This is a genomic window from Streptomyces eurythermus (genome assembly GCF_014649115.1).
In the GTDB taxonomy this organism is placed as follows: Bacteria; Actinomycetota; Actinomycetes; order Streptomycetales; family Streptomycetaceae; genus Streptomyces; species Streptomyces eurythermus.
The window spans coordinates 1-57671 of the sequence record NZ_BMSK01000002.1 but is presented as its reverse complement, the minus strand read 5'-3'; the positions used below and the strand labels follow the sequence as shown (position 1 = coordinate 57671).

Annotated in this window: 46 protein-coding genes and 3 pseudogenes (1 of these 49 running past the window's edge); 27 read left to right on the top strand and 22 right to left on the bottom strand. The window is 72.4% G+C overall.

The window, feature by feature from the left end; all coding sequences use genetic code 11:
• On the bottom strand, nucleotides 1–451 hold the 5' portion of the coding sequence (locus IE251_RS03095; RefSeq protein WP_189751356.1) for a hypothetical protein. 239 nt of this gene lie to the left of the window's left edge; the window shows 451 of its 690 coding nt (coding positions 1–451); it begins with the start codon at nucleotides 449–451; the stop codon falls past the left edge of the window.
• A 190-nt stretch (nucleotides 452–641) separates the two neighbouring features.
• Complete coding sequence (locus IE251_RS03090; RefSeq protein ID WP_229896559.1) at nucleotides 642–1373, bottom strand: hypothetical protein; 732 nt, start codon at nucleotides 1371–1373, stop codon at nucleotides 642–644.
• A 471-nt stretch (nucleotides 1374–1844) separates the two neighbouring features.
• Here IE251_RS03090 and IE251_RS03085 point away from each other — a divergent pair, with 471 nt between their 5' ends.
• Entirely contained in the window at nucleotides 1845–2450 is a 606-nt protein-coding gene (locus IE251_RS03085; RefSeq protein WP_189751354.1) for a PRC-barrel domain-containing protein, read from the top strand.
• Nucleotides 2447–2878 (top strand): PRC-barrel domain-containing protein, encoded by a 432-nt coding sequence (locus IE251_RS03080; protein WP_189751353.1) that lies wholly within the window; start codon nucleotides 2447–2449, stop codon nucleotides 2876–2878. The genes IE251_RS03085 and IE251_RS03080 overlap by 4 nt, the downstream gene beginning before the upstream one ends.
• Nucleotides 2879–2993: 115 nt before the next feature.
• Here the strand turns inward: IE251_RS03080 and IE251_RS03075 are convergent, their stop codons facing one another.
• From IE251_RS03075 to IE251_RS03050, 6 genes and pseudogenes are all read right to left on the bottom strand, one after another.
• The gene (locus IE251_RS03075; RefSeq protein ID WP_189751352.1) at nucleotides 2994–3131 is read right to left on the bottom strand and encodes a hypothetical protein; all 138 of its coding nucleotides are present in this window, start codon (nucleotides 3129–3131) and stop codon (nucleotides 2994–2996) included.
• Between the two features lie 28 nt (nucleotides 3132–3159).
• Nucleotides 3160–5907: a bifunctional YncE/alkaline phosphatase family protein gene (locus IE251_RS03070; protein WP_189751351.1), complete on the bottom strand. Its 2748-nt coding sequence runs from the start codon at nucleotides 5905–5907 to the stop codon at nucleotides 3160–3162.
• Between the two features lie 4 nt (nucleotides 5908–5911).
• Entirely contained in the window at nucleotides 5912–7288 is a 1377-nt protein-coding gene (locus IE251_RS03065; RefSeq protein ID WP_373301962.1) for an ABC transporter permease, read from the bottom strand.
• Between the two features lie 200 nt (nucleotides 7289–7488).
• Nucleotides 7489–8418, bottom strand: a pseudogene (locus IE251_RS03060) (ABC transporter ATP-binding protein); the annotation flags it as partial.
• 360 nt (nucleotides 8419–8778) lie between these two features.
• Entirely contained in the window at nucleotides 8779–9759 is a 981-nt protein-coding gene (locus IE251_RS03055; protein WP_189751349.1) for an alpha/beta hydrolase, read from the bottom strand.
• 367 nt (nucleotides 9760–10126) lie between these two features.
• The gene (locus IE251_RS03050) at nucleotides 10127–11095 is read right to left on the bottom strand and encodes an NAD(P)H-quinone oxidoreductase (protein WP_189751348.1); all 969 of its coding nucleotides are present in this window, start codon (nucleotides 11093–11095) and stop codon (nucleotides 10127–10129) included.
• 216 nt (nucleotides 11096–11311) lie between these two features.
• On the opposite strand from IE251_RS03050, the gene IE251_RS03045 reads away from it, so the two are divergent.
• The 4 genes from IE251_RS03045 to IE251_RS03030 all read left to right on the top strand — a co-directional run bounded on the left by IE251_RS03045 (nucleotide 11312) and on the right by IE251_RS03030 (nucleotide 16068).
• A complete protein-coding gene (locus tag IE251_RS03045; RefSeq protein WP_189751347.1) occupies nucleotides 11312–12556 on the top strand; it encodes an NADH:flavin oxidoreductase/NADH oxidase family protein in 1245 nt (414 codons plus the stop codon).
• Nucleotides 12557–12754: 198 nt separating this feature from the next.
• On the top strand, nucleotides 12755–13675 hold the full coding sequence (locus IE251_RS03040; protein WP_189751346.1) for an acetoacetate decarboxylase family protein: 921 nt from the start codon (nucleotides 12755–12757) through the stop codon (nucleotides 13673–13675).
• Nucleotides 13676–13689: 14 nt separating this feature from the next.
• On the top strand, nucleotides 13690–15285 hold the full coding sequence (locus IE251_RS03035) for a succinic semialdehyde dehydrogenase (RefSeq protein ID WP_189751345.1): 1596 nt from the start codon (nucleotides 13690–13692) through the stop codon (nucleotides 15283–15285).
• 171 nt (nucleotides 15286–15456) lie between these two features.
• Entirely contained in the window at nucleotides 15457–16068 is a 612-nt protein-coding gene (locus IE251_RS03030; protein ID WP_189751344.1) for a TetR/AcrR family transcriptional regulator, read from the top strand.
• Between the two features lie 86 nt (nucleotides 16069–16154).
• Here IE251_RS03030 and IE251_RS03025 read toward each other — a convergent pair whose 3' ends face one another.
• The 6 genes and pseudogenes from IE251_RS03025 to IE251_RS03000 all read right to left on the bottom strand — a co-directional run bounded on the left by IE251_RS03025 (nucleotide 16155) and on the right by IE251_RS03000 (nucleotide 24665).
• Entirely contained in the window at nucleotides 16155–16802 is a 648-nt protein-coding gene (locus tag IE251_RS03025; RefSeq protein WP_189751343.1) for a GNAT family N-acetyltransferase, read from the bottom strand.
• A gap of 127 nt (nucleotides 16803–16929) precedes the next feature.
• Nucleotides 16930–20013 (bottom strand): annotated as a pseudogene (locus IE251_RS03020) (alpha-amylase family glycosyl hydrolase); the annotation flags it as partial.
• A 134-nt stretch (nucleotides 20014–20147) separates the two neighbouring features.
• Complete coding sequence (locus IE251_RS03015; protein ID WP_189751342.1) at nucleotides 20148–20447, bottom strand: hypothetical protein; 300 nt, start codon at nucleotides 20445–20447, stop codon at nucleotides 20148–20150.
• A 181-nt stretch (nucleotides 20448–20628) separates the two neighbouring features.
• Nucleotides 20629–22323: a carbohydrate-binding module family 20 domain-containing protein gene (locus IE251_RS03010; protein ID WP_189751341.1), complete on the bottom strand. Its 1695-nt coding sequence runs from the start codon at nucleotides 22321–22323 to the stop codon at nucleotides 20629–20631.
• Nucleotides 22324–22623: 300 nt separating this feature from the next.
• A complete protein-coding gene (rfbB, locus tag IE251_RS03005; RefSeq protein WP_189751340.1) occupies nucleotides 22624–23601 on the bottom strand; it encodes a dTDP-glucose 4,6-dehydratase in 978 nt (325 codons plus the stop codon).
• Entirely contained in the window at nucleotides 23598–24665 is a 1068-nt protein-coding gene (locus IE251_RS03000) for a glucose-1-phosphate thymidylyltransferase (protein ID WP_189751339.1), read from the bottom strand. The genes rfbB and IE251_RS03000 overlap by 4 nt, the downstream gene beginning before the upstream one ends.
• Before the next feature lie 244 nt (nucleotides 24666–24909).
• Here IE251_RS03000 and IE251_RS02995 point away from each other — a divergent pair, with 244 nt between their 5' ends.
• The 16 genes from IE251_RS02995 (at nucleotide 24910) to IE251_RS02920 (ending at nucleotide 45749) form a co-directional block, all read left to right on the top strand.
• Nucleotides 24910–26202, top strand: coding sequence for an aspartate aminotransferase family protein (locus IE251_RS02995; protein WP_189751338.1), 1293 nt, complete (start codon nucleotides 24910–24912; stop codon nucleotides 26200–26202).
• The gene (locus tag IE251_RS02990) at nucleotides 26199–27242 is read left to right on the top strand and encodes an ABC transporter ATP-binding protein (RefSeq protein ID WP_189751337.1); all 1044 of its coding nucleotides are present in this window, start codon (nucleotides 26199–26201) and stop codon (nucleotides 27240–27242) included. The genes IE251_RS02995 and IE251_RS02990 overlap by 4 nt, the downstream gene beginning before the upstream one ends.
• Nucleotides 27239–28114: an ABC transporter permease gene (locus tag IE251_RS02985; protein ID WP_189751336.1), complete on the top strand. Its 876-nt coding sequence runs from the start codon at nucleotides 27239–27241 to the stop codon at nucleotides 28112–28114. Before IE251_RS02990 ends, IE251_RS02985 begins: the two co-directional genes overlap by 4 nt.
• Nucleotides 28111–28911 (top strand): ABC transporter permease, encoded by an 801-nt coding sequence (locus tag IE251_RS02980; protein WP_189751335.1) that lies wholly within the window; start codon nucleotides 28111–28113, stop codon nucleotides 28909–28911. Before IE251_RS02985 ends, IE251_RS02980 begins: the two co-directional genes overlap by 4 nt.
• A complete protein-coding gene (locus IE251_RS02975) occupies nucleotides 28908–30407 on the top strand; it encodes a hypothetical protein (protein ID WP_189751334.1) in 1500 nt (499 codons plus the stop codon). Before IE251_RS02980 ends, IE251_RS02975 begins: the two co-directional genes overlap by 4 nt.
• Nucleotides 30404–32497: a glycosyltransferase gene (locus IE251_RS02970; protein ID WP_229896558.1), complete on the top strand. Its 2094-nt coding sequence runs from the start codon at nucleotides 30404–30406 to the stop codon at nucleotides 32495–32497. Before IE251_RS02975 ends, IE251_RS02970 begins: the two co-directional genes overlap by 4 nt.
• Nucleotides 32490–33596, top strand: coding sequence for a sugar phosphate nucleotidyltransferase (locus IE251_RS02965; RefSeq protein ID WP_189751333.1), 1107 nt, complete (start codon nucleotides 32490–32492; stop codon nucleotides 33594–33596). Before IE251_RS02970 ends, IE251_RS02965 begins: the two co-directional genes overlap by 8 nt.
• The gene (locus IE251_RS02960; RefSeq protein ID WP_189751332.1) at nucleotides 33593–34543 is read left to right on the top strand and encodes a carbohydrate kinase family protein; all 951 of its coding nucleotides are present in this window, start codon (nucleotides 33593–33595) and stop codon (nucleotides 34541–34543) included. Before IE251_RS02965 ends, IE251_RS02960 begins: the two co-directional genes overlap by 4 nt.
• Nucleotides 34544–34553: 10 nt before the next feature.
• Entirely contained in the window at nucleotides 34554–37568 is a 3015-nt protein-coding gene (locus IE251_RS41860; RefSeq protein ID WP_307784878.1) for a Cof-type HAD-IIB family hydrolase, read from the top strand.
• Nucleotides 37565–39613, top strand: a complete 2049-nt coding sequence (gene malQ / locus IE251_RS02950; protein ID WP_189751331.1) for a 4-alpha-glucanotransferase — start codon at nucleotides 37565–37567, stop codon at nucleotides 39611–39613. The genes IE251_RS41860 and malQ overlap by 4 nt, the downstream gene beginning before the upstream one ends.
• 8 nt (nucleotides 39614–39621) lie before the next feature.
• Nucleotides 39622–40833 carry a sedoheptulose 7-phosphate cyclase gene (locus IE251_RS02945; protein WP_189751330.1) on the top strand — a complete coding sequence of 404 codons (1212 nt, stop codon included), beginning with the start codon at nucleotides 39622–39624 and terminating at the stop codon, nucleotides 40831–40833.
• The gene (locus IE251_RS02940; RefSeq protein ID WP_189751329.1) at nucleotides 40826–41182 is read left to right on the top strand and encodes a cupin domain-containing protein; all 357 of its coding nucleotides are present in this window, start codon (nucleotides 40826–40828) and stop codon (nucleotides 41180–41182) included. The genes IE251_RS02945 and IE251_RS02940 overlap by 8 nt, the downstream gene beginning before the upstream one ends.
• Nucleotides 41179–42219: an ROK family protein gene (locus IE251_RS02935; RefSeq protein WP_189751328.1), complete on the top strand. Its 1041-nt coding sequence runs from the start codon at nucleotides 41179–41181 to the stop codon at nucleotides 42217–42219. The genes IE251_RS02940 and IE251_RS02935 overlap by 4 nt, the downstream gene beginning before the upstream one ends.
• Nucleotides 42216–43154 carry an SDR family oxidoreductase gene (locus IE251_RS02930; protein WP_189751327.1) on the top strand — a complete coding sequence of 313 codons (939 nt, stop codon included), beginning with the start codon at nucleotides 42216–42218 and terminating at the stop codon, nucleotides 43152–43154. The genes IE251_RS02935 and IE251_RS02930 overlap by 4 nt, the downstream gene beginning before the upstream one ends.
• 121 nt (nucleotides 43155–43275) lie before the next feature.
• A complete protein-coding gene (locus IE251_RS02925; RefSeq protein ID WP_189751326.1) occupies nucleotides 43276–44766 on the top strand; it encodes a GMC family oxidoreductase in 1491 nt (496 codons plus the stop codon).
• Nucleotides 44767–44804: 38 nt separating this feature from the next.
• Nucleotides 44805–45749, top strand: a complete 945-nt coding sequence (locus IE251_RS02920; protein ID WP_229896557.1) for an aldo/keto reductase — start codon at nucleotides 44805–44807, stop codon at nucleotides 45747–45749.
• Nucleotides 45750–45890: 141 nt separating this feature from the next.
• On the opposite strand, the gene tpg is transcribed toward IE251_RS02920, so the two are convergent.
• From tpg to IE251_RS02900, 4 genes and pseudogenes are all read right to left on the bottom strand, one after another.
• Nucleotides 45891–46448, bottom strand: a complete 558-nt coding sequence (gene tpg, locus IE251_RS02915) for a telomere-protecting terminal protein Tpg (protein WP_189751325.1) — start codon at nucleotides 46446–46448, stop codon at nucleotides 45891–45893.
• A 3-nt stretch (nucleotides 46449–46451) separates the two neighbouring features.
• A complete protein-coding gene (gene tap, locus IE251_RS02910; RefSeq protein WP_189751324.1) occupies nucleotides 46452–48749 on the bottom strand; it encodes a telomere-associated protein Tap in 2298 nt (765 codons plus the stop codon).
• A gap of 171 nt (nucleotides 48750–48920) precedes the next feature.
• Nucleotides 48921–49190, bottom strand: a pseudogene (locus IE251_RS02905) (cytochrome P450); the annotation flags it as partial.
• Between the two features lie 24 nt (nucleotides 49191–49214).
• On the bottom strand, nucleotides 49215–49655 hold the full coding sequence (locus IE251_RS02900; RefSeq protein ID WP_189751323.1) for a VOC family protein: 441 nt from the start codon (nucleotides 49653–49655) through the stop codon (nucleotides 49215–49217).
• Between the two features lie 172 nt (nucleotides 49656–49827).
• Between IE251_RS02900 and IE251_RS02895 the strand changes: the two genes are divergently transcribed.
• Both IE251_RS02895 and IE251_RS02890 read left to right on the top strand, forming a co-directional pair.
• A complete protein-coding gene (locus IE251_RS02895; protein ID WP_189751700.1) occupies nucleotides 49828–50316 on the top strand; it encodes a GNAT family N-acetyltransferase in 489 nt (162 codons plus the stop codon).
• A 39-nt stretch (nucleotides 50317–50355) separates the two neighbouring features.
• Entirely contained in the window at nucleotides 50356–50880 is a 525-nt protein-coding gene (locus IE251_RS02890) for an AAA family ATPase (RefSeq protein ID WP_189751322.1), read from the top strand.
• 126 nt (nucleotides 50881–51006) lie between these two features.
• On the opposite strand, the gene IE251_RS02885 is transcribed toward IE251_RS02890, so the two are convergent.
• Entirely contained in the window at nucleotides 51007–51624 is a 618-nt protein-coding gene (locus IE251_RS02885; protein WP_189751321.1) for a sigma-70 family RNA polymerase sigma factor, read from the bottom strand.
• A gap of 240 nt (nucleotides 51625–51864) precedes the next feature.
• Nucleotides 51865–52599: a hypothetical protein gene (locus tag IE251_RS02880; protein ID WP_189751320.1), complete on the bottom strand. Its 735-nt coding sequence runs from the start codon at nucleotides 52597–52599 to the stop codon at nucleotides 51865–51867.
• 218 nt (nucleotides 52600–52817) lie between these two features.
• Here IE251_RS02880 and IE251_RS02875 point away from each other — a divergent pair, with 218 nt between their 5' ends.
• From IE251_RS02875 to IE251_RS02865, 3 genes are all read left to right on the top strand, one after another.
• Entirely contained in the window at nucleotides 52818–53549 is a 732-nt protein-coding gene (locus IE251_RS02875; protein ID WP_189751319.1) for a DJ-1/PfpI family protein, read from the top strand.
• Nucleotides 53550–53841: 292 nt separating this feature from the next.
• The gene (locus IE251_RS02870) at nucleotides 53842–55035 is read left to right on the top strand and encodes an NAD(P)/FAD-dependent oxidoreductase (protein WP_189751318.1); all 1194 of its coding nucleotides are present in this window, start codon (nucleotides 53842–53844) and stop codon (nucleotides 55033–55035) included.
• 10 nt (nucleotides 55036–55045) lie between these two features.
• Nucleotides 55046–55981, top strand: coding sequence for a sigma-70 family RNA polymerase sigma factor (locus tag IE251_RS02865; protein ID WP_189751317.1), 936 nt, complete (start codon nucleotides 55046–55048; stop codon nucleotides 55979–55981).
• Nucleotides 55982–56161: 180 nt separating this feature from the next.
• Here the strand turns inward: IE251_RS02865 and IE251_RS02860 are convergent, their stop codons facing one another.
• Both IE251_RS02860 and IE251_RS02855 read right to left on the bottom strand, forming a co-directional pair.
• Entirely contained in the window at nucleotides 56162–56407 is a 246-nt protein-coding gene (locus IE251_RS02860; RefSeq protein WP_189751316.1) for a hypothetical protein, read from the bottom strand.
• A complete protein-coding gene (locus IE251_RS02855) occupies nucleotides 56404–57336 on the bottom strand; it encodes a hypothetical protein (RefSeq protein ID WP_189751315.1) in 933 nt (310 codons plus the stop codon). Before IE251_RS02855 ends, IE251_RS02860 begins: the two co-directional genes overlap by 4 nt.
• Nucleotides 57337–57671 lie beyond the last annotated feature (335 nt).

The following is a 57671-nucleotide window of genomic DNA, read 5'->3' as shown; positions in this document are numbered from 1 at the left end:
ACCGGCGCACCGGCAGCTCGGCCGCGTGCCGGGCGAGGTCCCCGGACGTCTCCTGGCGGGACAGCACCTCTGCCCGTAGTCCGGTCAGCACCACGGCCGAGGGCGTCGTCGAGGTCACGACGATCCGGACGGTGTGCCCGGCGGCCGGAACGTCGACGACGCCGTCACCGAGGTCGAGCGTGACGTAGTCGTGGTTCCTGATCTCCACGGCCACGGCCAGCGGGTCACCGTCCGTCAGGTCTCGCGCGGCCCGGCGCCGGGCCAGGGCCTCCTGGAGTTGCTGGGGTGCCTGCTGGCCGAGGTAGGCGGCCGCGGCGGCCGCCATGACACCGGCGGCCCAGGCCAGCGCCTGCCCGGGGTCCCACAGCAGCGCGGCGCCCGCGACCGCGGCCACCGCCCCGCCGGTCCCGCCCCACACCAGGACGCGGTGCCGCCTGTCGGCTCTCGGCATGTGCCCCCCGTTCCACCCGTGTCCACCGCGCCCCGGCGCGCTCGGCGCCGGGTGCGTGGCGTGCGTCACATGATAGCCAACAGGCTTACGGGAGGGGACGGTTGAGGGCTCCACCTGAGCGATCCCGACGCTCGCTCCTGTGCTTTCGGCTTCGCCGGCTCATCACCTTCGAGCGGGCGGTGATCGGTGCTCAGGAAACCTTCTGGTCCGCCTTGGTGCCGTCGATGACCTTTCCGGCCGGCGGCGGTGTCGCCTTGACCGGCTTCCCGTAGTCCGAGAAGACGACGGCGCCCGGGCTCCTGCCGCCCGACTGGTCCAGCTTGAGAATGTACGGCTTTCCCTCGGTCGCGACGTACATGGTGATGGTTTCGCCGCTCCCCTTCTTTTTCCTCAGCGCGATCGCCTTCCGGCCGTCCACCGTGGTGACGTCGCCCTTCGTCATTCCCTTGCGTTCGGACTTGTCGCTGTCCAGGTCGGCCAGGAAGCCCTGTTTGTCGCACATTCCCGTCGTACGGGAATCCCCGACCGGCACCTTCACCCACCGGCCGCTCAGCGCCCGGGCCTGCTTCCCGCCGCCTGCCGAGTCCCGTGCGGCTCCGGCCCAGAACTTCTCGTCGCCTTTGATGTAGGTCGTCTGGCCGGTGTGGATGACATCGGCCGAACCGCTGTCCATCACCATCCGGCCCTTGCAATTCTTCTGGGTGTCGACGTGGAAGTCGACCGTCAGGGGCTGCCCTTGCGCGGAGAGCTTCCCGGCCATGCGCAGCGAAGTGGCGTTCCGGGTGGCGGTCACCGCCTCGGCGGCCACCCGGTCCGCGCTCTTTCCCTCGAACGGCCGGTCCGACGATCCGTCGTCGGAGCAGCCCGCGATACCCACGGCGGTCATCGCGCAGACCACGGACGCGGCTAACGTACGACTCACAGACATACAGAGCCCTTCCGGATACAGCTGCCACTTTTGCCGATCGGCCGCCGGCTTTCCGTCCCGTCGGCGGCCGCCGTGGAACTCCGGTTTCCCCGTGCTACTGGAATAGTCGCCTCCTCTTCCAGTTCCCCGGAAACTCCGGGAAGTCGGCGACGCCTTCCGGACTTCCGGACCGGAGCACTTCCCCGGTGGGCCCGGGTCCGCCGCGGGTTCCGGTCACCCGTGGTACGGAAGGCTTGCGGGAGCGTACGGCGGGAAACCGGATAGCCCAGGGACCGCCGGACAGGACGACGGCTGGACGAAGACGGAACCGAGGAGGCCGGTGATGGTGTGGTGGGGCTGGGTGATCTTGTTGCTCGCGGTGGCGGGGTTGCTCGTCGCGGCGGCCGTGGCGGTCCAGGCCAGGCGTCGTAGCGGTACGGTGATCGCGGTGCGCCCGGACCGCGGGGCCGGCCGGGAGGGGACGCGGTGATCCCCCTCGTACTCGCCTCCGAACTGACCAAACGGGTGGTGGTGACACTGGGCGGTGAAGCTGTCGCCCAGATCAGGGACACCGTCTTCGACGCCCGCGCGGGCCGCGTCACCGGCTTCACGCTGAGCGGGCGCGGTCTGCTGGCCGGCCCCCTCAAGGAGAGCCTCCCCTTCTCGGGAGTGCACGCCGTCGGGCCGTCCGCCGTGATGATCCCCAGTGAAGCCTCCTTGGAGAGGCGGGAGTTGACCGTGGGAGCGGATGGGTCCGGTCACGGCCAGGTCATCGGCGCGCCCGTGCTCACCGACCAGGGCACGGAGATCGGCACGGTCCTGGATGTCGTGATCGAGACGGGCGTCGGCGGACGTGTGGTCGGCTTCGAGATCGCCGCCGACGAGACCATGGACCGCCACCGGCGCAAGGCGTTCATCCCGCGCGGAGAGACGCTGGCCGTCTCCGGGCGAGCCCTCGTGGTGCCCGCGCACGCCCGTCACTTCCTCGCCGACGACCTGCCCAGCTTCGGCGCCCAGGTCGAGGCGTTCCGCGCCCACACCGCACAGCAGTACCCGGGCAGCCCCGCGACCGAGGCAGGAGGACCGGCATGATGATGTTCACGCAGGTCCAGGGCCTGCCGGTGATCACCGCCGACGAGGCCGAACCGCTCGGGCGAGTGGAGAGCCTGACCATCGACGCGCACACGGGCGGCATCGCCTGCCTGCGCCTCTCCGGAGCTCCCAGGCATGTCACGGCCATCGCCTGGCAGGCGGTCGAGGCGGTGGGACGGGATGCCGTCATCGTGCGCTCCCGTGCCGCCGCCGGTCCCGGGCAGGGCAGCCTCCCCGCCCATCAGGAGGCGCTGGGCCGCCGGGTCCTGACGGAACACGGCGCCGCGCACGGCACGGTCAAGGACATCGCCTTCGACAACACGACCGGACGCGTCCTGACGCTGTACACCGCCCTCGGCGACATCTCCGGCGACCGCCTTCTCGGCATCGGCTCCTACGCGGTCGTGGTACGAGCCGAAACCTCCTGACGTCCAGGTCCCGGCCGGCCCACGCGAGTACACGGCAAACCGGTCGTGAACCTGGGCGGATCCTCGTCGGTTCGTTCCCCACGGACACCGGAGACGGGTGGATCGGCCTCGGCCGTCAGACCAGGTACAGCACCGTCGGCATCTCGGTGTACGCGATCTGCGCATACCGCTGATCCGCCGGCCGGCCCTGTTGCCGCGCCCCGCCCGGGACTTCCGGGCAGGGCGCGGTGCTGTGCCGGAGACGGCCTGTCATGGCGGGTTCGACGCCATTGTGGGCCGTGTCAGCCGTCGGACTCCGGCGACGGGAGGTAGGCGCCGGGCACGTCGTTCGGTGCGTGGATCTTCTTCTCGCCGGGGTAGGGCCGGGCCCAGTTGTGCGTCTGGTACCACGTGAGGTGGTTCATCTGCGCGGGGTTGGCGAAGTCGGGCACGGCGTGCGGGCCGGTCAGGCGCTGCTTGGCCTTCCAGGCGTCCCACTCGGCCGCGAGGGACTTCTTGTCCGCCGGGACCTTCGCCGCCGGCACCACCGACGCCTCGGGGTTCTGGGCTGCCGGGGTGTCCGCGCCGCAGGACGGCGGGGTCTTCAGGCCGTCGGTCAGCGGGACCCGGTTGGGCAGAGCGTCGAACGGCGTGTAGTCCGGGTGCCGGGTGAACACGCCCCGCATGGGCGTCGCCGCGCTGTCCTTCTGGTTCATCGGATGGATCCCGAGGATCTGCTCGACGGTGCGGATCATCGTGATCTGGGAGTAGTAGTGGTGGTCCACGACACCGTGCCGGGCCCAGGGGCTGATGATCTGGACCGGGGCGCGGTGGCCGTCGACGTGGTCCAGGCCGGCCTGGGAGTCGTCCTCCACGACGAAGATCGCCGAGTCCTTCCAGTACTTGCTGTGGGAGATCTCGTCGATGATCCTGCCCGTCGCGAGGTCGTTGTCGGCGACCTGGGCGGCCGGACCCGCCGGTCCACCGGTGTGGTCGCTGGAGAGCCAGAACATGTTCAGGTTCGCCGGGCCGTTCTTCTCGAAGTCCCGCTTCCAGATCTGGTAGCGGTAGACGTCCGGGACGCTGGTGTCGAACTTCGGGAAGCCGGGCACCGACACGCTGTTGAGCGACGGGATCGGTGACGAGGAGTTGAGGGGGTAGGCGGTGCCCTGTCCGGTCGCGTCCATGTTCTTGGCGTCGCAGTACAGGTTCTGCCAGCTCGCCCCGGCGGGCTTGGTGAGGAACTGCTGGAACTCCCCGAAGTCCCGCACACTCTTGCCGGCCGCCTGCGCACCCGTCCACAGGAAGCCGGTCTTCTGGTGGCCGAGGGCGTCGTCCTCGGTGTCGTAACTGCGCGCGTACTCGCCGGCCGAGGACTCCGTGTACTCGGGATTGTCGGCCTGCATCAGCCAGTTGTGGCCCTCGGCGGAGTTGGTGCCGATGTCGTAGGTGTTGTCGTACAGCCCGAACTGCCGTGCCAGGGCGTGCTGGTTGGGGGTCACGTTCTCACCGAACTGGGCCAGTGAGGGGTCGCCGTTGCCCTGGGGGACATCGCCGAACACCTGGTCGTAGGTGCGGTTCTCCTTGACGATGAGGAAGACGTGCTTGATCGTCGACGGGTCGCCGATCCGCGCCGGCACCGGCTGCGGCTTCGCGTGCCCCCTGCCCTTGGCCAGGGCGACCGAGCCGGCGCTCCAGCCGTTCTGCCGGAAGACCTTGGCGGTCTGGGAGCGGATGACCCGGTCGGCGGGCAGGGTGAACCGCGTCAGGCTGGAGGTCGTGTCGTGGGTGCCGTGACCGGTGGTGCCGGCGCGGCGCGCGTCGATGCCGCGGGTGTGGGAGACGACCACCTCGTGACCCACGGTGGTGATCTCGGCGGGGAAGTAGTCCGTCGGGAGCAGGCCGACGTAGGCGACCGGTTCCTGCGGGGAGGTGTAGCGGTAGACGGCGACGGCGTTGGCCCGGCCGAGCGTCACCAGCAGATGGCCGTCGTCGGTGAGCGCCACGGCGTCCGGCTCGTAGCCGACCGACGCCTCGGGCCACGGCTGGGTGGAGATGGTCTGTACGACCTTGCCGCCGGCGGTGTCGATGACCGACACGGTGTTGTCGGCGGTGTTGGTGACGAACACCGCGCCGCGCCGCGCGTACACGGCGGTCGGGTGCAGTCCGACGTCGATGGTTCCGACGGGGGCCGCCGGGTCGGCGAGGTCGATGACGCTGACCGTGCCGGTGGTGGTGGCGCCGGTCCTCGGGTCGGCGGGGACCTGGGTGCCGTAGGAGTTGAGCGTGGTGTCGCCGGCCTTCGCGGGCCGTCCGCCCTCGTTGCCGACGTACAGCTTGTCGCCGGCCCGGGCCATGCCGCGCGGCGCGTTGCCCACCGCCCAGCTCCGCTGGACGGTTCCGGTCGCCGCGTCGATGGCGACGACCCGGTTCTGGCCGTTGACCGCGGCGTACACGGTGGTGCCGTCGGCCGAGAACACCGCCGCGGCGGCCAGGGCGTGCTTGCCGCCGACGGCCGGGATCTTCACGGTCACCGGGTCGGAGAGGGTGCCGTCGGTGTTGACGGTGAACCTCGTGTACCCGTCGGTCTGGCCCAGCCACAGCTGCTTGCCGTCGGGCGAGTACGCCGGGCCTTCCTGGCCGACGGCGCCGCTGCCGATGCGCAGGTCGTCCACGGCGGAGGTGCCTATGCGCTGCCGCACCCGCCCGGTCGCGAGGTCCACGACGACCAGGGCGGCGTCGCCGTCGGTGACCGAGGCGGCGAGGTGGCCGCCGTCCGGGCTGACCGTCGACGACATGATCTTGCCGTCGTCGATGACGAGGCGGCTGCCGTACGGGGCGAGGTACTGGTCGGCGGAGACGACCAGGCCCTTGGCGGTGACCTGGCCGACCTGGTCGGTGCCGAACTGGCGGGTGTCGGCGAGGGCGGTGCCGGTGGCCAGTGCGGCCGTGGTGACGCATGCCGTGACCAGGGCCGTTCGACGGCTGACGCGTCTGCCCAGCAGGACGTAGTCCTTCCCGTCCGGCCGGCGGCGGCGCGTTATCTGCATGTCGTCATCCCTTCGCGGAGGTGGAGAGCAGTTCGACATCGCCGTCGAACTGCCACAGCGGGTTCGGCGCGTCGCCCGTCGGCGTCCGCACCAGGAAGTAGCCGTTCACTTCCTTCGGTCCGTCACCGTCGGCGACGAACCGCCCGTCTGCCGTGATGTCGAGCTGGTAGACGGCCGACCCCGTGGCCACGACACCCGGCAGGTGCCAGGAGACGACGCACCGCCAGTCGTTGCCCGGCCCGTGGGCGCCGTCCTGGACACCGGCCTTGCCGCACGCCGCCGTGGTCCGCAACTGCGCCTCCGTGACCGCGGGGCGGTGGAGCTGCCGGGTCTGCATCCGGTACAGATGGGCGAACTCGGTGGCCAGCGAACGCTCCACCTTGGTCTGCTCGATGCCGGAGCCGTGAGCCGTGGTCGTCGCCGCCACGACCGCGACCGTCGCGCCGAGCAGCCCCGCGAGCGGCAGGACACCCGCGGTGACCGCGCGGCGCGCCGAGCCGTCGTCGGTGGGGTTGGTGAAGTCGCGCCGCAGGAAGAGGAGGTAGGCCAGCGCGGTCGCGGTCACGGCCCACACCAGGCTGACGGCGATGCCGATCAGGAGCGGTGTGAGCTGTGCCGGGCTGGTGAACAGTCCCTTCCAGTCGACGAAGGCGTCACCGGGCAGGGCGAGGCGTACGGCGACGGGGAGCGGCAGCATCTGGGCGAGCTGCATCGCCAGCGCGACGAGCGCGGGCAGCAGCAGACCCATCGGGGAACGCCCCAGCGCGACCGACCCGAGGAACCCGATGCCGGCGAGGGCCAGGGTCGGGGCGAGCACACAGACCCAGGCGAGCAGGACCTTGACGGCCGCGTCCCCCGGCGCGAGCAGCCGGCCGTCGAGGCCCACCAGTGGCTGGTCGCCCACGGCCAGCAGTCCGCCGGCCGTGCTGGAGACGGCCAGTCCGACGACGAGCAGCAGGATGACGGTGAGGCCGGCCAGTGCCTTCGCCGCGAAGATCCGCCGGGGTGAGCGGACGACGACGAGCAGGTGGCGCCAGGTGCCGAGCCGGTCCTCGGAGGCGAACACATCACCGGCGACGACGGAGGTGAGCAGCGGAAGCGCCCAGGTGCCGGCGAAGCCGAGCGTCACCAGCGGCCCGGCCCAGCCGGTGGCGTGCATCCAGCGGCCGAAGAGGGTGTCCGTGGGCAGCGTGCTCTGCGCCCTCACCCCGGCCACGAAGAGCGCCGGCGCGATCCAGCAGGCGAGGAGCAGCAGGCGGACCCGCCATTGCGCGACCAGCTTGACGACTTCGAAGCGGTAGCCCCGGGCGACGGAGACAGGGCGGGAAGCGGTCTGGTCACCGGGGGCGGCCGCGGCGGCCGGTGTCACGGCTGCGGTCACTTACCGGCCTCCTGCTGTCGGGCATCGGTGCGTTGGCGTCGCGTGTCGGTGGACGGCTGTCGTACGTCGGACTGTTGCCGTGCTGTGTCGGCGGACTGGCGTCGTACGTCGGTCTGTTGCCGTCGTACGTCAGGCTGGCGCCGTCGCGCGTCGGTGTGCTGTTGCCGTACGTCGGTCTGTCGTGAGCCGGTGGCGGTGGCCGCCGGTGGCTCGGTCAGGGCCAGGAAGGCCGCTTCCAACGGCGAGACCAACGGGGCGAGTTCGCGCAGCGCGATGCCCGCGTGGACGAGGCCGGCCACCAGGGCGTCGAGGGCGGGCACGAGCGCGTGCACCACGAGCACGTCACCGCCCTGGCGTCCCGCGGTGTCGCCGGCCAGGCGGATGCCCGGCGCGGCGGCGGCCAGCCGGCGGGCACGCGCCGGGTCGGAGGTGATGAGCCGGTAGGCGAGTTCACGGTTCCCGGCGGCCAGTTCGCCCAGCGGTCCGGAGAAGACGACCCGCCCGGTCGCGAGGATGGTGACCTCGGAGCACAGGGCCTCCAGGTCGTCCATGCGGTGGCTCGACAGCACCACGGCGGTCCCCTCCCCCGCGAGCCGGGTGAGGACACCGTGGACGTGCCTCTTTCCGGCCGGGTCCAGGCCGTTGGCGGGTTCGTCCAGGACGAGCAGCCGGGGTTTGGCGAGCAACGCCGCGGCGAGGCCGAGACGTTGGCGCATGCCCAGTGAGAAGCCGCGGGTGCGGTCGTCGGCGACGTCCGTGAGCCCGACCTGTTCGAGCGCGTCGTCGATCCCCGCCGACCGGGGGTCGTCACCGCGCAGAGCGGCGAGCGCGGCGAGATTCTGCCGGGCGGTGAGCGAGGGGTACAGCCCGGGCGCGTCCACGAACCCGGAGACACCGCCGGGGTCTTCGAACGCCCGGCCCGTCGGTGTGCCCAGGATCTCCAGACGGCCGCTGTCGGCCACGGCCAGGCCGAGCAGCAGGCCGAGCAGTGTCGTCTTGCCGGCGCCGTTCGGTCCGGCCAGGCCGTGGATCCGCCCCCGCGCCACGTCCAGGTCGACGCCGTCCAGCGCGACGACTTCGCCGAAACACTTGGTGATCCCGCGAGCCCGTATCGCGAGGTGTGAGTCCATGAGCCCCTTCTTTCGGCAGCCTCATGGACCCTAGGAAGCTCACACCACACTGACAGGGGGCGCCGGTTGAACGCTCAGGGAACGGATGCCCAAACGCGAGTCAACCGGCGCTCGTCGCGGCAGCGGCGAGGCCCGGGGTTTCCTCGCCGTCCCTCATCGGCGCGCGTCTCCACCACCCGGGGCGGCCCCGGGCCCGACGAAACCGAACGAAAGGGGTTGCACACACCGCCCGGGGGAGCCGGCCGCGCTCCCGGACACGGGCCGTGCGCTACCGCACGTGCTGTTCGAGACCGGGGACGCCACCGTGCACCGGCTCGTCCGGTGGCGGCGGATCAGAAATGCGCTCGCAGGCGCCCGGGATTACGTGTGGGAGCCGTCGTGGAGGGCCGTGCGCAGAGCGTCGACGGCGAGCTTGCGGGCGACGTTGGCGGCGCGGGTGTCGCGCAGGCTGTCCAGGAGGAGGAAGTCGTGGACCATCCCCGCCACGCGGACGGAGGTCACGTCCACGCCCGCCTCGCGCAGCTTGTTGGCGTACTGCTCGCCCTCGTCGCGCAGGACGTCGGCCTCGTCGGTGATGACCAGCGTGGTGGGCAGGCCCTTGAGCTGGTCCAGGGAGGCCTGGAGCGGGGAGGCGTACACCTCCGTGCGCTGACCCGGCTCGGAGTACTGGTCCCAGAACCACTTCATGCCGTCGCGGGTGAGGTAGTAACCCTCGGCGAACTGCAGGTAGGACGGGGTGTCGAAGTCGGCGTTGGTCACCGGGTAGAGCAGGACCTGCGCCTTGAGGTCGATCCCGCCGCGCTCCTTGTTCATCAGCGCGAACACCGCCGACATGCAGCCGCCCACCGACTCGCCGGTGACGGCGATGCGCGAGGTGTCCAGGCCGTGCTCCGCGCCGTGCTCCACGACCCATTGCCCCACGGCGTAGTTCTGTTCGACCTGGGTGGGGTACTTCGCCTCGGGCGCGCGGTCGTAGACGGGGAAGACGCCCGCCGCCCCGGCGCCGACCGTGAGCTCGCGGAAGAGCCGGTCGTGTGTCTTGTCGTCGCCGAAGACCCAGCCGGCGCCGTGGATGTAGAACACCACCGGCAGCGGTCCCGACGATCCCTTGGGCCGGATGATGCGGGTGCGGACCGTGCCCCATTCGCCCGCCTCCACGTCGACCCACTCCTCGTCGACATCCGGACGCGGCACGCTGAGGTCGCTCTGCAGGCCGAGCAGGATGTCACGGCCCTGTTCCGGGGGGACCTCGTAGATCCGCGGATGCGGGTCCGTCGCCTCGCAGAGTTCCTTCGCGGCCGGTTCGAGACTGGGGGTGATCGGAGGAGGAAGGTCAGTCATGTCCGCTCCTTGTCACGGGCACGCGGGTGCCCTGATCGCGCGAGCCCTCACCGGCCGCGGCTGTCGCGCGCCTGCCCGAGGACGGGCACGCCTGGCTCCATCGTTCGCGGCCGATCCCCCTGTCGCAACCCGGTCACGAAGCCCGGGAGGAGTCCGCCCGGATGGAGAAAGGAAGGTCTGCGCTCCGGCGCGGATCGACTCCGCCACCGGATGCGCACCGTTCGTATCCGCCGCTCGACAGGCGCCCGGGAAGTCCGCGACGTGCCCGCCTCTCACGTGTCCGCGTGTCCGCGTGTCCGCGTCCGTGGAAGCCGCCGTGGAGCCGCCGTGCCCGGTCCCTGAGACCACGGCATCCGGCGGCCCGGCGTCATGCGCTGTCGTCGTTCACGAGCAGGATCTTGCCGAGGTGGCCGCCGGCTTCCATGAGGCGGTGCCCTTCGGCGGCGTCGGCCATGGGGAGGGTCCGGTCGACGACCAGCTTCACGGCGCCGTTCTCGATCATGGGCCACACGTTCTTCCGGACCTCGGCCACGATCTCGGCCTTGTGCTCCTTGGAGCGGGTCCGCAGGGTGGTGCCGTACACGGAGGCCCGCTTGAACACGATCTCCGCGAGGTTCAACCGGCCCTCCAGCCCCTTCTGCAGGCCGATGACGACCAGGCGCCCGTCCGCCGCCAGGGAACGCACGTTGCGCTCCAGGTAGTCGCCGCCGACGACGTCGAGGATCACGTCGTAGGGGCCGTGCTCGGTGAAATCCTCGGTGCGGTAGTCGATCGCCGTATCGGCGCCCAGTTGCCGCGCCTCGGCGGCCTTCTCCCGGCCACCCACCGTGGTGACGACGCGGGCGCCCAGGGCCTTGGCGATCTGGATCGCCATCGTGCCGACACCGCCGGCGCCGCCGTGGACCAGGAGGGTCTCCCCCGCCTTCAGGCCCGCGGTCATGACGAGGTTGGACCAGACCTTGGCGGTGACCTCGGGAAGGGCCGCCGCCTCCACCAGACCGATGCCCTGGGGGATCGTGAGAAGCTGCCCGGCGGGAACGGCGACCTTCTGCGCGTAGCCACCACCCGTCAGCAGCGCGCACACCTCATCGCCCACCTGCCAGCCCCTGACCGCCTCACCGAGGGCGCTGATGCGGCCGGAGACCTCCAGGCCCGGGTACGGCGACCAGCCGGGCCGCAGCGGGTAGAGCCCCCAGCGCTGCATGACGTCCGCCCGGTTCAGCGCACTGGCCACCACGTCGACGACGACCTCGCCGGCCGCGGGCGTCGGGTCCTCGACCTCGATCCACTCCAGGACCTCGGGACCACCGTGCTCCCTGATCGATACGGCTTTCATGACAACTCCGTTCGCACACCTGAGATGAAAGGTTTCTGCGTGGCTCGGGAAGAGCCTCGCGAGCCAAGATGTTTACAGTGCACACATTAAGCCATCGACTCGACACGAGCCGCACGGGCCCCCGTGACACAGCACACACCCTGGATGTTTACGCCGATTACATTGAAGCACTAATGTGAGTGGTGCAAACATTCACGGTTGGAAGAGGGAACCCGTATGACCAGCGAACTGTTCTCACCCCTGCCCCTGCGCTCCGGGCAGGCGCTGAAGAACCGGATCGCGAAGGCGGCGATGGAGGAGAACATGGCCGGCGACGGCCAGGTTCCCGGCGAAGACCTGTTCACGCTCTACCGGCGCTGGGCCGCCGGCGGCACCGGACTGCTGATCACCGGCAATGTCATGGTCCACGCCGAGGCACTGACCGGCCCCGCCGGTGTCGTGCTCGACGAGCACGCCCCCCTGGAACCGTTCGTCGAGTGGGCGAAGGCCGGCAAGTCCGGTGGCGGTGCGATGTGGATGCAGATCAACCACCCCGGTCGCCAGGTGGCCTCCGACATGCCCGGCGTGGTGTGGGGGCCGACAGACATCCCCGTCGACCTGGGCAAGCACAGCGGCCGCTTCGGCCGTCCGACCGCCATGACCCCGCAGCAGATCGAAGAGACCGTGGCACGGTACGCGGTAACCGCTCGCCGGGCCGAGCAGGCCGGATTCGACGGTGTCGAGATCCACGCCGCGCACGGCTACCTGCTCTCACAGTTCCTCTCCCCCCTGGTCAACAAGCGCACCGACCAGTGGGGCGGATCCCTGGAGAACCGCGCCCGCATGCTGCTCGACATCGTCCGCGCCGTCCGCGCGGCCGTCTCGCCGTCGTTCGCGGTGGCGGTCAAGCTCAACTCCGCCGACTTCCAGCGCGGCGGATTCGACGCCGGGGACGCCCGCCAGGTCATCGAGATGCTCGACCCCCTCGGCGTCGACCTGGTCGAACTCTCCGGCGGCAGCTACGAGAGCCCCGCGATGACCGGCCGCCCCGCCGAAGCCCGCACCCAGGCCCGTGAGGCGTACTTCCTGGATCTGGCCAAGGATTTGGCCGGGACCAGCCCGCTTCCCCTCATGCTCACCGGCGGCATCACCAGGCGCGCGACCGCGGAGGAGGTCCTCGACAGCGGCGTGGCGGTCATCGGCATGGGCACCGCCCTCGCCGTCACCCCCGACCTTCCCGAACGCTGGCGTGAGCAGCGGGAGGCCGACCGGCAGATGCGGCGGGTGAACTGGTCCGACAAGGCCCTCGCGTCCGCCGCCGGCATGGCCCTGGTGCGCTACCAGCTGCGTCGCCTCGCCCGCGGAGGCAGCCCCCGGCCCGGCACCCACCCGGCGATCGCCCTGATCTCCGAATGGCGCAAGCAGCGCAAGGCCCTGCGGAGCTACCGCACCTGGCTGTCACAGCCGCGGAGCGCGGCCTGAGCGGCGCCCGGTCACCCCGGCCGGCGAGAGAACCCGCACGGGACGGTGCCACGACCCGGCGAAGCGAGGCATGCCCGACGGGTACGGTCCCCACCGCGTCGCCGCAGGCCCGTACCTCCCAGCGTTGACGCTCCAGACATCACCCCACCACCCCGTGGTCACGTGTACTCCGCTCACACGAAAGTAAGGAACTCCCCCATGTCTTCCGCTCAGAACGACACCGTCACGGTGGACCTCGCAGGCCGCAAGGTCACCGTTCCCAAGGGCGGCCTGTACGACCGCTACCGCATGGCCCCGGACCTCGACGCGATCGCCCGCGACCCGCGCGTCAGCGGCGTGGACTTCTTCCGGAGGCTCCCCAAGGTCCAGGTCGACTCCCCGATCGGCCCCACCCTCACCCCGAACTTCTACTACGCCATCGCGACCGCCCGGCTCACGATGCTCGCACCGTCCCGGGCGATTCGCGCGCGGCTGCCCGAGGAGCTCTCGCCGCTGGAAATCGTGCCCGGCATCGGCCTGGTCTCGGTCATGTTCTTCCGCTACGACGTGTGCGACATCGACTTCTACACCGAAGCGGCCGTCGGTATCGCGGTCAAGCCCGCGCGGCACGGCAGGCTGGGCTTCTTCGACCTCGTCTCCGGCCTGAAGAACGAGCACCTCCACTCCTATGTCCTGTCACTGCCGGTCAGTTCGGAGATCGCGCAGGTCCGCGGGCACGACGGCTACGGCTTCCCCAAGTGGGTCACCGGCATGGACGTCGGCATCGACCATCACCGGACGACCGCACGCGTGACCAACGATGCCGGCGGAGTCGATCTGTCGCTGCTGGCGAACACCCCCGCCCAGAGGAGCTATGCGAGCGGTGAGCGGGTCGGCTCGCTCACCTCGTACACGACGATCGACGGCGCGTGGCACTCCACCCTGAACCAGACCAACGTCCTGAGCGCCGGCACGACGCGCGGCAGCAGCGGCATCACCCTGCGACTCGGCGAGGGCCGCATGTCGGACGACCTGCGGTCGCTCAGGCCGAAGCGGACCGTCCGGTTCGACGTCATGACCGAGGGTCAGGCCGCCCTGCACATGCCGGTCCCCGCCTCGGTCCTCAGCCGCGGCAAGTAACCAAGGAGCCCGCCATGACCACCGTATCCGCCGGCCCGACGACCGCCCGCGGTCCGGCTCTTCCCGCATCCCTCACCCCGTCCTTCCTCCAGCGGCTGACCACTCGGGTGTCGGCCGCGCCGAACGCCGCACGGGTCACCACCACCGCGCCCTACACCGGCGCTCCCCTGGCCGACGTGCCGGTCTCCACCCCCGACGACGTCGAGGCCGCGTTCGCCCGCGCCCGGACGGCGCAGAGGGCCTGGGCCGCCACGCCGGTGGCGGAGCGCAAGAGGGTTCTGCTGCGGTACCACGACCTGGTCCTGGCCCGGCGGGACCAGGCGCTGGATCTGATGCAGGCCGAGAACGGCAAGACCCGCCGCGACGCGTTCCTCGAAGTGGTCGACATCGGCGTCGTCTCGCGCTACTACGCCCGCAACGCCGCCAAGTACCTCGGTCCGAAGCGGCGCCGCGGTGCGATCCCGCTGCTCACCCACACCACCGAGTTGCGCCACCCCAAGGGCGTGGTCACCGTCATCTCGCCGTGGAACTACCCGCTGAGCATGGCCGCGAGCGACACCATCGCCGCCCTCATGGCCGGCAACGCCGTCGTGCAGAAGCCGGACACCCAGACCGCTCTGACCGCGCTGTGGTCGATGGACCTCATGTACGAGGCCGGCCTTCCCGAGGACGTGTGGCAGATGGTGATCGGCAGCGGCGCTTCCCTCGGCGGCGCGCTGATGGACAACGCCGACTTCATGATGTTCACGGGCTCCACCGCCACCGGACGGCGGATCGCGAGCGACGCCGGCGAGCGCCTGATCGGTGCCTCCCTCGAACTCGGCGGCAAGAACCCCATGATCGTCCTCGACGACGCCGACATCGGGAAGGCCGCCGACGGCGCCGTCGCCGCCTGCTTCCCCTCCGCCGGGCAGCTGTGTGTCTCCGTCGAGCGCCTGTACGTGGCCGAGTCCGTCCGTGACGAGTTCGTCGCCGCGTTCGTCGCCCGCACCAAGAAGCTCAAGATCGGCGCCGCGTACGACTACAGCGTCGATGTCGGCAGCCTCACCACCCCGTCCCAGCTGAAGACCGTCACCGCACACGTCGACGACGCCGTCGCCAAGGGCGCCACCGTCCTCGCCGGCGGCAAGGCCCGGCCCGACCTCGGACCGCTGTTCTACGAGCCGACCATCCTCACCGGCGTCACCCCCGACATGACCCTGTACGACCACGAGACCTTCGGACCCGTCGTCTCCGTCTACACCTACCGCGACGTCGACGAGGCCGTCAGCCTGGCCAACGCGACCGCCTACGGCCTCAACGGCAGTGTCTGGAGCCGTGACGGGGCCCGGGGCCGGGCCGTCGCCGCCCGGGTGCGCGCCGGCACCGTGAACGTCAACGATGCCTTCGCCGCCGCATGGGGCAGCGTCGACGCCCCCATGGGCGGCATGGGCGACTCGGGACTCGGCCGCCGCCACGGCGCGGACGGCATCCTCAAGTACACCGAACCCCAGACCGTGGCCCACCAGCGCGTCCGGGGCTTCTACCCACCGTCGGGCATCAGCCCCGAAACCTGGGCCACCCTGCTGACCGGAGCGCTCAGAATCCTCAAGGCGGCCGGCGGCCGCTGACCCGCGGCTGTCGCACGGCAGCGGACCCGGCCGGGCCGCGCCGCGGAGAGAGGGCGGTCCGTCATCGTCCCGGTTGTTCCTTCTTCCCTTCTTTTTGATCCCTTAGGATGTATGCGGCGTGCACATGAGAGAGGGAATGTGAACGCCGTGAACACCAAGGACGGGTGACCCATGCCTCCGACCGGCACGTACCACCACGGCGATCTGCGCGCCGCCTGCCTGCGCGCCGCGCGCGAACTCCTGGAGGAGGACGGCAGCGCGGGCCTCTCGCTGCGCGCGGTCGCCCGGCGTGCCGGGGTGTCGGCCACCGCACCGTACCGCCACTACGCCGACCGCGACGCGCTCGTCTCCGCCGTCGCCGCCGAGGGCTACCGCGAACTCGCCGGGCACCTGGCCGGGGCCCACCCGGCCCCGGCGACGCCCGATGAGCTCGCCGCGGTCGCCGTCGCCTACGTACGGTTCGCGCTGGACCACCCCGCCCTCTTCCGGGCCATGTTCGCCGAGCCGTGCGACCCGACGAGCGAGGAACGGGTCGCCGCGACCGCGGCCATCTCGGAATACGTCCGCGGGATCGTGCGGGCCGCCTTCCCCGGCTCGGACGCGGAGGCCCTGTCGACCACGATCTGGGCCCTCGTCCACGGCCTGGCCTTCCTGCACCTCGACGGCAAGCTCGACTCCTCCACCCCCGAGGCGGTCGCCGCCCAGGTCACCACCGCCGTCCACGCGTTGTTCCAAGCCTCCCCGGCGTTCAGGACGGCGGCTGCCACGCGGACGGCGGACTGAGCCGCCGGCACCGGCATGGCCGACGGGGTGCCGCGGCGGGACGGCGTCGGTTGCCTCGGCGTGCCGGATGACTGGATCCCGCTGTCCTATGCTTCCCGGACCGCGGCGCTCAGCGGAGCCACCACCTGCCAGCCGACGGCCTCGTACAGTGTCCGGCCCTCCTCGGTCGCGCCCAGCACGGCCGCCCGCGCGCCCTGACGGGTCGCAGCCTCGGCGAGCGTTCCCATCACCACGCGTCCGAGCCCCCGGCGCCGATGAGCCGGGTGCGTCTCCACCTGGTCGGCCACGGCGGTCGGGCCGGTGACCGCGATCTGCCCGCGCGCGGCGAAGGCTCCGTCGGCGGCGCGCACCACCGCACGGGTGACGCCGGCCCGGTCCCAGTGGTGCAGCCGGTAGCCGTCGGGAAGGCGGGGCGGGGCGTCGACGGTGCTCAGCCGGGCGGCCATGAGGACCGCATGGCCGTCCAGCAGGACCCAGCCCGGCGGCAGCCACGCCCGCAGGGTCCGCGCCGGCACGAACGTCTTGAGAGGTATGCCGCAGGCCGTGGTGTTCTCGGCCAGCTTGCGGACGGTCGCCTCGTCGGCGGCGGTGACGACATGCCGGGCCACCTCCTTGGGCAGGCCCACCTCCACGGTGAACCCCCAGGGCCGGGGCGTGGGTCGGGCCGCACCGCGCGAGACGGCCCATCCCTCCACCCACGCGCGTACCGCTTCCTCGGTGGTCTTGAACGGCACAGCCGCCCCCCAAATCGGTAATGGCTACAAATCTGTACGGGGTATTACATCATCCGGTCCCGGGAATGCGACGGGTGCCCCGCGCCCGGCGAGGGGCACCCGTCGGTCGTGGTGTGGGTCAGGGAAGGCGGACCGCGGTGGCGGCCAGCAGCGCGCCGTTGGCGGCGCGTTGGGTGGCGATGAGCTGGGCGCGCAGGGCGGCCGGGACGCGGTCGCGGTCTCGGGGGTCGACCGTGAACGCCGGGTCGTCCGCCAGCTCCGGATGCGCCGACTTCTGGGCGTCCGTGAGCTTCGACGGGATCAGCCGCAGCCAGTGGCCCTCGTCGGACAGCGCGCCGTCCTTGACGGTGATGCCTCCGTCAGGGGCGTAGACGAGCTGCTGACTGGTGGCGTCCGTGGTCTTCACCTTCCACACGACCGTGTCCGTGCCGATCCAGCGGGCCTTGGCCGTGTCGAGGTCCAGATCGGGGGCGCTGCCCACCGTCGGCAGCAGATAGTCGCCGTCACCGCCGATCAGCCAGGTCTCCTTGCCGTAGGTGGCGAAGTCCAGCGACCGGTCGGCGCTGATGTCCTTCTCGTCGCCCTTGTGGACGATGTAGCTGAGCGAGGTCGCGCCGTCGGCGAGCGGCACCTCGAAGGTCACGCCGAAGGCGTCCCTGCCGGTGGGCGTGAGCGGCGCCGACCAGTCCGTGGGATGCTTCGCCCCGGTCCAGGTGTGCAGGCCCCAGCCGTCGTAGTCGCCGTCGGCCCGGTGGTAGTGGATCACTGCCTTGGCCGGGTCGGGGGCCGGGTAGGCGCCGTGCGGTGCCGTGTCCGACTGGCCGTCGTCCCCCTGCCGGATCCAGACCTCGCCCGTCTTGTCCAGGTCGACGGTGCGCCGCGGGCCGTCCGCGGTGCCGTTTCCGGTGACCGTGTACGTCAGGCTCCGCGCGCCCTCCTCCAACTTGACCCAGGCGAAGGCGCCGTAGGCGTCCCGGCCGGTGAACTCGGCCGTCCGGCCCGCGCTTTCCAGTCGCCGGCCGGTGTAGTCGCCGTCCGGGCGCAGGTAGTGGACGACGGCGTAGGCGCGGTTCAGGGCGCTCGGCGGCCTGGGCGTCGCCGTCTGCCCGGCCGTGGTCGTGGCGAGGGCACTCGCGGTCCGGCCCGCGAGGTCGACGGCCACCGCCTTGTAGCGCAGGGTGGTGCCCTGCTTCACGGTGTCGGGGAGGTGCTGTGTGACCTTGTACGGGGCGTGGTCGGCGGTGCCGAGCGTCTGCCAGGGGCCGTTGCCGACCTGGGCGGCGAAGACGACGCGGTCGAGGCCGCCGCCGCTGACGTCGGCGGAGACGTCGACGTCGCCGGTGGCGCCCGCGGCGGGGGCCTTGAGTTCCAGGGTGAGCCGGGTGGCGGGCGTGCCGAGCCGCTGCTTCGCCTTCAGCACCACGGACGACAGCGGCGGGATGGTGACGGTCACACGGGTGTCGGCGCCGCTGGTCACCGTGCCGGTGGTGCCGTACAGGCCCCGGTAGGCCACTCCGGCGAAGCCCGTGGGGATCCGTACGGTCCGTGCCTCGGTGGCGTTGTTGGCCGCCACCAGGTAGTGGTCGCGCCGGTGGGTGTCCGTCCGGGTGAAGGCGTAGACGGGGCCTTGTGCGTAGCGTTCGGTCTGGACGCCGTCGCGCAGGGCGGGGTGGTCCCGGGTGAGCCGGGACAGGGCGGCTATGGCCCGGTACAGGGGGTGGGAGGGGTCGTAGGCGTCCGAGGCGGCCGTACGGTCGGTGCCGATCTCGTCGTCGTCCAGGTACTCCGGCACCTTCGAGGCGAACATCGTCTGCCGGGCGTCCTTGTCGCCGCCGGCGCCGGTGAAGCCCTGTTCGTCACCGGAGTAGACGACCGGGTTGCCCCGGGAGAGGAACATCAGCTCGTGGGCGAAGCGGTCCCGGCGCAGGAGTTCGGCGTCGCCGGCCCCCGGGTTGTCCTTCAGCAGGAAGGCGCCGATGCGGCCCATGTCGTGGTTGCCGAGGAAGGTGACCTGTTCGTAGGCGTTCGCCTTGTCGGTGGTGTAGCGGTAGTCCTGCGCGAAGACGTCGGCGAGCCGGTCGGCCGTGCGGCCCTGGGAGGCGTACTGGCGGACGGCGTCCTGGAGCGGGAAGTCGAGCGTAGCGTCGAGGCGGCCCTGGCGTACGTAGGGCGAGGTGACGGCCGGGTCGGAGGACAGTGTCTCGCCGAAGACGAAGAAGTTCTTCCGGCCCTTCCTCGCCGCGTAGGCGTCGAGTGCCGTCGCCCACTGGGTCCAGAACGCCATGTCGACGTTGCGGACGGTGTCGACGCGGAAGCCGTCGACGCGGAAGTCCTCGACCCACTTCTCGTAGATCTTCTCCATGCCGCGCACGACCTCGGGGCGTTCGGTCCACAGGTCGTCGAGGCCGGTGTGGTCGCCGTAGAGGGTGCTCTCGCCGGCGAAGGTGGAGTCGCCGCGGTTGTGGTACATGGTGGGGTCGTTGAGCCAGGCCGGGACCTTGGCGTTCCGTTCGGACGGGGCGACCTGCGGTGTGTAGGGGAAGCCGCGGGCGTCGATCTCGTGCATGCCCTTGGTGTCGTCGAAGGGGCGGCCTTCGGTGTCCAGGTAGGGGTAGGCGCCCTTGCCGCGGTAGGTGAACGTCTTCTCGGTGTTGGTGACGGTGTCGGCCGTGTGGTTGGTGATGACGTCGAAGAAGACCTTCATCCCCTTGGCGTGGGCCTTGCGGATGAGTTCCGCGAGGTCCGCGTTGGTGCCGAAGTGCGGGTCGGCACGGGTGAAGTCGGTGATCCAGTAACCGTGGTAGCCGGCGCTCTCGCCGTTGCCCTGCACCGGTTTGTTCTTGAAGATCGGGGCCAGCCAGATCGCGGTGGTGCCGAGCCCCTTGACGTAGTCCAGCTTGCTGATCAGCCCCTTCAGGTCACCTCCTTGGTAGAAGCCCTTGTCGGTGGGGTCGTAGCCGGTGGTGGTGCGGTCGCCGGTCAGTCCGCCCCGGTCGTTGGCGGCGGAGCCGTCCGCGAACCGGTCGGGGAGGAGGAAGTAGAACTGCTCCCGGGTCATGTCGTGCCGGGCCGGCGTCGCGGCCAGGCGGGCGTCGGACGGCGGGGCGGACGGGCGGCCCGCGCTCGCCGACCGGGCGCCGCCCGGAACCGTGGCGCTCGCCGGCTGGGTGGCGTGCGGGGCCGTGGCGAGCAGTGCGGCGGTGACGGCCACGGTGGCGGCGCGGGTGACGGCGGCCGGGAGGCGCCGGCCACGCGGGCGTGCCGGTGGTCCGCCCGGGTTGCCACGGGCGGTGGGTGCTGGGGTCACGGTGCGGCTCTTTCCTTTCGTACGGTGTGCTGGGGAGGTCAGCCGGGTGGCAGGCGCACGGTCGTGGCGCCGAGCAGGGCCCCGTCCTGCCCTCGCTGGGTGGCGATCAGCTGGCGGCTCGCCCGGGCCTCGGCGATCCGGTCGCGGTCCCGGGGATCGACGGTGAAGGCCTGGTGGTCCGCGAATCCCGGATGGGCGGACCGCTGTGCGTCGGTCAGCCACGTGGGAATTCGGTGACCGTCGCCGGTGCCGCGGGCGGTTCCGCGGCCGTCGCGGGTGCCGCAAGCCGTTCCGCGGCCGTCGCCGGGGGCGTCAGCGGTGGCAGCACGGCTGTGCACAGCGCTACGGCCAGGGCGGTTGCGTGCTGTCTGGGTCTGCCGGCCACGTGACGCGTCTCCTCGGGGTGTCGGTGGCGGGCAAGGACGGGCGCCGCCGAGCGGGGGCGCGGGACCGCCCGGCACCGGTGGTGGGGCCGGGCGGTCGTCGCCGGTGTGCGGAGTTCGTCTCCGGGTGGGTCGGTCAGCCGCGCCAGGTGTCGTTCAGCGTGACCACTCCGCCGGCCGGCACGGTGGCCGTACGGTTGGAGCCGCTCTCCCAGGCGACGTTGCCGCTCGCGTCCTTGCGGAGGTACTTGTACTCGAATGCGGTGCCCGCGGGCAGGGCCTGGTCGAGCTTCCACACGGGGTAGCTCGCCGGGTCCAGCTTGAGGGCCTTGGCGGTGTTCCAGTTGCCGAGGGCGGAGATGCTGCCGACGACGTACACGTTCTGGCCCCACTGGGTGGAGGCGTTGACGTTGAACGAGGCTCCGGTGGCGGGGTCGGGGTCGACGGTGGTGTCGCAGTTCTTCGCCCCGATGTGCAGCGCGAGGGCGGAGTCGGCGCCCAGGGTGGCCGTGAACCGGCCGGACGAGTCGACGGTCACCCCCTTGCCGCTCTGCACGTCGCAGTAGTTCCCGGCGGCCAGCGAGGTCTGGAAGGTGCGGGTGAGGGGGGAGCCCTCGTGGTTGATGGCGACGTACGCCTTGTCGCCGCGGCCGAAGGCGATCTGGTTGTTGCCGTTGTCCCACCAGTCGGTCACGGCCGTACCGGCGGCCGTGTTGCGGAACTTGACCATGCTCGCTATCTCGCGCCAGGCGTGCTGGCACTTCCAGCCGTCGGTGTAGCAGGCGTTGACCTGGCCGTTGTCGGGTCCGCCGGCGTCCTTGTCGCTGAACTCGTAGCCGGAGTGCACATCGGGTGAGCCGTACGGCCAGGCCAGCATGAAGACGTGCGCGAGAGTGTAGTCGGAACCGTCCTTGTAGGTGAGGCTTCCCCCGTTGCGTTCGGTGTCGTGGTTGGTGACGAAGACGGAGGCCTTGCCGCTGGAGACGTAGCCCCACGCCTCACCGAAGTTCTTCAGTTCGGCGAGCTTCTCGTTGGTGAAGACGCGCTTGAGGTCGTAGGCGTAGCGGAACTCCTGGACGTCGCCCGTGTTGTAGAACTCGGGCGGCTGGACCGCCTCGCCGGAGGCGCCGATCGTCTCCTGGTTCCAGTAGACGCCGGGATTGGTCAGGCGGGACTTGATGTTGGCGAGGTCGTCCTCGGGGATGTGCTTGGCGGCGTCGATGCGGAAGCCGTCGACGCCGAGGGACAGCAGGTCGTTCAGGTAGCCCGCGATGGTCTTGCGGACGTACTCCTCGCCGGTGTCGAGGTCGGGCAGGCCGCCCATCTCGCAGTGCTGGACGTTCCAGCGGTCGCCGTAGTTGCTGATGCTCGTGGTGCAGTCGTCCATGTCGGCTGCGGAGTAGGTGCCGGGGTAGTCGTACTTGCTGAAGGACGACCCGGCGGTGCCGGTGCCGGAGGCGTTCGCCATGTGGTTGATCACGGTGTCCGCGACCACTTTGACGCCTGCCGCGTGGCAGGTGTCCACCATGTTCGCGAAGTCCGAGCGGTTGCCCAGCTTCGTGCCGATCTTGTAGCTGACGGGCTGGTAGGCCGTCCACCAGGCCGGGCCCTGGATGTGTTCGTTGGGTGGGGAGACCTGGACGTAGCCGTACCCGGCGGGGCCCAGTTGGTCCGTGCACGCCTTGGCGACGGACTTGAAGTTCCATTCGAACATCACCGCGGTGACGTCCTTGCCGCCGGGCGCGCTCGCCTGCGCCGGCGTCGGTCCCGTGACGGCCACAGCGGCTCCCGCCAGGGCGGCGAGTGCAGCGGCCACGGTCTTTCTGGCCATGGTTGCTCCAGTGGGGATGTGGGGTGGTACCGGAGTCAGCCTTGGTTGACAACGCGCCATGCCAGGTAAGGCCGTTCACTGGTTCTTGCTGCAAGAAATTGCGGTCGAGACCGTACGGCGCCGCCTACCGCAGGTCAACCCCTTGCGCAGAACTGCCAGTTGAGCAGGCAATAGTTGAATGAGCCGCGCGCAAAGCCTTTCGCAAGGGTTTCCAGGGTGTTACGTTCGACGAACTCCGGTCCCCGGCCGCGGGGTTCGCATCCGGTGCGTCCCCGACGCGCCCGGCCGTGCGGGCCGGAGTCACACGGACTCCAGCATGGGCTCCCACCAGGCCCGATGGGTCCGGTACCAGTCCACCGTGGCGGCCAGCGCCGCCTCGAAGCCGACCCTTGGCCGGTATCCCAGCTCCGCGGTGATCCTGCCGTGGTCCACCGCGTACCGCCGGTCGTGGCCCTTGCGGTCCTCGACGTGCGTGATGCGCTCCGGGCCGGCTCCGCACCACCGGAGCAGGCGGTGCGCGAGGTCCAGGTTGGTCAGCGAGGTGCCACCCCCGATGTTGTACGTCCGCCCCGGCCGCCCCGCCGTGCGCACCAGTTCCACGGCCCGCACGTGGTCGTCCACGTGCAGCCAGTCGCGCACCTGCCGCCCGTCGCCGTACACCGGCAGGTCACCGCCGGTCAGCAGGGTGGCGACGAAGCGCGGAACGGCCTTCTCCGGATGCTGGTACGGGCCGAAGTTGTTGGAGCAGCGGGTCACCCGGACGTCCAGGCCGTGGGTGTGGTGGTGGGCCAGCGCGACGAGGTCGGCCGCGGCCTTCGACGCCGCGTACGGCGAGCTGGGCCTGAGCGGGTCCTCCTCCCGTGCGGCGCCCTCGGGTATCGAGCCGTAGACCTCGTCGGTGGAGATCTGCACGAAGGTCCGCACCCCGTGCCGCAGTGCCGCGTCCAGCAGGGTGTGGGTGCCCATCACGTTGGTGTGGGTGAAGCCGGCGCCGTCCTCGATGGAGCGGTCGACGTGCGACTCCGCCGCGAAGTGGACGATCTCGTCGTGCCCGGCCGCCAGCCGCCGTACCGTCGCGGCGTCGCAGACGTCGCCGTGCACGAAGGTCAGGCCGGGGTGGCCGCGCACCGGGTCGAGGCGGGCGAGGCTGCCCGCGTAGGTGAGTTTGTCCAGGACCGTGACCGAGACGCCGGGCGGTCCGGCGGGGCCGAGCAGCGCGCGGACGTAGGCGGATCCGATGAAGCCGGCTCCGCCGGTGACGAGGATGCGTGAGGTCATGAGGTGAGCTGCACCTTGCTGTGGTCGCCGAGGACGAGACGGTGGGCCTGGGGCGGGCGGGGCGCGGCGGTCACCACGGCCTCCCGGCCGATGAGCGACCGCTCGATCCGTGCGGCCCCTTCCACGCACGCGCCCTGGAGGAGCACGGAGAACTCGATCGCGCTGTCCTCGATCCGGCAGTCCTCGGCGACGGCGGTGTACGGGCCGACGCTGGAGTTGTTGATGACGGCGCCCGCGCCGACGACGACGGGTCCGACGATCCGTGATCCGCGCACCACCGCCCCGTCCGCGATGCGGACCCGGCCCACCAGGACGCTGTGCGGATCGACCTTGCCGTCCACGCGCCCCTCCATCCGGTCCAGGACCTGCCGGTTCGCCTCCAGCAGGTCCTCGACGCTGCCGGTGTCACGCCATGGGCGGGTGGTGGTCTCGGCGCGTACCGGCAGTTCGCGGTCGATCATCCACTGCACCGCGTGGGTGATCTCCAGCTCGCCGCGCCCGGAGGGGCGGATGGCGCGCACCGCCTCGTGCACGGCGGGGGTGAAGGCGTAGACCCCGACCAGGGCGAGGTCGCTGCGGGGCCGTTCCGGCTTCTCCTCCAGCCGCCGCACCACCCCGTCGTCGTCGACTTCCGCGACGCCGAAGGCGGTGGGGTCGGACACGGGGGTGAGCAGCAGCCGGGCGGCGTCCCGCCGGGCGGCGGCGCGCCGGACGAATCCCGTCACGCCGTCCTCCAGGTGGTTGTCCCCGAGGTACAGCAGGAAGTCGTCGTCCGCCAGGAACGGGCGGGCGACCGCCACGGCGTGGGCCAGCCCCAGGGGCCGGGGCTGGTTCAGGTAGGCGATGCTCAGCCCGAAGGCCGAGCCGTCGCCGACCGCGCGGCGGACGTCGTCCCCGTGGTGGCCGACCACCACGCCCACCTCCTCGATGCCGGCGTCGGCTATCGCCCGCAGGGCGTAGTGCACCACCGGTCTGTTGGCGATGGGGAGGAGCTGCTTGGCGCTCGTGTGGGTGAACGGCCGCAGCCGGCTTCCGGTGCCGCCCGCCAGGACCAGGGCTTTCATGCCGGGCACCGGTGTCGCGGCGGGGACTGGATCTGTGGTCTCACGGATGTCTCCTTGAGCGAGAGTCGCGGTGTCACCGGTGGAGCTGTTCCCGACTCAAGCAGACGCCGCGCAACGGACGCAAGGTTGTTCAGCAACTTTCAGCAAGTTCTTGCACCCGGCGCCGCGTTGGTGTTTGACTCGCTTCCGGCACCGCCCAACGGTGCTGCCCGGCACGGCAGTTCACACAGAAGGGGGGCGGCGGATGACGGCTCGGCACCAGCGGGAACGGCTGGCACGGGAGGCGCGGCACCTGGCTCCGGGCGCCTCCGAGGAGGCGGCCGTCGGACGCCGGGTCTTCGCCGAGGGGCGCGGTCCGGTCCTCACGGACCTCGACGGCAACCAGTACCTGGACTTCGCGGCGGGCACCCTGACCCAGTCCCTGGGGCACGGCCATCCGGAGGTCGTGGCGGCCCTCACCGAGCAGGCCCGGCGCCTGTGGAACGTGCACGACTCGGCGACGCCCGACCGGGCCGCGCTGCTGGAGCTGCTGGCCGGGCTGCTGCCGGAACGGCTGGACACCTACGCGCTGTTCTCCACCGGCGCCGAGGTCGTGGAGGCCGCGCTGCGCGTGGTGCAGGCCACCGCCGCACCGGGCCGCAACCGGGTCGGCGCGCTGCGCGGGGGTTTCCACGGCAAGACGGCGGGCGCGCGGATGCTCGTGCACTGGGACGTGGGCCACCAGTCCTTCGCCGGCAACTCGGTCCTCGGCTACTCGGCCTACTGCTACCGCTGCCCGCTGGAACTCACCTACCCCTCCTGCGGGTTGCGGTGCGCCTCCCTCGTACGCAAGCACATCGCCGACAAGCCGAACGTCTCGGCGCTGGTCTTCGAACCGGTCCTCGGAGCCGCCGGCGTCGTCGTGCCGCCCCCGGGTTACTGGGAGCAGATCGCCGAGGCCTGCCGGTCCAACGGCGTCCTGCTGGTGGCCGACGAGGTACTCACCGGCGGCGGCCGGACGGGCACGTTCCTGGCGAGCGAGCAGTTCGGTGTCGAGCCCGATCTGGTGGCCCTGTCCAAGGGGCTGGCCAGTGGTTTCCCGTTCGCTGTGCTGGCGGGGCGGGCCGACCTGATGCACCATCCGGCGGCGTCCGGGGCCGGCGCCTACGCGTCGACGTACGCGGGCAACCCGCTCGGCATCGCGGCGGCTCGGGCCACGCTCGAGGTCGTCGATCGCGACCGCCTGATCGAGCGCGTCCGGGTCCTGGGCGAGCTGCTGCACGAGCGGCTCGCCGCCCTCGCGGCCCGCTTCGAGAACCTGGGGGACGTACGCGGTCTGGGGCTGCTGTACGGGCTGGAGTTCGTCACCGACCGGGCGAGCCGCACCCCTGCGCCGCACCTGGCGCGGGCCGTGTACAGCACCGCCCTCGACCTGGGACTCCGAGTCGCCCTGGGCGGGCACATCCTGCGTCTGGCACCGCCCTTCACCATCGACGAACCGCTCCTGGACGAGGGCGTCGGACTGCTCGGACAGGCCCTGGAACGGGTGCTGTCGTGATCGTCGCGGAGAACCTCGTCAAGGAGTTCCGGCTCACCGAGCGCAAGCCGGGCCTGGCCGGCAGTCTGGCCACCCTCTTCACCCGGGAGCACCGCGTCGTCCGCGCGGTCGACGGCGTGTCCTTCACGATCCCGGCCGGCGCGAAGACGGCGTACATCGGCGCCAACGGGGCGGGCAAGTCGACCACGATCAAGATGCTCACCGGCATCATGACGCCGACCAGCGGGCGCTGTCTGGTCCGGGGCATCGAGCCCTACCGGCACCGGCAGGCCAACGCCCGCGGGATCGGGGTGGTCTTCGGGCAGCGCAGTCAGCTGTGGTGGGACCTGTCCGTGCCGGACTCGTTCCGCATCCTGCGCCGGATCTACGACATCCCCGACGCGGTGTACCGGCGCAATCTCGCCCTGTACCGCGAGCTGCTGGACATCGACGCCCTCGGCACCACGCCCGTGCGCCAGCTGAGCCTGGGGCAGCGGATGCGGGCCGAGATCGCGGCGAGCCTGCTGCACGATCCGGCGGTGGTCTTCTGGGACGAGCCGACCATCGGCCTCGACATGGTGCTCAAGGACGCGGTACGGCGGCTGGTCAACCACGTCCACCGGGAGCTGGGCACGACCGTCGTGCTCACCAGCCACGACATCGCGGACATCGCCGCCATCTGCGACAGCGCGCTGGTCGTGGACCGGGGGCGGGTCGTCCACCAGGGCAGCATCCGGGACCTGCTGCGCACCGCCGAGCGGCGCTCGGTCGTCTTCGACCACCGGGGCCGGCCGGATCCCGGGCCCGTCCGCGCGGAGATAGAGCGGGGGCTGCCCGGGGCGAGCGCCTCGTCCGCCGAGGACGGCCGGATCAGGGTCGACTACCCGGCGGACCGGTTCACCTCCCGGCAGGTGCTCGGCTTCCTGCTCGACCACTTCGACCTGACCGACTGCTACGCGCCCGAACCCGATCTGGAGGACGTCCTGCGGAGGATCTACGGCGGGCACCGAGAGGCCCCGTCCGCCAGGGTCCCGGGCGGCCGGCGGAAGGGTGCGGCATGAACGGCCCGCGGACCGGCGGCGCGCTCCGCCGGGTACGGGAGCACCCCACGCCGCTTCCCCCGGCCGCACGCGCCCGGCGCTATCTGCCGTTCGCCACCGGGGGGCTCCAGTCCCTGCTCCAGTACCGTTCGACGTTCGTCACCACCGGGATCACGGCCGCCGCCGGCGCGGCCATCACCGTCTTCCTGTGGCGGGCGGTGTACGCGGACGCCCCGCCCGGCGGCGGCCCGGGCGGCTTCACCTCCGAGAGCATCACCACCTATCTGCTCGTGGCGCAGGTGCTGCAGATCCTGCACGCCAACCGGGTGGACGACGAGGTCGCCGCCGAGGTCTACCGCGGTGACGTCGCCGTCATGCTGGTGCGGCCCGTCAGCTACCCGGTGATGCGGTTCTTCGCCTGTCTGCCGGTGGTCGCGGCCAATGCCGTCCTGGTCGGCGTCCCCGTGCTCGTGCTGTTCGCGCTGCTCGTGCCGCTCACCACGCCACGGCCCGTGGACGTCGTGCTGTTCGCGGTGTCCACCGCGCTGTCCGTGCTGCTCGCCTTCCTGGTGAACCTGCTGACCGGGATGACGGGCTTCGTCACCACGAACACCTGGGGGGTGCGCATGGTGAAGCAGAGCGTGGTCGCCTTCTTCGCTGGGCAGCTGGTGCCCCTCGCGCTGATGCCCGGGCCGCTTTCGGCACTGGCGTCCGCGCTGCCCTTCCGGGGCATGGTCGACGGACCGCTCACCCTCCTGCTCGGCCGCTACGACGGAGTGGCCGGCGCGGTCGACGTGCTGGCCCGGCAGATCGGCTGGGCGGCCGGTCTGACGCTGCTGGCCGGTGTGCTGTGGCGGGCCTCGCTGAGCCGTCTGGAGGTGCTCGGCGGATGACCGGCACGGTGTGGCGCCATGTGCGGCTGGCCTTCTTCCTCGGCGGGGTCGGGCTGCACCGGCTGAGCGTGTACCGCGTGGACTTCCTCCTGGGCGCGGGGGCCTTCCTGGTCCGGGTGGGTCTGCAGACGGCGGTGGTGGGCCTGGTGTTCCGGCAGGTGCCCGCGGTGGACGGCTGGACCTATCACGAGGTGCTGTTCCTGCTCGGCTTCTCGCTGCTGCCGCGCGGCCTGGACCACCTCTTCACGGACCAGCTGTGGGAACTGGGCCGCAAGCTGGTCCAGCGCGGTGAGTTCTACCGCTGTCTGATCCGGCCGGTGAACCCGCTGTTCTCGCTGCTGTCGGAGCGCTTCTTCCACCCCGACGGTCTCGGCGAACTCGCCGTGGGCGCCGTCCTGGTGGGGTGGTCCGGCAGCGAGCTGGGGCTCCGTCTCACCCCGGTGCAGTGGCTCGCCGCCCCGTTCCTCGTGCTGTGCGGCGCCCTGATCCACACCTCGGTGAAGCTGCTGTTCGCCTCGCTGTCCTTCTGGACGGTGACCAGTCTGCCGTCGATGTACGCGGCGAGCCAGGTGTCCGAGTTCGCCGCCTATCCGCTGGACATCTACCACCCCTCGCTGCGCGCGGTGCTGACCTGGGTGCTCCCCTTCGCCTTCACCTCGTACGTGCCGTGTGGCTATCTGCTGACCGGCGCCACGGGACGGGTGATCTGGCTGCCGCTGGTGACCGCCGCAGCCGTCGCCGTCGCCTTGGCCGTCTGGCGGCGCGGCATCAACGCCTATGAGATGACCGGGAGTTGAGCACGTACGTGTTCCGCGACGACGATTTCGAGCCCCTGCGCCTCGAACCCCTGCTGCGCACCGCGCCCTGGATGCCGCGCGACCTGCGGGCCGCGCACCGGTGGGAAGCGGTCGACCACGCCGAACTGGGCTCCGGCGAGCTGCTGCTGGTGGTGGCCGCTGTCGGCGGGCCCGCCTCGGGCGAGCGGATCTTCCTGACCGCGCGCCGGGATCCGTCGGGCGCCCTGACCGCGGCCGGTGACGACGGGCCGCACGGACTCGCCGCCGTGCGCCATGTGCTCACCGGAGCCCGGCTGCGCACCGCCCGCGGCGGGCACGTCGACTTCCGCCGGGCGCCCTCGGCCCCGACGGGCGAGCCGCGTCGGCTCCCCTTCGACCATGGCTGGTCCTCCAACTCCCTGTCCCTGGTGGAGGTTGCCGGATCCGCGTACCTCCACAAGACCTACCGGCGGCCGACCGGGGCGGTCCACGAACCGGAACTGCTCCGCCGCATGAGCGGCACCGGGTACACACCGGAGTGGGCCGGGGACTACACCTACACGGATCCCGTGCGCGGGTCCCGGCACCCCGTGGGCGTCCTCTACCGCCGTGCTCCGGGCCGGGGGATCGACGCGCCGCTGCGCGAGAACCTGCGCTCCCTGTGGCCCCGGCTCACGGCCGGCACCGCGCCCGAGCGGCTCGTACGCGCCCATCTGCTGCCGCTGGAACCGAAGTTGCGCGCCGCCGGGCGTTTCCTGCGCGGCTTCCACCGGGACCTGGCGGCACGCCTGGGCGCCCCTGCCACCGGCTACCCGGTGGCCGAGGCCCTGGCGCGGTCCTCGGCACGGCTGGCCGAGCTGGCCCGGGCCGACACGCCCCTCCCCCAGGACGGCGTACCCCTTCCCCAGGCCGCCCGGAGCGCCGCCTTCGACGCCCTCGCCGCCGAACTCGACCGGCTGAAGGAAGCGTTCGCCAGCCGGACGACGGCGCCCGGGGCCGGCCCCTGCCACGGCGACCTGCACCTGTCGCACCTGCTGTGCTCCGAAGGGGACGACGGCGCCTGGCACATGAGCGTCATCGACCTGTCCACGCCCGCCCTGTCACCAAAGGACCCGGAGTACGCCGCCCAGTCCCCCGTACAGGACCTCGTCGCCGTGCGGCGCGCGCTGGAGTACTTCGCCGCCGACGAGGCCGCCTTCGAGAGCTCCCGCAGGCTCGGCGTCGACGCGACCGAGACGATGTACGGCGCCCTGGACGGCGCGCCCGGTCTGCCGCCCGCGGGCCGGGCCGTGCTGGCCGGCGTCTTCCGCACCGCCGACCTCTGGCGCGAGCGCGTGCTGGGCCTGCTGCTCGGCCCCGCCTCCGGTGATCCGCTGCGGCGGCTGCTGTACCTGCGCCGGCTCCTGCACGAGCTGGGCTACAACCACGACCACGCCCGCCCCTACCACGCGGCGATCGACCTGCGCCACGCGCTCGCGCCGGCCGCCCCCGCCCCGACGACCCACGCGAGGACATGACCGTCGTGAACGCGCCCAGGATGCACATCATCGAGACGTACTTCGAGTGCTGCGGATTCGACCACACCTTCCTTCAGGGCGGCACGTCCGTGTACCTGTGGAACCTGTCGAGGACCTTCGCCGCCCGGGGACACCGGGTCTCCATCGTCACCCCCGCCCACGGCCGGCTGGACGACCTGCGGCGGCGCTACGAGGTGGAGGACCTGCCCTACGAGGACACCTACACGCTGCCGGTGGCCCTCGACCCCCGGGTCTGGCAGGGCTTTCCCGCACAGGCCGAGCTGGCACTGCGCACCACCGCCCACCGCATCCGGCTGGCCGGCGTGGACTTGTACTTCCTGGCCAACGAATACCTGAACCAGCTTCCCGACACCTTCTACCCGCCGTACTCCGCCAAGGGCCGGGACCTGGTGTTCTTCAAGCCCCTGGTGTTCCAGGCGGACAGCGTGCGCTTCCTGCGCGGCTGGTTCGGCGGTGAGAAGGCCATCGTCCACGCGCACGAGCCGTACTACCACTACCTGCTGCCGGCCGCGCTGCGCGACGACCCGACGAAGCTGGTCGTCAGCAACGTGCAGAGCAACATGCCGATCGCCAAGAAGGTGTACCGGCCGGAGGTGGAGCGCCTCTTCGAACTGCTCGGCGTGAACGTCGAGTTGCCGCCTGTCGAGCCCGAGACCGACGCGCCCGCGGCGCTCGTGCAGTACCAGCAGCTCACCCACCTGCACTACACCTACCCGCCGGACCACGTGGCGATCTACGAGCTGACCGCCGAGCACGCCGACCTGATCGACTTCCTGTCGCCCGGCCAGCTGGACTTCTACGCGGGCTTCCGGGACACCCCGTTCGAGGCGCTCTTCCGGCGGCTGCCGATCGCCGACGTGGTGCGGCGCAACGCCCACAAGATGTTCGTCGGCGGCTGCGCCGTCTCCGACCAGTGGCTGGCCTGGGATCCGGCCGGCGTGGACCGGGCGAAGGTGCTCGGCGGCCTCGGCCTCGATCCCGCCCTGCCGGCGTTCTTCCACAACGCCCGATACGCGGTCCACCACAAGGGCCAGATGGAGCTGATGCGGGCCGTGGACCGGGTGCTGAGCGAGGGTCTTCAGGCCAGCTTCGTCATCCGCTGCATCTCCGGCAACGGCATCGACGACCCCTTCTTCCACGAGGTGGCCGCCCGCCATCCGGGCCGGCTGCACTTCGAGTGGGAACGCGTCGAGGAGGCACGGGTCTTCTCGTACGCCGCCTCCTGCGACTTCGCCCTGTTCCCCTCCAAGTTCGAGATGGACACCTTCCTGATCGCCCAGGGCGAGGCCATGGCCGTGGGCGCGGTGCCGATCGCCACCGACCAGCGCGGCATGGAGCACTTCCGGCACGCCGACGGCCCGGACACCACGACGGGCTTCTCCGTGAACCGCTCCTTCGCGGAGGACGACGACCTGCTCACCGACGCACTCGCGGAGCGCATCCGGCAGGCGGTGGCCCTGTGGTCGGACGATCCCGACCGCTACCGTGAGCTGTCCGAGCGGGCCGCGGCCGTCGCCCGGACCTTCACCTGGGACCACTGCGCCGACCTGCACCTGGCGGCGTTCACCGGTCTGTGGGAGGGCCGGCCCGCCGTCCTGTCCACCGAACTGGCGTTGCGGCACGGCTGGTTCGACCTGCTCCCCGACGCGTCGGTCACCGCCGCTGCCGCGCTCGCGCACGGTGACATCGCCGCCTACGAACGCCGTGCCCCGTTCGGCGCGGACGCCGCGCCGGCCATGTTCCGCGCCGCCTGGGAGCGGGCCGACTTCGCGGTCTGCGAGCGGGTCCTGGACCGGCTTCCCGAAGCGGTGCCCGCGGTGGAGACCGCCCGGCTGCGCGACCGGTCCCGGTTCCTCGGCGACGGACGGCTGGAGTACCGGCTCCCGCACGCCGAACGAGTGGAAGTCGTCGAGCCCCGGCGGGGCCCGGACCGGGCCCTGCCTCAGGTGCGCACCCTGGAACGCGCGGCGCCGGGGCTGTTCACGGGCGAGGCTCCGAGCGGCGCCGGCCGGCTGCTGCTCACCCTGTCCTCCGGCCGGGTGACGTGGGACGAGGTGCGTCATGGCTGACCTCGGCACGGTACGCGCGGTGCTGCTGGCGGGCGGTGAGGGACGGCGGATGGGCCCGCTCGGCACGGGACGGCTCAAGCCGCTGGTCCCGTACGGCGGCACCTGCCGGCTCATCGACTTCAGCCTGGCCAACGCCCGCGACTCGGGCCTTCCGGAGGTGCTGCTGCTCTCCCAGTACGAGGAGCGGCTGCTGATGGACGACCTGCACCGGACGTGGAACACCGGGCCCGGCTTCCGGGTGCGCTTCGGCCCGTACGACGCCGCCTACGCGGGCCCGGAGCCGCCCGCCGCGCTGCCCCCGCGCACCTGGCCGCCGGAGCGGGGCACGGCCGACGCGCTGATCCGCAAGGCGGAGTACGTCTTCACGGAGGGCACGAGGGACGTCCTCGTGCTGCACGCCGATCACGTCTACCGCTACGACTACGGTCCGCTGGTCGCGGCGCACCGGGCCTCGGGCGCGGCGCTGACCGTCGCCTACCAGCGGATCGACATGCGCTGGGTGCACCTGTTCGGCATGGTCCGCTTCGACGGCGGCGGCCGGCTGACGGAGTTCACGGAGAAACCCGAGAACCCCACCTCGGACCTGGTCTTCGCCGCGTTCTGCGTCTTCGACGCCGCCGTGCTGCGCCGGTATCTGACCGAGCTGGACGGCACCGACTGGCAGCACGACATCAGCCGGGACGTGATCCCCGCGATGCTCGCGGCCGGGGAGCACATCCGCGGGCACGAGGTGCGCGGCCACTGGGAGGACATCGGCACCGTCGAGCGCTACCACCGCGCCCACCTGGCCCTGGCCGCCGGGCCCCGGGCGCCCCTGCCCGTCGGGCGGATGCCGCGGACGGTGCGGCCGGAGGTCGGGCGGCGCTGGGTCGCAGGCGCGCCGGGAGTACGTACGTCGGTGGTCCCGTCGGACCTCGTCAACGCCGGGCTGGTGCACGACAGCGTGCTCTTTCCCGGTGTGCGGGTCGGCGCGGGCGCCCGGGTGCGCCGCAGCGTGGTGCTGCCCGGCGCGGTGATACCGCCCGGCGCCGACATCGACGGTGCGGTCGTCCTGGAGGACGGACGCGTTCAGCACGTTGCCGAAGGAGTGAGCGCATGACCCTGCCCGAACACCACACCCGCGCACCGCGTCCGGCCGACTACGACGTCCTGGTGGTCGGCGGGGTCGGGGTGGACACCATCGTGCGCGTGGACGAGCTGCGCGTTCCGCCGGGCGACTCGGTCTTCGTGGAGCCGCTGAAGGACTACGTCGGGCACACCGGCAACGGTGTCGCGCTGGGCTGGCACGCGCTCGGACTGCGCACCAAGTTCATCGACTTCCTCGGCGACGACCCGCAGGGCCGCATGGTGCTGGAGCACTACGCCCGCCAGGGCCTCGACTTCAGCCACCTGGTCTCACCGCACGGGACCCCGCGCTCGGCGAACCTCGTGGACCCGCACGGCCGCCGCTTCTCCTTCTACGACGGCCGCCACCCCGCCGACCTCAGGCTGCCCCGCGACTTCTACCTGCCCTTCCTGGAGCGGTCGGCCCACGTCCACCTGTCGATCATCGGCCACAACCAGGACATGTACGAGGACGTCCACCGGCTCGGCGTGACCAGCTCCACCGATCTGCACGACTGGGACGGGCACAATCCGCACCACCGCCACTACGCCCTCAACTCCGACTACGTCTTCCTGAGCGCGGCGGCGATCCACGACCGGCTGGAGACCGTGCTGCGGACGATCCTCGACGAGGGCCGGGCCCGGTTCGTGGTCGCGACCGACGGCGCCGACGGCTGCCATGTGCTGGAGCGCGGCGCCACGCGGGTCCGGCACTTCCCCGCGGTGCGGCCCGAGCGTCCGGTGGTGGACAGCAACGGTGCCGGGGACGCCTTTGTCACCGCGTTCCTGCACTCCTGGTTCGAGGGCCGCCCGCTGGAGGAGTGCGTGCTGAGCGGTTCGGTGGCCGGCGCCTTCGTGTGCGGGAGCGTCGGCACCCACACCGAGTTCATCGACCTGCCGGGGCTGCGCGCGGCCGGCGCGCGCGCCGCGGCGCACTGGTGAGGGAGCGGCCGTGCATGTCATCCACTTCGCCTTCGAGTGCGGCGGGTTCGACAACCGTCTGATGCGCGGCGGGCTGTCCCCGCTGGTGTGGAACCTCTCCCGGGAGTACGCGGCACGCGGTCACCGTGTCTCGCTGGTCACCCCCGCGCACGGGCTGCTGGAAACGCTGCGGCGTGACCATCCGGTCGAGGACCTCCCCTACGTCCACGAGCACCGCGTGCCGCTGGTACCGGACCCCAAGGTGTGGCCGGACCACCCGGCGGAGATCGGCCTGGACCTCACCACACGGGCCCACCTGCTGCGCAGGGACGGCGTGGACGTGTACCTCCTCTCCGACGCCTGCCTGGACCTGCTCCCCGGCCGGCTGTATCCGCCGCCCGGCACCGAGGGCAGGGACCTCGCGTACTTCAAGCCGCTGGTGTTCCAGGTCGCGGGCGCCCACTTCATCCGGCGGTACCTGAGCGGCGGGGAGGCCGTGGTCCACGGCTTCGAGCCGTACTACCACTACCTGCTGCCGACGCTGTTCGCCGGCGATCCGGCCCTGCGGACGGTGAGCACGGTCGCGGCCAACGCGCCCGTCGCCCAGGCGGTGTACCGCCCTCAGGTGGAACGGCTGCTGGGCGTGTTCGGCGTCGACGCGGACCTGGAGGCGTTCGCGGCGCCGCTGCCCGCCGAGGACAGCCCTGAGGCGATCATGGCGCGGGTCCTGGCCGGCACCCGGATGCACGTCGAGGCCGGCCCGGACCACATCGCGTTCCTGCCGATGATCCTGGCCCACGCCGATCTGGTCGACTTCGTCTCGCCGGGCCAGCGCGACCACTACAGCACCTTCCGCGACACGCCGTTCGAGTCGCTGTTCGGGGCCCTTCCGGTGTCCCGGATGCTGCGCGAGCGGGCGCCGAAGCTCTTCACCGGGGGTTGCGGGATTTCCGACAGCTGGCTGGCAAGGGATCCGCGCGCGGTGGACCGTGAGGCGGTCCTGCGGGGCCTGGGCCTTGACGCGTCGCTGCCGGTCTTCTACCACGCCGCCCGCTACGCGGTGCACCACAAGGGGCAGTTGGAGCTGGTCCGGGCCGTCGAGGAGGTCCTGGCGGGCGGTACCGAAGCCGTGTTCGTGCTGCGCTTCGCCACCAACGGCGGCGGGGGCACGGCACCGGCCGCCAACGCCTACTTCCAGAGCGTCGCCGACCGGTTCCCGGGCCGCGTGCACCTGGACTGGCGGCTGGCCGACGAGGACACCTTGTTCGAGCAGGCCGCGTGTGCCGACTTCTGTGTGTTCCCCTCCAAGTTCGAGCTGGACGGCTTCCTCATCGCCCAGGCCGAGGCGATGGCGTGCGGCGCGGTGCCGATCGCGACCGCGCAGAGCGTCACCGCGCACTTCGGGCACGCGCTGCCCGTGGACGACCCGCGGGCGACCGGCCTGTCGCTGCCCGGCTCGTTCCGCGACGACGATCCCGCCCTGGCCGCGGCGCTCGCCGAGCGCATCCGCCAGGCCGTGGAGCTGCGCCGCACGGCCCCCGGCGACTACGCCCGGCTGTCGGCCAACGCCCGTGCCACGGCACGCCGGTTCACCTGGTCGCGCAGCGCGGACCGCCGCCTTGAGGCCTTCGCGGACCTGCTGCGCGACCGGCCCAGGCCCTTCCCCGTCGAGGACGCCGTCCGGTGGGGCTGGTTCGATTCCCTGCCCGCCGACGCGTGGTTCCGGCACCGGGAACTCGTCGTACGGTCCGCCGCCGGCCTGGGCGACACCACGGCCTACGGACGGTGCGCTGCCCTGGACGAACAGGCGTACGAGCGGCTCTTCGAAGCCGCGTACGCCCGCGCCGACTTCGTCCGGTGCGCCGAGACCGCCCGCGCGGCCGGACGGGACGACTGGGCGGCCCGGGTGCGCGGACGGTACCGGGTGTTCCGGGACGCCACGGGCGGCCGGACACTGGAGTACCGGCACCCGCACGCCCGGCACGTGGAGCTCGCGGTCCCCGGCACCGTGACTCCCGCCACGGGCCTGGAGTCGCGCGCGGAGGCCGTCGCCTCCGACGAGGCCGTGCCCGCGGACAGCGGCATGACGCTGAGGGCGCTGGCCCCGGCCGGGGACGGCGTGTTCCGGGGCGCGCTGCCCGGCTCCTCCGCCGGACGCCGGCTGCTCGTCATGCTGACCCTGGCCTCCGGGCGGGTCACCTGGGACACCCTGCCCTGCGACGGGCTCGTGGACGGGCCGGCCTTCCGGCTGGTGGCGACCGACCTCGACGGCACCCTGCTGCGCGACGACCAGACCGTCTCCGCCCGCACCCTGCGCGCCCTCGCCCGGGTGGCCGAGACCGGGGCCCGGCACCTCGTGGTCACCGGACGACCCGCGGCGGCCTGCAAGCAGTACCTGGCCGCACTCGGCTACCGGGGGCTCGCCGTGTGCGGGCAGGGCGCTCAGCTCTACGACGCCGGAGCCGACCGGCTGCTCAGCTCGGCCTCGCTCGACCTCGGCCTCGCCCAGGAGGTGGTGGAACGCGTCGAGGCGGCGCTGGGGCCCCTGGAACTGGGCGTCGTGACGGCGCCGCCGGAGAGCCGCTTCAAGGTCACCCCCCGGTTCGGCGAACGCGTCCGCCACGGCTGGGACGTCACGACCGACCGCCGCCTGCTGTGGACCGACCCCATCGACAAGCTCGTCCTGCACCACACGAGCGTCCCGGAGGACGACGTCGAGTCCGTGGCGCGGACGCTGTGCGGGGACCGGGTCACCGTCGTGCACTCGGTGCGGGGCATGGTGGAGGTCCTGCCGGCGGGCACCACCAAGGCGGCCGGGGTGGAGCGGGCCGCGAAGCTGCTCGGCTTCGACGCGGCCGACACCGTGGCGTTCGGTGACATGCCCAACGACATACCGCTGCTGGCCTGGGCCGGGCACGGCGTGGCCGTCGCCAACGCCCACCCGGCGCTGCGGGCCATGGCCGACGAGATCGCGCCCGGCAACGACGAGGACGGCGTCGCCGTCGTCCTGGAACGCCTCTTCGGCACCTCCGAGGAGCCGTCATGACCGACGCCCTGCGCGAGGTGGCCCGCGCCCACCGCATAGCCACCGCCTACACCACCGACCGGGGGCAGCGGGTGGAGGTGCCCCCCGGCACCCTCGTGGCCGTGCTCGCCGCGTGCGGTGTCGACGCGGCCACCGGCGCGGCGGCCCGGGCCGCCCTCGCGGCCCACCGCGAGCGCACGGCGGACCGGCTGCTGCCCGACTGCGTCGTCGTGCGTGGCGGCGTCGTGCCCCCGCTCGGACTGCCCGGGAACGCCACCGCCGAGGTGGAGCTGGAAGGAGGGGGCACCGCCGCCCTGTCCGGCCCGCTGCCCGTCGGCCGGCACACCCTGCACGTCGGCGCGCCGGGGCGGAGCGGCTCCGCGCCGCTCCTCGTCGTACCGGAACGGCTGCCCGTGCCGGCGGGACGGCACTGGGGGTTCCTCGTCCAGCCGTACTCGGTGCTCTCGCGCCGCTCCTGGGGCATGGGCGACCTCGGTGACCTGGCGGAGCTGGCGTCCTGGTCGGGGCGCGCGCTCGGGGCGGACTTCGTTCAGCTCGGTCCGCTGCACGCGATGGAACCCGGCCCGCTGCCGGACCCGTCGCCGTACCGGCCGAGCTCCCGGCGGTACCCCGACCCCATGCACCTGAGGGTGGAGGCGATCCCGGAGTACGCCTACCTCACGGGCGAGCCGCGCCGCGTCGCCGACCGGTGTCTCGCCCGGGCCCGGGCCCTCAACGACGGGGTGCTGCGCGGCGAGCTGCTCATCGACCGGCAGACGGTACGCCATCTCAAGCACGAGGCGCTGCGGGCCGTGCACCAGGTGCCGCTCTCCCCCGGACGGGCCGCCGCGTTCGCCGCGTTCACCGCGCGGGAGGGCCGGGACCTGACGGACTTCGCCACCTGGTGCGCGCTGGCGGACGTGCACGGCGGGGCATGGCGTTCCTGGCCGGCCGGGCTGCGGGACCCGCGGTCGCCCGCCGTGGCCCGCGCCCGGCAGGAACTGGCCGCCGAGGTGGACTTCCACCGCTGGCTCGCCTGGACCACCGACGAACAGCTGGCCGCGGCGCAGCGGGCGGCCACCGGCGCCGGCATGGCGATCGGTCTGATCCACGACCTGGCGGTCGGGGTGGCCCCGGAGGGCGCCGACGCCTGGGCCCTCCAGGACTGTCTGGCCGCCGGCATGAGCGTGGGCGCGCCCCCGGACGACTTCAATCCGCACGGCCAGGACTGGGGGCAACCCCCCTGGCGTCCGGACGGGCTCGCCGCGTCCGGGTACCGGCCGCCGGCCGCGCTGCTGCGGGCCGGGCTGCGGCACGCGGGCGCGCTGCGCGTCGACCATGTGATGGGCCTGTTCCGGCTGTGGTGGGTGCCGGAGGGCCGGCCGCCGTCCGAGGGCACGTACGTCCGCTACGACGGCGAGGCCATGCTCGGCGTGCTGATGCTGGAGGCGCACCGTGCGGGGGCCGCCGTGATCGGCGAGGATCTCGGCACGGTCGAGGACGGCGTACGCGAGTCCCTCGCCGCGCGGGGCGTCCTCGGCACGTCCGTGCAGCGTTTCGAGTACCTCGGGGGCTCGGCGGGCCGGCACGGTCCGCTGCCGCCCGAGCGGTGGCGGCGGGACTGCCTCGCCACCCTGACCACGCACGACCTGCCGCCGACCGCGGCCTGGCTGAGCGGCGAGCATGTCGCGCAGCGCGCCCGCCTGGACCTGCTCACGCGCCCGGAGGCGGAGGAGAAGGCCGCCGCCACGGCCGAGCGCGACGGCTGGCTGGCGGAGCTGGAGCGGCTCGGCCTGCTGCCCGACCCGGAGGGGGAGGTGGTCGCGCTGCACCGTTTCCTGTGCCGGACGCCGGCGCGGCTGCTCGGTGTCTGGCTGCCCGACGCGACCGGCGACCGCCGGTCCCAGAACATCCCCGGCACGTCCGCGGTGTACCCCAATTGGCGGCTGCCCGTGAGCGACGCCCAGGACCGTCCCGTACCGCTCGAGGACCTGCCCGGACAGCCCCTGGTGGCCGCTGTGTCCCGGGTGTTCGGGCACCTTTCGCGGCGCGGTGAGACCACATGAGGAGAGAGATGACAAGCCAGGTTGTCGACCGGGTCGGGCATCCGCCGGCAGGGGTCCGCGAGGACTCCGGCGGTTTCGACCTGAGCGCGCCGGACGGCACCCGGTACCGGGTCGACCTCGGCACCGGAGTGCTCGACCCGGACAACCCGCTGCTCGCCGGCTACCTGGGGGAGCGCCGGGTCGTGGCCTTCGTCAGCCCGACCGTCGACCGGCTCTACGGCGACCGGCTGCGCGCCTGTCTGGACACCCATGTCCGGCCCGGCCAGTGGTCGTTGCATGTGATACCGACCGGTGAGCACCACAAGACCCTCGCCGCGGCGGAGCGGGTGTGCGCCCTCGCCAAGGCGGACGGGCTGGACCGGCACGGGGTGATGCTCGCCGTCGGCGGCGGCATCGTGGCCGACGTCATCGGCTTCGCCGCGTCCATCTACGCCCGGGGCATCCGCTACATCAAGGTCAACACCACCCTCGTCGGCCAGGTGGACGTCGGGGTCGGGGTCAAGACCGGTGTGAACGCCCTGCGGACGAAGAACATGTTCGGCGCCTACCATCCGGCGCACGCCTCCCTGAACGACCCCGCCTTCCTCGCGACGCTGCCGCACCGGGAGATCCGCTGCGGGCTCGCCGAGATCGTGAAGATGGCCGTGATCCTGGACGAGGACCTGTTCCGGGCTCTTGAACGGCACCCGGACGCCTTCCGGCGCCGGGACGGCGACAGCGGCGACGCACCCCACTCCCACGGGGAGCTGGAGACCTACATCCTGCGCACGTCGATGCGGCTGATGATGGAGGAGCTCTGCCCCAACCTCCAGGAACACGAGCTGGCCCGGCTCGTCGACTTCGGCCACACCTTCAGCCCGGTGGTGGAGACGGCCGGCGACCACCGTCTGGAGCACGGCGAGGCGGTCGCCGTCGACATGGCGCTCTCCGCCCATCTGGCCCGCCTGCTCGGCCTGGCGGACGGGGAGACCTGCGACCGCGTGGTCCGTCTGCTGCGGCGGATCGGGCTGCCGGTGTTCGATCCCGGCACCTGCACCCCGGAGCTGATGACGCAGGCCCTGCGCGCCTCCTGGCAGCGCCGGGGCCGCAAACTGCACCTCGTGGTGCCGACCGGTATCGGCAAGGCGGCCTTCGTGGAGGAGCTGGAGGACGTCCCCGCGGGCGTCCTGACGGCCGCGCTGGAGGCACTGGCGGCGGACGGAGGGCGGCACGATGCCTGAGGCCGTGGTCAACCTGCGGGAACTGCTGACCGGCAAGGAGCGGGACCACGGCGGCCTCGGCACGATCCTCGCCCACCGCGTCTTCGCCCGCCGCCCCGGCTCCCCGGGCGCGGAGTTCATCGACCTGGCGGTCCTGCCGCCGGGCACGTCGATCGGCCGGCACCGGCACGGCGCCGACCGCGAGACCTACATCGTGCTGGACGGCGACGGCCTGATGTACCTCGACGGCGAGGAGTTCCGGGTCGGCCCCGGTGACGTGGTCGTCAACGGCCCCTACGGCGAGCACGGCCTGCTCAACGACGGTGACCGGGAGCTGCGGCTGCTGGTCTTCGAGGAGGGGACGGGATGAGCGGCGGGCCGGCTGACGAGATGTTCACCGTGGTCGACGTGGGCGGCACCACGCTGCGGGTGGGCGGCTACGACCCCGCGACCGGGGCCGTGCACCGGGTGCGCCGGGTGCCCGTCGACGGCATGCACCGCGCCCCGGGCGCCCCGGTGGCGGTGCTCCAGCGGCGGGTGGTGGACCAGATCGTGCGCGAGGTCGCCGCGCACACGGGCGGACGGCCGCCGCGGGCGCTGGGGGTGGCCTTCGCCGGCCCGATCACGGCCGCCGGTCTGGTGCTCACCGCGCCCACCGTCTGGGGACGGCGCGGGGATCCGTTGCCGCTCGGCGAGTTGCTGACGGAGCGGACCGGCACGCCGGCCGTCGTCGTCAACGACCTGACCGCCGCGGCCTGGCGGTACGCCGCCACCGAACCCGGGGACTTCTGCCTGCTCACCATCAGTTCCGGCATCGGCAACAAGGTGTTCCGCGGTGGCGAGGTCCTGCTGGACGCCGACGGCCACGGCGGCGAGCTGGGGCACTGGGTGTGCGACCCGTCCCCCGACGCGCCGCTGTGCGACTGCGGGGGCCGCGGCCACCTCGGCGCCATCGCCTCCGGGCGGGGCGTGCTGGCCGCGACGCGCCGGGCCGCGCACGCGCGGCGGTCCGCTTTCCGTGACTCCCGGCTCGCGGCGTCCTGCGGCGGCCGGGCCGACCGCATCGACAACCGGGCGATCGCGGCGGCGGTCCGCGCGGGCGACCCCTTCACCACGGAGGTGCTGCGCGGCACCCTGACCCCGCTGGCCCAGGCGGTCTCCGGGGTGTTCGCGTCGGTCGGGGTGTGCCGCTACATCCTGATGGGCGGCTTCGCCCTGGCGGTCGGTGAACCCTACCGGCGCCTGCTGGTGGCCGAGTTGGTGCGGCTGGGCTGTTTCGGTCTCGGTCCCGGGCAGATCGACGCCATGGTGTCGCTCGGGGCCGCCGACGACGACCACGGACTGATCGGCGTGGGCCGGCTGCTGGCGGACCGGATGCCGGCCCCGTTCTCCCAGGGGGCGTCGTGACCGGGCCGGTCCTCGTCGTGGGCAGCGGCCTGGTGGGCACCGGGATCGCCCGGCGGCTGGCGGCGGAGCAGCCCGTGACGCTCACCTCGCGCCGCCCTCCGCCGGTGCCGCCCACGGCCTACGGGGCCCACTGGACGGCCCTCGACGCCACCGACCCCACGGCCTGCCGGCGGTTGCTGGACCGGCTGCGTCCCCAGGGCATCGTCCTGGTGCACGGCCCGTCCGACGTCACCTGGTGCGAGGCCCACCCGGAGGAGGCCCGGGCCGCGCACGTCACCGTCGCGGAGACCTTCGCGGGCCTGGCGCCGGACACCCGGATCGTGATGATCTCCACCGACAACGTCTTCGACGGCGGCTCGGCGGACAACACCGAGAGCAGCCCCCTCTCGCCGGCCAACGCCTACGGCCGGGCGAAGGCGGAGGCGGAGCGGGCGCTGCTCGCCACGGCGGCCCGGGCGGTGGCCCTGCGGGTCAGCCTCGTCTACGGCCACGAGCCGGCCGACGCGGGCAAGTGGCTGAACTTCTTCGCCGCGTGCGCCCACCGGCTGCGCCGCGGACAGCGCGTCGAGGCCCCGGACGACCACTGGACGACACCGGTGCTCCTGGACGACGTGGCGGACGTGACGGCGGCCCTGCTGCGCGCCGGGCATCCGCTGCCCCGCGTGCTGCACCTGGGCGGGCCCGACCGGCTCACCCGTGCCGAGTGGGCCACCGTCATCGCCGGGGAGCTGGGGGCACCCGCGGGCCTGGTGACTCCGGTACCGCGGGCCCTGACCCGCTACGCCTCCCGTCCGGTGAACGCGTGCCTCACCAGTGAGCTGCTGGCGACCCTGCCCGCCACCGCACGGATCACCGTCCGGGGGGTGCGCGAGGGAGCGCGCCTGCTGGCACCCGCGTTCGCCGGAACCCCGGCCGCCCGAATCCCGTACCCGTGAGGAACCCCTTACCCGCGGCGTCCCGGCCCCGGTGATGCCACTCCTCCCGGGACGGCGGTCCGCGTCTCCCGGTGGCCCGTACGTCCTGCCCTCCCCCACCCGATCTCTCAGCGGAGCGACCATGAACATCCCGCCCCTCGCGTCCGGCTACGACGTCGTCATCCTCGGCGGCGGAGTGGCGGGCTGCGTACTGGCGGCACGCCTGAGCGAGGACCCCGGCCGCACCGTGTGTCTCGTGGAGGCGGGCCCCGACTACGGCGCCCGGCAGGAGAGCTGGCCCGAGAAGATCCTGGACTCCCGTGCCCTGCCACGCGAGGACGTGTGGGAACGGCACACCGAGTTCTACCGCATCCGGGCCCGCGTCCTCGGCGGCTCCTCGTGCGTCAACGGGGCCTGGAACACCTGGGGTTCGTACGCCGACCACGCGGAGTGGACCCGCGCCGGCGGTGAACGGTGGTCGGCGGGCGCGCTGGAGCCGTACCGGCTGCGGGCCGTGGAGCGCATGGGGCTGCGCACCGTGCCGGACTCCGAGCTGTCCGTCTGGGCCTCGGCCGCCCTGGCGGCGGCGCGCGAACTCGGCTACCCGGAGGTGGACATGGGCACTGTGGGACGGCCCGGCCACGGCCGGCCGCTGCTCAACTCCGTCGACGGGCTGCGCTGGAACGCCGCCTTCGCCTACCTGGACCCGGCGACCCGGTCGCGGCCGAACCTGACGATCCTCGCCGGCGCCCTGGTGGACCGCCTGTCCCTGCGCGCGGGCCGGGTGACCGGCGCACACGTCGTCCTGGACGGGCAGCCGGTGACGCTGGCCGCCGACCTGTGTGTCCTGACGTCCGGCACCTTCGGCTCCCCCGCCGTGCTCCTGCGCAGCGGCATCGGCCCCGCCGCCCACCTGGAGCGGACCGGCATCCGCTGCGCGGCGGACCTCCCCGGTGTCGGCGCCAACCTGTCCGACCAGCCGGGTGTCTTCGTGCCCCTGTCCCCCACGGACGGCCTGAACCGGGCGCTGGCGGCCAAGGAGGCGGCCGGGGAACTGTACGTCAGCCGGATGCTGATCCGGGCGGCCAGCGAGTTCTGCCCGGACGGGGCGTGGGACCTGCATCTCCTGCCCACGGCCGGCCCGCCGCTGTTCGGCTCGCTTCCGCCCGGGCGGTACGAGGCCGGCATCTCCGCCTTCCTGATGAAGCCGGTCTCGCGCGGGCACGTCCGGCTGCGCTCGGCGGACCCCGTGGAACCCCCCGAGATCGCTCCGGCCTTCCTGTCCGACCCGGAGGGCCGGGACATCGCCGTGGTCCGGTCGGGGCTGCGGAAGGTCGAGGAACTCGCCACGGCCATGAGGCCCCTGGCGGGCGCCGCGGACCCGGAACCGGCCCACACGCTGCCCGGCTCCCGCCTCCGGGCCCGGGTGGGCACCTACTGGCACCCGGTGGGTACCTGCGCCGTGGGACCGGCGGACGATCCGCGGTCCGTGGTCGACGGGCAGGGCGCCGTGCACGGTGTCACGGGGCTGCGTGTCGCCGACGCCTCCATCCTGCCGACGGTGCCCGCCGCCAACACCCAGCTGCCGGTCCTGGCCGTCGCCGAGATGCTCGCCGACACCCTTCGCGCCTGACCTCCCCTCCCCCGCACGCACCCACCACGGAGACCGACATGGCGGCACGGACCGACATACGCGCGCACAAGCTGCTGTACGGCTGCATGGGACTCGGCGGCGGCTGGGACACCGAGCCGTACACCGCCGACGACATCCGGCACGCCGAGAGAGCGATCGAGGCGGCGCTGTCCGCCGGGATCACGGCCTTCGACCACGCGGACATCTACAAGTACGGCAAGGCGGAGGCCGTCTTCGGCGAGGTGCTGGCCCGCAGCCCCGGCCTGCGGCAGCGCATCGTCGTGCAGACCAAGTGCGGCATCCGGCTGCCCGAAGACGACCGGCCCGGGCTCTACGACCTGCGGGGCGCCGGCATGGTCCGGCGGGTCGAGGAGAGCCTGACCCGGCTGCGCACGGACGTACTGGACGTCCTCCTCCTGCACCGCCCCGACCCGCTGACCGATCCGGGGGAGATCGCCGCGGCACTGGCCTCCCTGCACGCCCAGGGACTGGTCCGGCAGTTCGGCGTGTCCAACATGAGCGGCCCGCAGATCGCCGCGCTGCAAGCCCGTACGGACCTCCCGCTGGTCGTCAACCAGCTCGAGATGAGCCTGGCCCGGCGGGACTGGGTGGAGGCGGGCGTCCTGTTCAACACGCCCGACGCCACCCGCAACGGCTTCGCGCCCGGCACGCTGGAGTGGTGCGCGGCCAACGGGGTCCGGCTCCAGGCGTGGGGCCCGCTCGCCCGGGGCCGCCTCACCTCGGGCGCGGACACGCGGGCGAGCCGGCTCGTCGCGGAACTCGCCCGGCGCAAGGACACCACCCCGGAGACCATCCTCCTGTGGTGGCTGCGACGCCATCCGGCGGGCATCGCCCCCGTCATCGGCACCACCCGTCCCGAACGCATCGGCGCCTGCGCGGACGCGGCCCGCCGCGAACCGGACCTCACGCACGAGGAGTGGTACGAACTGTGGACCACCGCGCGTGACGCCCCCCTGCCCTGACGAAACCGCCGGCCGGGCGGAACGCCCAGGATCGCCCGAACACGGCTGCCGCGCGGGGAACCGGTGGCGTACGAGCGGGCCTGGGCTGCCCTCGTGCGCGGGTGCCCCGGCCGTGGCCCGCGGGATGGCCGGGGGCGGCCGCTAGAGCTCGAACTCCAGGCGCTCGATGTCGGTGAAGCGGACCTCCTCCAGCTGTCCGGCGCGGCGGCCGTCGTCCTGGAAGTACACCTCCTTGAGCGCTTCGGCGGTGATCCGCCGGAGCTCCCGGTCGCCGGCGCCGGCCTCCTGGGCGCCGAACAGGCGCGCGGCGTGCCGCGGCGGCAGCGCCACGGTCAGGTGCCGGACGCGGTCGTCGTCGGTGGAGCCGATCGGCGCGGTGTAGCCGATCCGGGCGCGGGTGTCGATGACGATGCCGCCGGTGGTGGCCGCCCGCTGCCGGGCCCTGGCACGGATCTGCGGCTGCCACCGCTTCTTCACCTCGCGGTCCATGCGCTCGGCGAGACCGGGACGGGGCTTCCTGATCTCGTTCCTCACATACCGCTCGACGGTGCGCTGGGAGATGCCCAGCAGCCGGGCGACCGCCTTGGTGCCCTTGAGCTGCTTGACCAGGTACCGCATCTGCGCGGGCGCGCTCTTGGGCGCCGGGCGGGTGAACGCCTTCTGCACCGCGGCCTCCAGGCCGTCCCCGAACAAGGTCATCGCCTACTCCCCGTTGTCGGCGCCGGTGACGGTGCCGTCCTTGATGTACCGGGCGAGGTTGAGCGCGGGGGCGTCGAACCGCTCCCGGACCTCCTCGCCCCACAGGACGGTCTGGGTGCCCTCGTGCTTGACCAGTCCCGGGTTGACGCCGAGCTTGAAGCCACCGGGCAGCGGCGTGCCGTCGCGGTAGGGCAGGAAGTCCAGCGGGCTGGTGCCGTCGGCCGCGTACACGACGCAGTCGGACAGGACCGCCACCGGGTACTGTCCCGTGAACGCCGCGTGCTTGACGATCTTGCGGTGCAGGTTGACCCGGGTGCGGGAGATGACGGCCGCGCGGATGTCCGGCCGCCACGTGGGCCTGGCCAGCGCCCGCCACGGCCGGCCCGGCCGCCAGCCCTCCCCGCGCGGACGCTCGCGCAGCTTGCCGATACCGCCCTTGACCGTGGCCTTGATCGCCGAAACGACGATCGCCATCTCCGGGTCCCGCTCCTTGTAGCCGTCCATCGCCGCCAGGAAGTCGGCCGGCGCCATGTCCGCGCGCACGCCGAGATCGGCCATCGTGGCCAGGTAGGCATCGCGGAGCCGGTTGTACCAGCCGTCCAGATAGCGGCCGTTGTCGTAGCGGACGTACGCCTCGAGCGGCCGCACCTCGTAGCCCAGCTCCACCGCGTACGCGACCGTCGGCGTGGCGTACCAGGCCGGGCCCTCGGGCCGCTCGCCCGTCGGCGTGAACGGGCTGGGCAGCAGCGAGCCGTCCAGGTCCGCCCACTTGTCCTTCCCGACCTTCACCCGGGACAGGTCGACGTGGGAGAGGTCCACCAGCCAGCTCCCCGGCAGCTTGGGATCGAACACCGGCCGCTTGACGTGCGTCGGCGCGCCGAGACCGACGACCAGCCCGTTGGCGCCCGCCGCGAAGGCCATGTTGACGTCGATGCCGACCAGATACCGGACCGTGCATTCGGCATCGGTCATCGGCCGCGCCCAGTCGTACGCCTCCTCGAACAGCTTCTCGCCGGGGCCGCGGACGTGGAAGCGCGGCAGGTCCGCCAGGAGCGGGTGGCCGTCGGGGACCTCGCACGGCGCCGGGTCCACCGGGTCCTTGCCCAGGCTGCCGGGGTTGTGCTCGGAGTGCCGCTCGCCCGTCGCGTCCGGCTGGGAGGCGCGGGTCGGCGGGTGCAGCGCGGTCATCAGCTCCAGGCCGGTCACGGCGGTGGAGCCGCGCGGGGTCATCACCCGGGAGGCGTACACCCCCAGTACGCGCGCCAGGTCCGCCGGCGGGAGCTGTGCGGCGTGCCCCCAGTGCCGGGAGTCGAGCGCCTGCCAGGACGGGACGCACAGCTGCACGCACTGCCGGTCCGAGCCCTGCGCGGGGCGGTAGATCCGCGCCCACGGCCCGAACCCGCGCTGGGTGAGCCGCCAGCCGGCGCGGGCCAGTTGCCCGACGGCCTTGTGGCCCTCGGGGAGCCGGCCGGCGAGCCGCTCCTCGTCGGTGAGGGCGACGGGCAGGCCGTAGCGTTCCAGCGCGGCCTCGGTGAGCACGAGCAGCGGGTCGGCGTCCTTGCCCGCCCCGGACAGCCTCGGCTGCCCCAGCCTGCCCTCGGTGAGCGTCCACTCCACCAGGGCCGGCAGGGACTTGGCGGGCACGTCCAGGACCAGACCTCCGGTGCAGTACGCCAGGACCTGTCCGTCGTCGTCGACGTCGACGACCGCGAGCGGCCCGTTCTCGAACCGCCCGTCGGTCCCGCCGGCCGGGTCACCGACGGAGCCGGCCCTCTTCGCGCCCTCGCCGCCCGGGCGGCGTGCTGCCGATGACGGCCCGGTGGCGCGCGCGGAGCGCGACGCGGCGGCCGGGGCGGGGACGGAGGCGGCGGAGCGGGCCTGAGGGCTCTCAGCGGTAGTCGTGGCCTCGGCGGTAGTCCTGGTCCCGGCGGTCCTCGTGGCTTCGACCGCGGCCGTGGCGTCGGCGGTCCTCGTGGGGTCGGCAGTAGTCGTCGCCACGGTCTGGGACGGCCGTCCTGGGGACACAGCCCGTGCCTCCGGCTCCTCGGTCGCCGGGACCGGGACCGGGTAGAGCTTGGCGAGCCCTTCGAGGAGACGCGCGTAGGCGTCGCGCTCCGGCGGGCGGGGTTCGGTCTTGCCCGCCTCCCATCCGCTGACCGTGGCCCGGCGCACGCGCAGCGCGGTGGCGACCTCGTCGATCGTCAGGCCGTGGGCCTTGCGCAGGCGCCTGCGCTCCTCTGGCGGCGGCAACGAGGCGCGGGACGCCAGCAGCGCGTCGACCGCGTCGAACAACTCGGACATGGAGCACCTCCGGGGCACACTCTATCCCGGAGAGATCGAACGCATCACGTACATTCAGCGAGCGAATGGCGGTCCTTTCGCGTACGAGTACGGAGTCGGTGCGCGGCCGAGACAGGCCCGTGGGTGCGCCATCATCCGGGATCTCGTACGGGCCCAGGGTGAGGTCTTCCGTCGTCTCGCGCGCCGCTCGTGGGCCGGGCGTCCGGCGAGCACGGAGAGCAGCAGGCGGCTCCATGGCGTGTGCTCGTCGGCGGGGAGTACTCGCAGGTTGCCCGCCTCGCACAGCGGGTCCAGGAAGGTGAACAGTTTCCCGGGCAGCTGGAAGCGTACGACGGGTCCGCAGGTGTCGTGCGGGCGCAACGGGTAGCGGTGCGGGCCGCCGGCAGCCGTGACGGCACGCAGCCCGCCGTCCTCCTCGTGGTCGGGGCCGGGAATGCGCATGGTGACCGGCAGCCGCGTCACCCTTCAGCCGAGCTGCTCGGCCAGTCCGACGATGATGCCCTCGGGGCCGCGGATGTAGCAGAGCCGGTAGCTGTCCTCGTACTGTGCCAACTCGCCGACGAGCTCGGCGCCGTGAGTGCGCAGGCGGGCAACGGTGTCCTCGACGTCGTCGACGGCGAACATGACGCGGTGCGTGCCCAGAATGTTGTGCGGTCTGTTGCGCGGCCCGGCGCTGGTCGCCACGGGGCTGCGGTACTTCGCCAGCTCGAGCCGGCTGTGACCGTCCGGGGTCCGGAGCATCGCGATGTCACAGTGGACGCCGTCGAGCCCGGTGCACTGGTCGGCGACGAGACCCTGGACCTCCGCCCTGCCCTCCAGCTCCATACCGAGTTCCACGAAGAACGCGATGGCGGCATCCATGTCCTCGACGACGATGCCGACGTTGTCCATCCGCTGAATCGCCATGCTGGTTTCTCCTTCTTCCGCGTGCGACCGGTGGTGGCCGCTCAAGCCCCGGGACGGAGCCGGTGTCGTTACGGAACCGCTTGCGGGGCCGCGGCGCCAAGAGGGCGCGTCGAAAAACGGCTTTCCGTCCCACGTGATCGGCATGGAAGCTGGCTCGCCGGAGGTACTGAAGATGACGAACGTCGTGCTGAAGCTGTCAGCCCGTGACTTGGTGCACGCGGACCTGGCGTCGTGCGGGTGGGCAGGGTCGGATCACCACCTGGCCGGCGTCGCCGAGCAGTTGGAACGTGCCCGGGCCGGTGAGGTCGACTACCTCGCGGTCTGCCCCGCGACCGACATCCCGGTGGCGAAGGGCGGCGTCGACTACCAGGTCAAGGACGGTGTCGGCACATTGTGGCAGCTGGCGGTCCACCCCGCACTGCAGTCGTGCGGGATCGGTACGTTCCTTGTCGAAGCCGCGGAGCTGCGGATCAGAAACCGCGGTCTGCGCCAGGCCGAGCTGGCCGTGGAGGAAAACAACCCCAGGGCACGTGCGCTGTACGAACGGCTGGGATATGTCGCGTACGACCGCCGGCCGGAGTCGTGGGACGAGCAAGCCCCTGATGGATCGTTGCGCCGTTATGAGACGATCTGCACGTTGATGCGGAAGGAACTCGCGTAGGCTGTTCCCGGGCTCCTCACGGCGCTAGCGTCGGGTCCCGTGATCGTATGGCTCAACGGTACCCATGGCGTCGGCAAGACCACGACCAGTGCGCTCGTACAGCAACTGATCCCGGATTCTCGGGTGTTCGACGCCGAGAAGGTCGGCGAGACACTCATGGACATCTCGCCGGGGCTGCCCGCCACGGACAACTTCCAGCACTGGCCGCCGTGGCGGCCGCTCGTGGTCGAGACCGCCCGCCGCGTCCTCGACTACACCGGCGGCACCTTGGTGGTGCCCATGACCGTCCTGGTCGAGCAGTACTGGCGCGAGATCAGCTCGGGCCTCGCCCAGCACGCCGTTCCGGTACGGCACTTCGTCCTCCATGCCGACCAGGACACCCTCCGCGCGCGCATCGCGGGCGACATGGTTCTCGGCCCCGACTCCCCGTTCCGTCTCCGTCACCTCGCCCCCTACGCCGAAGCGGCCCGCACCTGGCTGCACGCCGAGGCCGAGGTCGTCGACACCACGCACCTCACACCGGCCCAGGCCGCCCGGCAGATCGCTGAGGCCGTCAAAGGCTGAGTACGACCGCCGCACGGATCGCCAAGTCCCGCAGAGGGCGGCACACGACGGAAGCCCCGGACCGAACCCGCACTGCGGGCAGCCGCCGCCCGGGCCGGTGACCGGGCGGCGGCGGTGTGGGGGCGGTCAGGCGGCTGCGGGCGCCGGCGCGTGGTGCTCGGCTTCCCGGAGCCACTCGATCAGTGAGGTGCGGGCGCGCGCGACCCGTGAGCGCACCGTGCCCACCGGGCAGCCGCTCACGTCGGCCGCTTCGGCGTAGGGAAGTCCGAGCAGTTGCGTGAGGACGAATGCCTCGCGGCGGTCGTCGGGGAGCGTGTCCAGCAGGTCGGCGAGGGCGATGCCGTCGTCGAAGCCGGGCAGTCCGCGTGGCTGGGCGTGTTCGGCGGCAGCCTGCCAGTCGCCGGTGCCGGACAGGCGGGGCCGGGTGGAGCTGTGGCGGATGCTGTCGACCAGCGCGCGGCGGGCGATGGACAGCAGCCAGGTGCGGGCCGAGGAGCGGCCTTCGAAGCGGTGCAGACTGCCCAGGGCCCGTAGGAAGGTGTCCTGGGTCAGGTCGTCGGCGGTGTGGGGGTCGGCTCCGAGGAACGTCACATAGCGGTGGACGTCCCGGTGCAGGGCGCGGACGAACAGGTCGACGGCATCGGGGTCGCCGCCGCGGGCGGCGAGCGCCCAGGCCGTGATCGCGTCGTCCCGCGGGCCTCGGTCCGCGGCTTCGCGCGGTGTGGTCGGGGCAGGAGTGAGCACCTTGCTGTCTCTCCTTCTCAGGGATCCGGGCACACCGGCTCCGCGCGGGGCGCGCACAGGCTGGTGCGCGCCGCACGGCGGTACCGGTGAAAGGGGTGAACGGCCGGGCGCGACAGCGCGCGGCCGGTGCCCGAGGCGAGGAACCGACGGCTCGTCGTCTTCGCGTACGGTCCCGGGAATCCGGATTGTGCACGGTCTCGGGGATCCGGTGTGCGTACGGCCTCGGGAATCCCGCTGTCGTCAGGCGACAGCGCACCCCGCGGGCGGCCCCCGGGACGTGACCGCACGGGTGAGAAGGAGCCGCCGCAGCGTGCCGTCCGAACGGCCCCGGCGGGCGCGGAGGCGGGGCCGGTAGGGCGGCACGGGCAGCCGGAGGACCAGCCGCAGCGGAGCGACGAGCCATCCGGCGAGGACCCGCAGGATACGGAACGCGGCCCGCTCGCCGTAAGCGAGCCACAGGCCGCACAGCAGCGCGGCCAGCAGGTGGGCGGTGAGCATTGCGGCCGAGGACATGCCGGACATGCCGTGGCCGGGAAGGTGCGTGGCCCCCATGTGGTCCATCGGCCCCATGGAGTGCATGCCGCCCATCGTGTGATCCATGGAGGCCATGGACGTCGGCATGGCACCGTGGCGCGGGCCGGGACCCGGCGGTGAACCGCACAGCAGGTAGCCCAGCCACTGCCGGCCGAGTGACCCGGCACCCGGGATCCGGGGGTGCACGGCTGCCTGGGTGAGCGCGAACGAGGCGTGGAGTACGGCCTGGGCGACGACCACGAGGGAGCCGACCGCGACCGGCCCGCGCTCCCGTCCGGCCAGCAGCCAGGCCGTGCCGCCGGTCACCACCGCGCCCCCGGCCATGGCCCACCAGGGCACCGCGGTCCCCGACATCATGACGTGACCCAGGGAGGCGAGCAGCACACAGACGGCCGCGAACACGGCGGCCCTGAGCGTGCGGGAACACCACCCAGCCCTCATGGCGCCTCATCCTCGCAGTCCGCCCCCGACGCGTCGCGCGGGGGTATGCCGGAGGGCGGCGGATCCGGGCCGGGCCGGGGACGGGGAGCCGTCGCCTCGCACACGTCGTCTTACGCGGGAACTCAGGGGCCCTCTCGAACGACCACTACCCCGCGGGCAGTTCACGGACCGCATGCCGTTTCCCGAAGGCCATCACGGCTCACACAGGAGGCACACCGATGGAACGCAGAGAGTTTCTTCGCCGGACGTCAGCGGCGGGCGCGGCGACTTTGGGGACCGGGACGCTGGCGGCCACCGCCGCGAGCACTCGGACAGCGGCTGCCGCGACCCGGCGGACGGGGCCGCTGCGGGTCGACATCGTGGTGTTCGACGGGGTCGAGGAACTGGACTGCATCGCTCCTTACGAGGTCTTCTCGGCCGCTGCCATGCACAGCCCGAACGGCGTCGAGGTCCGGTACGTCACCACCGGACGCCCGGGGCTGATCCGGTGCGCGTACGGTACGGGCATCCAGGTCAAGCACCGTTGGGCGGCGCGGGAGACGGACCTGATCGTGGTGCCGGGCGGCGGCTACACGCGCCGGGACGGTCCGGGCGTCTGGGCCGAGATCGACGACGGCGCCCTCCCGCGAGCGCTCGCCGCGGCTCCCCGCGAGGGGCTGACGATCAGCTCGCTGTGCACCGGAGCGGTACTGCTGTCCGCGGCCGGCCTGACCCGGGGGCGCCCGTGCACCACACACCACGGCGCGAAGGCGTACCTCGCGGAACAGGGTGGTCTCGTCAAGAACGCGCGTGTGGTCGACGACGGCGACCTCGTCACCGCCGGTGGCATCACCTCAGGACTTGAACTGGGCCTGTGGCTGGTGAGACGCGAACTCGGATCGGACGCCGCGACCGGCGTCGAGACGATGCTGGAGTACGAGGCACGCGGAACGGTGTGGCAGGCGCCCTGACTCCGAGGTGAGGACGCCTCGTGAATCGAGGTCGGCACAGAGAGGGCCCCCGCTTCCGGGAGGAGGCGGGGGCGCGGAGCGGCACGCATCCGCAGATCTCGGAGTTGTTCGTGTGGTGGGGCAGCTTCCTCCTCGTCGCTTCGCCGGCCGTCTCGGCGAGGGCGTCGGCAGGTCTTCACCGGTACGCGGTTCCACTCACCGCCGCTCGGTGACCCACGTCACATCCGGCTTCTGTCAGGAATCGCGGCTCCGTCTCGTTCAAGGGGCACGCGAACGAGACAGGAGCATTGCCGTGAAGCACCGCATCGTCGTACTCGGCGCCGGATACGCCGGGGCCTTCGCCGCCGGGAACCTGGCCCGCCGGCTTTCCCCCGCCGACGCCGAGATCACCGTCGTCAACGCCGTGCCCGACTTCGTCGAGCGGATGCGGCTCCATCAGTTCGCCGGCGGCCGGGACCTGGCGTTCCGCAAGCTCACCGACGTGTTCGCGGGTACCGGGGTGCGGCTGCGCCTGGCGCGCGTCACCGGCGTCGACCCCGACCGCAGGACGGTGGCCCTCACCGGCGCGGACGGCGCGGCCGGTGAACTCGCCTACGACACGCTTCTTTACGCGCTGGGCAGTTCCGTGGCGCACCACGGCGTGCCCGGCGTGGCCGAGCACGCCTTCGATGTGACCGGCCTGTCCTCGGCGCTGCGTCTGCGCGAGCGCCTGGCCGGGCTGGGCGCGGGCGGTACCGTGCTGGTCGTCGGCGAGGGGCTGACCGGCATCGAGGCCGCCACCGAGTTCGCCGAGTCCCGGCCCGACCTCTCGGTCGCGCTCGCCGCCCGCGGGGAGTTGGGTGCCTGGCTCTCCCCGAAGGCCCGCCGTCACCTGAGTCAGGCCTTCGACCGGCTCGGTATCACCGTCCACGAGCACAGCGGCATCGAAGCCGTCGAGCCGGCCCGGGCGATCACCGCCGACGGTACGTCCGTGCCGGCCGACGTCACCGTGTGGTCGGCCGGGTTCGCCGTCCACCCCCTCGCGGGCGCCAGTGGTCTGGAGGTCACCGGGACCGGGCAGATCGTCGTCGACCGCACCATGCGGTCGGTCTCGCACCCGGACGTCTACGCCGCCGGTGACTGCGTCCACGCGATCGGCGACAACGGCCGGCCGCTGCCGATGTCGTGCGCCTCGGCCGGTTACACCTCGATGCAGGCCACCGCCGCGGTCATCGCGCGCCTGACGGGCGGCGAGGTCCCCACCACCGCGCTGAAGTACCACGGCAACCACATCAGCCTCGGGCGGCGGGACGCGATCTTCCAGGCCGTGGACGGGGACGCCCGGTCGACGTCCTGGTACCTGGGCGGCCGGACCGCCGCGTGGTTCAAGTCGGGCATCCTCAAGGGGTCGGCGTGGAGCATCGCCCACCCGACCTTCGGCCTGCCGAAGCACAAGCGCCGCCTGGCCACGGCACCTGCCCGGGCCGGTGTGAAGGTCGCCGCATAGGCTCCTCCCCATGGACAGCGCAGCTCTCGATCGCTTCGAGGCCGGCCGGAACCGGCTGGCCTCGCTCGCGTACCGCCTGCTCGGCTCGGCCGCCGACGCCGAGGACGCCGTACAGGACGCGTTCCTGCGCTGGCAGGCCGCGGACCGGGAGCACATCGAGGTACCGGAGGCGTGGCTGACCAAGGTCGTCACCAATCTCTGCCTCGACCGGCTCCGCTCCGCGCAGGCGCGTCACGAGCGCGCCGTCGGTGACTGGCTGCCCGAACCGCTCCTCGAGGGTGACCCGATGCTCGGCCCGGCCGACACCTTCGAGCAGCGCGAATCGGTGTCCTTGGCCGTACTGACCCTCATGGAGCGCCTCTCGCCGGCCGAGCGGGCCGCGTACGTCCTGCGCGAGGCCTTCTCGTACTCCCACGCCGAGATCGCCGGGATCCTCGACATCACGGAGTCCGCGAGCCAGCAGCATGTCCACCGGGCCCGGCGTCACCTCGCCGCCGGACGCCGCGGCGGCGAGGTGGACCCCGTGTCCGCGCGCCGGATCGTGGAGGAGTTCCTGGCCGCCGCCGTGTCGGGGCGTACGGATCGGCTGGTGGAGTTGCTCACCGCCGACGCGACCGTGGTCTCGGACGGTGCCGGACTGGCCAGGCGGCTGCTGCGGTACACCACGCCCGAGCGGATCGCCTCCTATGTGCGGGCCGGTTTCAAGCCCACTGCGGCGAAGCGGCGGCTGGCCGGCGGCCCCGTCGCGATGCACATCGCGCTGGTCAACGGCTCCCCCGCCGTCCTCGGAGTCGTCGACGGCCGGGTGGCGGGCGTCGTGGTGTTCGAAGTCGCCGACGGCAAGGTCGCGTCTTTGCGTGGCATCGCCGCCGCGAACGGGCTCGTGCGCCTCAACGAGGCATGGGGGCGGCACGGAACCGGCGCGCCGGTCATCAGCGCTTGGTGACCACGGCCACCGGATCCCCGTCTCCGATGGCCGGCCGCGGGCGGACACCGTGGCCGGCGCGTCATGTGTACCGGATCCGGCGGCCTCCGCTGACCAGTTGGGGTCGACTGCCGGCACGGCGCCCGCCACCGGTCGAACTTTGCCTGGGTTGCAAGCCGGGCCGGCCGCCGACCGTACCGGTCAGCCCGGCGAGGGCCGACAGACGCCGGCCGGATCGCGCGTCGCCAACTCCTCGTGCACGCCGGCGAGTCGGGGGACGGCCACGGCGGCCGCACGGGTGACCCGCTGGTCGTCCAAGTGGTCGACCGCGCTGCCGAGCAGGCCGGAGGACACGCCCGCGGTGGGGAGTTCGCGTTCCAGGAGGCCGGTGGCAGCGTCCTCGGCGCCGCACGCGCGGGCCGCGACCAGGGCGGGTACGGATCTCACGACCCGGTGTCCATGGCCCGCAGCCGGGCCCGGGCGTCGGCGACGACCCGCCCCGATTCCTCGGTCATCCGTCCCTCCGCGTCGGTGATCGGGCAGCTCATGACCATGACGGCGAGGCCGGCGAGATCCACCATCGCCGCCACCTCGGCGCGCCGGCGGGAGTCGTACCGGGCGTAGTCGTCGCACTCCTCGACCAGCGCGGTGAAGGACGGCAGCCGCTCGACCAGGACGAACCGAAGGTCCCGCAGGACGCGCCGCATCTCCTTGCTGCGCTCGTACAGGGCGGAGGCCGCCTCCTCCGCCTTCCTCATCTCCGCCTCGGCCCGCTCCAGGTCCTGTGCCATCTCGCGTTGGCCGCGTCTGGCCCTGCGGCTCTGCCATTCCACGACGGCAGCCAGCGAGAGGACGACCGGAGCCGCGACGATCGCGGACAGCACCGTTGTCCCGACGGCCATCCCGCCACCGCCCGCGGCCAGGGATCCGCCGCCCAGCCATGCGAGCGTGGCGCTGGTGGCCGCAGCTCCGGAGAGCCCCGAAATCGCCGTACCGGTGGACGCGGTGGCGAAGGCTCCGACCGCGACAAAGGTGCCTGCTCCGGCGCCGGAACCGGCGAGCGCGCCGCCTGCCAGCGCGCCGACGGCGGCCCTCACGGCGCCCTCGCGCAGCCGGCGGAACTCGACGCCCACCTCGCCGTCGACGGTGGGCAGTTCGACCTCGGTCAACTCCACCGGATCGACGCGCTCGAGGCGCTGGAAGACGTCACGGAAGGGGACGAGGGCCTCGTCGTGGAGCGCCTGTCGTGCCTTCTGCTGGGCGGTGTTCTCGGCGGCGGCCCGCTGACCGAGTTCCTCCTGGCACTCGACCAGGTGCTCGTACCTTCGTCGGTTCGCTTTCGCGAGCCTGACGGCGTCGACCATGGCGACCGCCATGCTGCCCCCCTTGTTCCTCGGCTCGGCGATTCTAGTGCCGCAACAGGCGGCTCCCACACCGCTGTTGAGACCCCCGGCCGAGCCTGCGGCGGCGCGGGGCCTACCGAAACATTCGAACCCTCCGGACCCGTTGACCGACGCCGCTTCGGTTCGTAATCTGCCCGTCACATTCGATAGTACGTACGAAAGTTTCGACTCCAGGAGATGGCATGCTCATGCCTAGATCGCTGCCCCGGCGGGCGGCCGGGGCGGTCACCACCGCGCTGCTCGCCGCGTCGATGGTCACGGCCCTGTCGCACACCGCCACCGCCGCGGACGACACCCTCGGCTCCGCC

Bases quoted from the DNA above. Each gene is read 5' to 3' on its own strand.
- IE251_RS03080 (WP_189751353.1), top strand. From the start codon at position 2,447: ATGATGATGTTCACGCAGGTCCAGGGCCTGCCGGTGATCACCGCCGAC.
- IE251_RS03075 (WP_189751352.1), bottom strand. From the start codon at position 3,131: ATGACAGGCCGTCTCCGGCACAGCACCGCGCCCTGCCCGGAAGTCCCG.
- IE251_RS03070 (WP_189751351.1), bottom strand. From the start codon at position 5,907: ATGCAGATAACGCGCCGCCGCCGGCCGGACGGGAAGGACTACGTCCTG.
- IE251_RS03055 (WP_189751349.1), bottom strand. From the start codon at position 9,759: ATGACTGACCTTCCTCCTCCGATCACCCCCAGTCTCGAACCGGCCGCG.
- IE251_RS03050 (WP_189751348.1), bottom strand. From the start codon at position 11,095: ATGAAAGCCGTATCGATCAGGGAGCACGGTGGTCCCGAGGTCCTGGAG.
- IE251_RS03045 (WP_189751347.1), top strand. From the start codon at position 11,312: ATGACCAGCGAACTGTTCTCACCCCTGCCCCTGCGCTCCGGGCAGGCG.
- IE251_RS03040 (WP_189751346.1), top strand. From the start codon at position 12,755: ATGTCTTCCGCTCAGAACGACACCGTCACGGTGGACCTCGCAGGCCGC.
- IE251_RS03035 (WP_189751345.1), top strand. From the start codon at position 13,690: ATGACCACCGTATCCGCCGGCCCGACGACCGCCCGCGGTCCGGCTCTT.
- IE251_RS03030 (WP_189751344.1), top strand. From the start codon at position 15,457: ATGCCTCCGACCGGCACGTACCACCACGGCGATCTGCGCGCCGCCTGC.
- IE251_RS03010 (WP_189751341.1), bottom strand. From the start codon at position 22,323: ATGGCCAGAAAGACCGTGGCCGCTGCACTCGCCGCCCTGGCGGGAGCC.
- rfbB (WP_189751340.1), bottom strand. From the start codon at position 23,601: ATGACCTCACGCATCCTCGTCACCGGCGGAGCCGGCTTCATCGGATCC.
- IE251_RS03000 (WP_189751339.1), bottom strand. From the start codon at position 24,665: ATGAAAGCCCTGGTCCTGGCGGGCGGCACCGGAAGCCGGCTGCGGCCG.
- IE251_RS02995 (WP_189751338.1), top strand. From the start codon at position 24,910: ATGACGGCTCGGCACCAGCGGGAACGGCTGGCACGGGAGGCGCGGCAC.
- IE251_RS02985 (WP_189751336.1), top strand. From the start codon at position 27,239: ATGAACGGCCCGCGGACCGGCGGCGCGCTCCGCCGGGTACGGGAGCAC.
- IE251_RS02980 (WP_189751335.1), top strand. From the start codon at position 28,111: ATGACCGGCACGGTGTGGCGCCATGTGCGGCTGGCCTTCTTCCTCGGC.
- IE251_RS02970 (WP_229896558.1), top strand. From the start codon at position 30,404: ATGACCGTCGTGAACGCGCCCAGGATGCACATCATCGAGACGTACTTC.
- IE251_RS02965 (WP_189751333.1), top strand. From the start codon at position 32,490: ATGGCTGACCTCGGCACGGTACGCGCGGTGCTGCTGGCGGGCGGTGAG.
- IE251_RS02960 (WP_189751332.1), top strand. From the start codon at position 33,593: ATGACCCTGCCCGAACACCACACCCGCGCACCGCGTCCGGCCGACTAC.
- malQ (WP_189751331.1), top strand. From the start codon at position 37,565: ATGACCGACGCCCTGCGCGAGGTGGCCCGCGCCCACCGCATAGCCACC.
- IE251_RS02945 (WP_189751330.1), top strand. From the start codon at position 39,622: ATGACAAGCCAGGTTGTCGACCGGGTCGGGCATCCGCCGGCAGGGGTC.
- IE251_RS02940 (WP_189751329.1), top strand. From the start codon at position 40,826: ATGCCTGAGGCCGTGGTCAACCTGCGGGAACTGCTGACCGGCAAGGAG.
- IE251_RS02935 (WP_189751328.1), top strand. From the start codon at position 41,179: ATGAGCGGCGGGCCGGCTGACGAGATGTTCACCGTGGTCGACGTGGGC.
- IE251_RS02925 (WP_189751326.1), top strand. From the start codon at position 43,276: ATGAACATCCCGCCCCTCGCGTCCGGCTACGACGTCGTCATCCTCGGC.
- IE251_RS02920 (WP_229896557.1), top strand. From the start codon at position 44,805: ATGGCGGCACGGACCGACATACGCGCGCACAAGCTGCTGTACGGCTGC.
- tpg (WP_189751325.1), bottom strand. From the start codon at position 46,448: ATGACCTTGTTCGGGGACGGCCTGGAGGCCGCGGTGCAGAAGGCGTTC.
- tap (WP_189751324.1), bottom strand. From the start codon at position 48,749: ATGTCCGAGTTGTTCGACGCGGTCGACGCGCTGCTGGCGTCCCGCGCC.
- IE251_RS02900 (WP_189751323.1), bottom strand. From the start codon at position 49,655: ATGGCGATTCAGCGGATGGACAACGTCGGCATCGTCGTCGAGGACATG.
- IE251_RS02895 (WP_189751700.1), top strand. From the start codon at position 49,828: ATGACGAACGTCGTGCTGAAGCTGTCAGCCCGTGACTTGGTGCACGCG.
- IE251_RS02880 (WP_189751320.1), bottom strand. From the start codon at position 52,599: ATGAGGGCTGGGTGGTGTTCCCGCACGCTCAGGGCCGCCGTGTTCGCG.
- IE251_RS02875 (WP_189751319.1), top strand. From the start codon at position 52,818: ATGGAACGCAGAGAGTTTCTTCGCCGGACGTCAGCGGCGGGCGCGGCG.
- IE251_RS02865 (WP_189751317.1), top strand. From the start codon at position 55,046: ATGGACAGCGCAGCTCTCGATCGCTTCGAGGCCGGCCGGAACCGGCTG.
- IE251_RS02855 (WP_189751315.1), bottom strand. From the start codon at position 57,336: ATGGCGGTCGCCATGGTCGACGCCGTCAGGCTCGCGAAAGCGAACCGA.